This window comes from Sphingomonas sp., assembly GCF_026460985.1.
Lineage (GTDB): Bacteria > Pseudomonadota > Alphaproteobacteria > Sphingomonadales > Sphingomonadaceae > Sphingomonas.
Genome location: NZ_JAPKNM010000001.1, coordinates 220257 through 273991, shown reverse-complemented (window position 1 = coordinate 273991; position 53735 = coordinate 220257). Strand labels below are relative to the sequence as shown.

At 68.0% G+C, this 53735-nt stretch carries 62 protein-coding genes (2 of these 62 cut by a window edge); 26 read left to right on the top strand and 36 right to left on the bottom strand.

Going from position 1 to position 53735, the window contains the following annotated elements; genetic code table 11:
* Positions 1-30, top strand: the end of a protein-coding gene (locus tag MT490_RS01420) for an integration host factor subunit alpha (protein WP_297383593.1). It extends 270 nt beyond the left edge of the window; 30 of the gene's 300 nt are visible here — the last part of the coding sequence; the start codon falls outside the window, past its left edge; its stop codon occupies positions 28-30.
* A gap of 7 nt (positions 31-37) precedes the next feature.
* A complete protein-coding gene (locus MT490_RS01415; RefSeq protein WP_297383591.1) occupies positions 38-376 on the top strand; it encodes a MerR family transcriptional regulator in 339 nt (112 codons plus the stop codon).
* A 58-nt stretch (positions 377-434) separates the two neighbouring features.
* Here the strand turns inward: MT490_RS01415 and MT490_RS01410 are convergent, their stop codons facing one another.
* From MT490_RS01410 to MT490_RS01395, 4 genes are all read right to left on the bottom strand, one after another.
* Positions 435-968, bottom strand: a complete 534-nt coding sequence (locus MT490_RS01410; RefSeq protein ID WP_297383589.1) for a histidine phosphatase family protein — start codon at positions 966-968, stop codon at positions 435-437.
* A 14-nt stretch (positions 969-982) separates the two neighbouring features.
* Positions 983-3691, bottom strand: a complete 2709-nt coding sequence (locus MT490_RS01405; protein WP_297383587.1) for an ATP-dependent DNA helicase — start codon at positions 3689-3691, stop codon at positions 983-985.
* Between the two features lie 91 nt (positions 3692-3782).
* Complete coding sequence (locus MT490_RS01400; protein WP_297383586.1) at positions 3783-4217, bottom strand: hypothetical protein; 435 nt, start codon at positions 4215-4217, stop codon at positions 3783-3785.
* Between the two features lie 332 nt (positions 4218-4549).
* Positions 4550-4987, bottom strand: coding sequence for a MarR family transcriptional regulator (locus tag MT490_RS01395; RefSeq protein ID WP_297383584.1), 438 nt, complete (start codon positions 4985-4987; stop codon positions 4550-4552).
* 136 nt (positions 4988-5123) lie between these two features.
* Between MT490_RS01395 and MT490_RS01390 the strand changes: the two genes are divergently transcribed.
* From MT490_RS01390 to MT490_RS01370, 5 genes are all read left to right on the top strand, one after another.
* On the top strand, positions 5124-5549 hold the full coding sequence (locus tag MT490_RS01390; protein ID WP_297383582.1) for an organic hydroperoxide resistance protein: 426 nt from the start codon (positions 5124-5126) through the stop codon (positions 5547-5549).
* An 87-nt stretch (positions 5550-5636) separates the two neighbouring features.
* Positions 5637-7217 carry a lysine--tRNA ligase gene (locus tag MT490_RS01385; protein ID WP_297383581.1) on the top strand — a complete coding sequence of 527 codons (1581 nt, stop codon included), beginning with the start codon at positions 5637-5639 and terminating at the stop codon, positions 7215-7217.
* A 77-nt stretch (positions 7218-7294) separates the two neighbouring features.
* Entirely contained in the window at positions 7295-8530 is a 1236-nt protein-coding gene (nhaA, locus tag MT490_RS01380) for a Na+/H+ antiporter NhaA (RefSeq protein WP_297383579.1), read from the top strand.
* A 45-nt stretch (positions 8531-8575) separates the two neighbouring features.
* Entirely contained in the window at positions 8576-9100 is a 525-nt protein-coding gene (locus MT490_RS01375; RefSeq protein ID WP_297383577.1) for a hypothetical protein, read from the top strand.
* Positions 9101-9145: 45 nt separating this feature from the next.
* Positions 9146-9919, top strand: a complete 774-nt coding sequence (locus tag MT490_RS01370; protein ID WP_297383575.1) for a TSUP family transporter — start codon at positions 9146-9148, stop codon at positions 9917-9919.
* Positions 9920-10181: 262 nt separating this feature from the next.
* Here MT490_RS01370 and MT490_RS01365 read toward each other — a convergent pair whose 3' ends face one another.
* From MT490_RS01365 to MT490_RS01345, 5 genes are all read right to left on the bottom strand, one after another.
* On the bottom strand, positions 10182-11111 hold the full coding sequence (locus MT490_RS01365; protein ID WP_297383573.1) for an electron transfer flavoprotein subunit alpha/FixB family protein: 930 nt from the start codon (positions 11109-11111) through the stop codon (positions 10182-10184).
* Complete coding sequence (locus MT490_RS01360; RefSeq protein ID WP_297383571.1) at positions 11108-11860, bottom strand: electron transfer flavoprotein subunit beta/FixA family protein; 753 nt, start codon at positions 11858-11860, stop codon at positions 11108-11110. The genes MT490_RS01365 and MT490_RS01360 overlap by 4 nt, the downstream gene beginning before the upstream one ends.
* An 87-nt stretch (positions 11861-11947) precedes the next feature.
* The gene (locus tag MT490_RS01355; protein WP_297383569.1) at positions 11948-12406 is read right to left on the bottom strand and encodes a GFA family protein; all 459 of its coding nucleotides are present in this window, start codon (positions 12404-12406) and stop codon (positions 11948-11950) included.
* Positions 12403-13602, bottom strand: a complete 1200-nt coding sequence (gene sucC, locus MT490_RS01350; protein WP_297383567.1) for an ADP-forming succinate--CoA ligase subunit beta — start codon at positions 13600-13602, stop codon at positions 12403-12405. Before sucC ends, MT490_RS01355 begins: the two co-directional genes overlap by 4 nt.
* A gap of 375 nt (positions 13603-13977) precedes the next feature.
* Positions 13978-14268: a hypothetical protein gene (locus MT490_RS01345; protein ID WP_297383566.1), complete on the bottom strand. Its 291-nt coding sequence runs from the start codon at positions 14266-14268 to the stop codon at positions 13978-13980.
* Between the two features lie 43 nt (positions 14269-14311).
* Between MT490_RS01345 and MT490_RS01340 the strand changes: the two genes are divergently transcribed.
* From MT490_RS01340 to MT490_RS01330, 3 genes are read left to right on the top strand one after another with little or no spacing between them, the layout of a single operon-like run.
* Complete coding sequence (locus tag MT490_RS01340; protein ID WP_297383564.1) at positions 14312-14812, top strand: sterol desaturase family protein; 501 nt, start codon at positions 14312-14314, stop codon at positions 14810-14812.
* A 31-nt stretch (positions 14813-14843) separates the two neighbouring features.
* On the top strand, positions 14844-15278 hold the full coding sequence (msrB, locus tag MT490_RS01335; RefSeq protein ID WP_297383562.1) for a peptide-methionine (R)-S-oxide reductase MsrB: 435 nt from the start codon (positions 14844-14846) through the stop codon (positions 15276-15278).
* Positions 15279-15319: 41 nt separating this feature from the next.
* A complete protein-coding gene (locus MT490_RS01330) occupies positions 15320-17443 on the top strand; it encodes a PBP1A family penicillin-binding protein (protein WP_297383561.1) in 2124 nt (707 codons plus the stop codon).
* A 181-nt stretch (positions 17444-17624) separates the two neighbouring features.
* Here the strand turns inward: MT490_RS01330 and MT490_RS01325 are convergent, their stop codons facing one another.
* Genes MT490_RS01325 through MT490_RS01315 form a run of 3 tightly spaced genes read right to left on the bottom strand, consistent with a single transcriptional unit; the run spans position 17625 to position 19341 of the window.
* Positions 17625-18311, bottom strand: coding sequence for a SprT family zinc-dependent metalloprotease (locus MT490_RS01325; RefSeq protein WP_297383560.1), 687 nt, complete (start codon positions 18309-18311; stop codon positions 17625-17627).
* Positions 18308-18742 carry a YcgN family cysteine cluster protein gene (locus MT490_RS01320; RefSeq protein ID WP_297383559.1) on the bottom strand — a complete coding sequence of 145 codons (435 nt, stop codon included), beginning with the start codon at positions 18740-18742 and terminating at the stop codon, positions 18308-18310. Before MT490_RS01320 ends, MT490_RS01325 begins: the two co-directional genes overlap by 4 nt.
* On the bottom strand, positions 18739-19341 hold the full coding sequence (locus MT490_RS01315; protein ID WP_297383558.1) for an SCO family protein: 603 nt from the start codon (positions 19339-19341) through the stop codon (positions 18739-18741). Before MT490_RS01315 ends, MT490_RS01320 begins: the two co-directional genes overlap by 4 nt.
* Positions 19342-19398: 57 nt before the next feature.
* On the opposite strand from MT490_RS01315, the gene MT490_RS01310 reads away from it, so the two are divergent.
* The gene (locus MT490_RS01310; protein ID WP_297383557.1) at positions 19399-20007 is read left to right on the top strand and encodes an ankyrin repeat domain-containing protein; all 609 of its coding nucleotides are present in this window, start codon (positions 19399-19401) and stop codon (positions 20005-20007) included.
* Positions 20008-20262: 255 nt separating this feature from the next.
* Here the strand turns inward: MT490_RS01310 and MT490_RS01305 are convergent, their stop codons facing one another.
* The 11 genes from MT490_RS01305 to MT490_RS01255 all read right to left on the bottom strand — a co-directional run bounded on the left by MT490_RS01305 (position 20263) and on the right by MT490_RS01255 (position 27143).
* Positions 20263-20742 carry an MmcB family DNA repair protein gene (locus MT490_RS01305; protein ID WP_297383556.1) on the bottom strand — a complete coding sequence of 160 codons (480 nt, stop codon included), beginning with the start codon at positions 20740-20742 and terminating at the stop codon, positions 20263-20265.
* Between the two features lie 61 nt (positions 20743-20803).
* The gene (locus MT490_RS01300; RefSeq protein ID WP_297383555.1) at positions 20804-21451 is read right to left on the bottom strand and encodes a cell wall hydrolase; all 648 of its coding nucleotides are present in this window, start codon (positions 21449-21451) and stop codon (positions 20804-20806) included.
* Positions 21452-21606: 155 nt separating this feature from the next.
* Positions 21607-21948: a DUF1491 family protein gene (locus MT490_RS01295; RefSeq protein WP_297383554.1), complete on the bottom strand. Its 342-nt coding sequence runs from the start codon at positions 21946-21948 to the stop codon at positions 21607-21609.
* A complete protein-coding gene (locus MT490_RS01290) occupies positions 21945-22418 on the bottom strand; it encodes a PaaI family thioesterase (RefSeq protein ID WP_297383553.1) in 474 nt (157 codons plus the stop codon). The genes MT490_RS01295 and MT490_RS01290 overlap by 4 nt, the downstream gene beginning before the upstream one ends.
* A complete protein-coding gene (locus tag MT490_RS01285) occupies positions 22405-22872 on the bottom strand; it encodes a PTS sugar transporter subunit IIA (protein ID WP_297383552.1) in 468 nt (155 codons plus the stop codon). Before MT490_RS01285 ends, MT490_RS01290 begins: the two co-directional genes overlap by 14 nt.
* 40 nt (positions 22873-22912) lie before the next feature.
* A complete protein-coding gene (gene raiA / locus MT490_RS01280; RefSeq protein WP_297383551.1) occupies positions 22913-23500 on the bottom strand; it encodes a ribosome-associated translation inhibitor RaiA in 588 nt (195 codons plus the stop codon).
* A gap of 57 nt (positions 23501-23557) precedes the next feature.
* Positions 23558-24250 (bottom strand): DNA polymerase III subunit epsilon, encoded by a 693-nt coding sequence (dnaQ, locus tag MT490_RS01275; RefSeq protein WP_297383550.1) that lies wholly within the window; start codon positions 24248-24250, stop codon positions 23558-23560.
* Positions 24251-24257: 7 nt separating this feature from the next.
* Entirely contained in the window at positions 24258-24851 is a 594-nt protein-coding gene (gene coaE, locus MT490_RS01270) for a dephospho-CoA kinase (protein ID WP_297383549.1), read from the bottom strand.
* Positions 24848-25705 (bottom strand): shikimate dehydrogenase, encoded by an 858-nt coding sequence (gene aroE, locus MT490_RS01265; protein ID WP_297383547.1) that lies wholly within the window; start codon positions 25703-25705, stop codon positions 24848-24850. The genes coaE and aroE overlap by 4 nt, the downstream gene beginning before the upstream one ends.
* Positions 25702-26322 carry a nucleoside triphosphate pyrophosphatase gene (locus MT490_RS01260; RefSeq protein ID WP_297383546.1) on the bottom strand — a complete coding sequence of 207 codons (621 nt, stop codon included), beginning with the start codon at positions 26320-26322 and terminating at the stop codon, positions 25702-25704. Before MT490_RS01260 ends, aroE begins: the two co-directional genes overlap by 4 nt.
* Positions 26319-27143 (bottom strand): pyruvate, water dikinase regulatory protein, encoded by an 825-nt coding sequence (locus MT490_RS01255; RefSeq protein ID WP_297383668.1) that lies wholly within the window; start codon positions 27141-27143, stop codon positions 26319-26321. The genes MT490_RS01260 and MT490_RS01255 overlap by 4 nt, the downstream gene beginning before the upstream one ends.
* 492 nt (positions 27144-27635) lie before the next feature.
* On the opposite strand from MT490_RS01255, the gene hemE reads away from it, so the two are divergent.
* The 5 genes from hemE (at position 27636) to MT490_RS01230 (ending at position 31758) form a co-directional block, all read left to right on the top strand.
* Complete coding sequence (gene hemE / locus MT490_RS01250) at positions 27636-28685, top strand: uroporphyrinogen decarboxylase (RefSeq protein ID WP_297383544.1); 1050 nt, start codon at positions 27636-27638, stop codon at positions 28683-28685.
* The gene (locus tag MT490_RS01245) at positions 28682-29134 is read left to right on the top strand and encodes a CopD family protein (RefSeq protein ID WP_297383543.1); all 453 of its coding nucleotides are present in this window, start codon (positions 28682-28684) and stop codon (positions 29132-29134) included. The genes hemE and MT490_RS01245 overlap by 4 nt, the downstream gene beginning before the upstream one ends.
* A gap of 204 nt (positions 29135-29338) precedes the next feature.
* Positions 29339-30595 carry a transcription termination factor Rho gene (gene rho / locus MT490_RS01240; RefSeq protein ID WP_297383542.1) on the top strand — a complete coding sequence of 419 codons (1257 nt, stop codon included), beginning with the start codon at positions 29339-29341 and terminating at the stop codon, positions 30593-30595.
* 138 nt (positions 30596-30733) lie between these two features.
* Positions 30734-31027 (top strand): antibiotic biosynthesis monooxygenase, encoded by a 294-nt coding sequence (locus tag MT490_RS01235; protein WP_297383541.1) that lies wholly within the window; start codon positions 30734-30736, stop codon positions 31025-31027.
* On the top strand, positions 31024-31758 hold the full coding sequence (locus MT490_RS01230) for a TerC family protein (protein WP_297383540.1): 735 nt from the start codon (positions 31024-31026) through the stop codon (positions 31756-31758). Before MT490_RS01235 ends, MT490_RS01230 begins: the two co-directional genes overlap by 4 nt.
* Positions 31759-31764: 6 nt before the next feature.
* Here MT490_RS01230 and MT490_RS01225 read toward each other — a convergent pair whose 3' ends face one another.
* Positions 31765-32460 (bottom strand): dienelactone hydrolase family protein, encoded by a 696-nt coding sequence (locus tag MT490_RS01225; RefSeq protein ID WP_297383539.1) that lies wholly within the window; start codon positions 32458-32460, stop codon positions 31765-31767.
* Positions 32457-32936 (bottom strand): methylated-DNA--[protein]-cysteine S-methyltransferase, encoded by a 480-nt coding sequence (locus MT490_RS01220; protein WP_297383538.1) that lies wholly within the window; start codon positions 32934-32936, stop codon positions 32457-32459. Before MT490_RS01220 ends, MT490_RS01225 begins: the two co-directional genes overlap by 4 nt.
* A 49-nt stretch (positions 32937-32985) precedes the next feature.
* On the opposite strand from MT490_RS01220, the gene MT490_RS01215 reads away from it, so the two are divergent.
* From MT490_RS01215 to MT490_RS01190, 6 genes are read left to right on the top strand one after another with little or no spacing between them, the layout of a single operon-like run.
* Entirely contained in the window at positions 32986-33216 is a 231-nt protein-coding gene (locus tag MT490_RS01215; RefSeq protein WP_297383537.1) for a DUF6489 family protein, read from the top strand.
* 1 nt (position 33217) lies between these two features.
* Positions 33218-34510 (top strand): tRNA uridine-5-carboxymethylaminomethyl(34) synthesis GTPase MnmE, encoded by a 1293-nt coding sequence (mnmE, locus tag MT490_RS01210; protein WP_297383536.1) that lies wholly within the window; start codon positions 33218-33220, stop codon positions 34508-34510.
* A gap of 57 nt (positions 34511-34567) precedes the next feature.
* A complete protein-coding gene (mnmG, locus tag MT490_RS01205) occupies positions 34568-36400 on the top strand; it encodes a tRNA uridine-5-carboxymethylaminomethyl(34) synthesis enzyme MnmG (protein ID WP_297383534.1) in 1833 nt (610 codons plus the stop codon).
* Positions 36397-37020 (top strand): 16S rRNA (guanine(527)-N(7))-methyltransferase RsmG, encoded by a 624-nt coding sequence (rsmG, locus tag MT490_RS01200; protein ID WP_297383532.1) that lies wholly within the window; start codon positions 36397-36399, stop codon positions 37018-37020. Before mnmG ends, rsmG begins: the two co-directional genes overlap by 4 nt.
* Positions 37017-37802 carry a ParA family protein gene (locus MT490_RS01195; RefSeq protein ID WP_297383530.1) on the top strand — a complete coding sequence of 262 codons (786 nt, stop codon included), beginning with the start codon at positions 37017-37019 and terminating at the stop codon, positions 37800-37802. The genes rsmG and MT490_RS01195 overlap by 4 nt, the downstream gene beginning before the upstream one ends.
* Entirely contained in the window at positions 37799-38686 is an 888-nt protein-coding gene (locus MT490_RS01190; RefSeq protein WP_297383527.1) for a ParB/RepB/Spo0J family partition protein, read from the top strand. The genes MT490_RS01195 and MT490_RS01190 overlap by 4 nt, the downstream gene beginning before the upstream one ends.
* A gap of 119 nt (positions 38687-38805) precedes the next feature.
* Here MT490_RS01190 and holA read toward each other — a convergent pair whose 3' ends face one another.
* The 4 genes from holA to MT490_RS01170 form a co-directional block, all read right to left on the bottom strand.
* Positions 38806-39828: a DNA polymerase III subunit delta gene (gene holA, locus MT490_RS01185; RefSeq protein WP_297383525.1), complete on the bottom strand. Its 1023-nt coding sequence runs from the start codon at positions 39826-39828 to the stop codon at positions 38806-38808.
* The gene (lptE, locus tag MT490_RS01180) at positions 39825-40355 is read right to left on the bottom strand and encodes an LPS assembly lipoprotein LptE (RefSeq protein WP_297383523.1); all 531 of its coding nucleotides are present in this window, start codon (positions 40353-40355) and stop codon (positions 39825-39827) included. Before lptE ends, holA begins: the two co-directional genes overlap by 4 nt.
* Complete coding sequence (gene leuS, locus MT490_RS01175) at positions 40352-42961, bottom strand: leucine--tRNA ligase (RefSeq protein WP_297383521.1); 2610 nt, start codon at positions 42959-42961, stop codon at positions 40352-40354. Before leuS ends, lptE begins: the two co-directional genes overlap by 4 nt.
* 258 nt (positions 42962-43219) lie before the next feature.
* Positions 43220-43651: a DUF3576 domain-containing protein gene (locus MT490_RS01170; RefSeq protein WP_297383519.1), complete on the bottom strand. Its 432-nt coding sequence runs from the start codon at positions 43649-43651 to the stop codon at positions 43220-43222.
* 214 nt (positions 43652-43865) lie between these two features.
* Here MT490_RS01170 and MT490_RS01165 point away from each other — a divergent pair, with 214 nt between their 5' ends.
* A complete protein-coding gene (locus MT490_RS01165; RefSeq protein WP_363321717.1) occupies positions 43866-44597 on the top strand; it encodes a hypothetical protein in 732 nt (243 codons plus the stop codon).
* A 131-nt stretch (positions 44598-44728) separates the two neighbouring features.
* Here the strand turns inward: MT490_RS01165 and MT490_RS01160 are convergent, their stop codons facing one another.
* Entirely contained in the window at positions 44729-45313 is a 585-nt protein-coding gene (locus tag MT490_RS01160; protein WP_363321716.1) for a thiamine phosphate synthase, read from the bottom strand.
* Between the two features lie 58 nt (positions 45314-45371).
* Between MT490_RS01160 and MT490_RS01155 the strand changes: the two genes are divergently transcribed.
* Together MT490_RS01155 and MT490_RS01150 are read left to right on the top strand one after the other, a co-directional pair.
* Entirely contained in the window at positions 45372-46043 is a 672-nt protein-coding gene (locus tag MT490_RS01155) for a YggS family pyridoxal phosphate-dependent enzyme (RefSeq protein ID WP_297383515.1), read from the top strand.
* Positions 46040-46702, top strand: a complete 663-nt coding sequence (locus MT490_RS01150) for an HAD family phosphatase (protein WP_297383513.1) — start codon at positions 46040-46042, stop codon at positions 46700-46702. Before MT490_RS01155 ends, MT490_RS01150 begins: the two co-directional genes overlap by 4 nt.
* Here the strand turns inward: MT490_RS01150 and ribA are convergent.
* From ribA to MT490_RS01120, 6 genes are all read right to left on the bottom strand, one after another.
* Complete coding sequence (gene ribA / locus MT490_RS01145) at positions 46699-47757, bottom strand: GTP cyclohydrolase II (protein WP_297383511.1); 1059 nt, start codon at positions 47755-47757, stop codon at positions 46699-46701. The genes MT490_RS01150 and ribA overlap by 4 nt on opposite strands.
* Positions 47754-48536 (bottom strand): exodeoxyribonuclease III, encoded by a 783-nt coding sequence (locus MT490_RS01140; protein ID WP_297383509.1) that lies wholly within the window; start codon positions 48534-48536, stop codon positions 47754-47756. The genes ribA and MT490_RS01140 overlap by 4 nt, the downstream gene beginning before the upstream one ends.
* A gap of 253 nt (positions 48537-48789) precedes the next feature.
* On the bottom strand, positions 48790-49404 hold the full coding sequence (locus tag MT490_RS01135; protein WP_297383507.1) for an outer membrane lipoprotein carrier protein LolA: 615 nt from the start codon (positions 49402-49404) through the stop codon (positions 48790-48792).
* 65 nt (positions 49405-49469) lie between these two features.
* Positions 49470-49901, bottom strand: coding sequence for a hypothetical protein (locus MT490_RS01130; RefSeq protein WP_297383505.1), 432 nt, complete (start codon positions 49899-49901; stop codon positions 49470-49472).
* Positions 49888-50139 (bottom strand): hypothetical protein, encoded by a 252-nt coding sequence (locus MT490_RS01125; RefSeq protein ID WP_297383503.1) that lies wholly within the window; start codon positions 50137-50139, stop codon positions 49888-49890. The genes MT490_RS01130 and MT490_RS01125 overlap by 14 nt, the downstream gene beginning before the upstream one ends.
* A 99-nt stretch (positions 50140-50238) precedes the next feature.
* On the bottom strand, positions 50239-52554 hold the full coding sequence (locus tag MT490_RS01120; RefSeq protein ID WP_297383501.1) for a DNA translocase FtsK 4TM domain-containing protein: 2316 nt from the start codon (positions 52552-52554) through the stop codon (positions 50239-50241).
* A 252-nt stretch (positions 52555-52806) separates the two neighbouring features.
* On the opposite strand from MT490_RS01120, the gene MT490_RS01115 reads away from it, so the two are divergent.
* Positions 52807-53735, top strand: the 5' portion of a protein-coding gene (locus MT490_RS01115) for an FAD-dependent monooxygenase (RefSeq protein ID WP_297383499.1). It continues 289 nt past the right edge of the window; the window shows 929 of its 1218 coding nt (coding positions 1-929); the start codon lies at positions 52807-52809; its stop codon lies off the right edge, out of view.

Here is a 53735-nt window from a genome sequence, read left to right as displayed (position 1 = left end):
ATGCGCGACCGCATCGTGGCGGGCAGCTGAGGGCGAAATGCCACCCGCGGAGAAGGCGGCAGGCGCCCTCCGCACGATAGGCGAACTCGCCCAGGAAATCGGCCGGCCGCAGCATATCCTGCGCTATTGGGAAACGCGCTTCCCGCAGTTGCGTCCGCTGACCCGCGCCGGCAACCGCCGCTACTATCGCCCCGAGGACGTTGCCCTGGTGCGGCGGATCCACCACCTGCTCGCCGACGAGGGCTATACGATCCGCGGCGTGCAGAAGCTGCTCGCCGAGGAAAAGGCGCGGCGGCCGAGCCCCAAGAGCAGCGCCGAGTCCTTCCGCGCGATCCGCGACGCGCTGGTCAAGGCGCTCGAGGAGGATGGCGGCTAGAGTAGGGTTCATATCCAAAACGAAAGGCAGTACGGCCCGCTAGCCATGCACCCTCGACCTAATGCCCGTCCGGCCCGAGGCTGGGATCGAGATCGCGGGGGCGGACGAAGCGGGTGAGCGTGGCGTTGCCCGCCTGCACCTCGCGCCAGCCCTCCACCTCGAAATTCATCTCCGCCAGCGTCGCGGTGGGGAACTTGATCGCGACCTGGTCGCGCAGCGTGCCGTTGGGCACCAATTGCAGCACCAGTTCCTCCAGCCCGGGATTGTGCCCGACGAGCAGCACATGCTCGGCCCCGGCGGGCAGATCGTGCACCACGTCGATCAGCGTCGCGGGCGAAGCGAGATAGATGCGCTTGTCCCAGGCCGGCGCCAATTCGCTGCCATAGCCCTGGCCGAGATGGTCGAGCGTCTCGACCACGCGCGCGGCGGGCGAGGCGACGACATGGTCGAAGGCGAGCCCCAGCGCCTTCATGTGGCGGCCGACCATCGCCGCGGCGCGCTGCCCCTTGGGATTGAGCGGCCGATCGAAATCGCGCGCGACCGGATCGTCCCAGCCCGACTTGGCGTGGCGCAGCAACGTGAGCGTCTTCATGCGTCCCCGAACTTTCAGGCGGTGGCGGGGGCTCCATGCCGCAAGCTTGGCGACAAGGAAAGCCGAACTCGCGCCACGGCCTCGTCGAGCGGCACGCGCGACACCGGCGTGCCCGGCGGAAAGGCGTCGAGCAGGCGCGAGGGACTGGCGGCGGAGAGCAATACGAAGGTGCCGCGATCGTCGGCGCGACGGATCAGCCGGCCGAACGCCTGGGCCAGCCGCGCGCGGACGATGCGATCGTCATAGGCGGTGCCGCCCCCGGCGAGCCGCCGTGCCGCATGGAGCACGCTGGGCTTGGGCCAGGGCACGCCTTCCATCACCACCAGCCGCAGCGAATGGCCGGGCACGTCGACGCCGTCCCTGAGCGCATCGGTGCCGAGCAGCGAGGTGCGGGGATCGTCGCGGAAGATGTCGACCAACGTGCCCGTGTCGATCGGATCGACATGCTGGGCGAGCAAAGGCAGCCCCTCGCGCGCCAGCCGATCGGCGATGCGGGCATGGACCGCGCGCAGGCGGCGGATCGCGGTGAACAGCCCGAGCGTGCCGCCCTCGGCCGCGACGACCAGCCGGGCATAGGCATTGGCGAGCGCGGGCAGGTCGCCGCGCTTGACGTCGGTGACGATCAGAACCTCGGCCTGGCCGGGATAGTCGAACGGGCTCGCCGCCTCGAAGCGCTGGGCGGGGCGCAGCAGGTGCGATGCCCCGGTGCGTGCCTCGGCGACGTCCCAGTCGCCGCCGGCGCGGAGCGTCGCCGAAGTGATCACCGCGCCGTGCGCCGGCTCGAGTACGGTCTTGGCGAAAGGCTTCGAGGGATCGAGCCAGTGGCGGTGGAGCCCGACATCATATTCGCGGCCCTCGACGCGATCGACCGCGAGCCAATCGACGAACTCGGGGTCGGCCGGACCGCCGATCCGCGCGATCAGCGCGAGCCAGGCGCCGACGGTCTCGGTCCGCCAGCCGAGCGACGCGATCGCGCCTTCGATCCGCGCGCGCGCCGGGCCGTCCATCCAATCGGGCGCGTCGGCGAGCACCGCTTCGAGCCGGCGACCCAGTTTCACCAGCGGACGGACCAGCGCATCGAGCGCGGCACCCGCGGGACCGGCCGCCTCGACCAAGGCGCCGTCGGGCTCGGCCAGCTCGGTCTCTAGCCCATAGCCCGCATCGCCCGAGCCGTTGACGTCGCGCGCATAGACCAGCCCGCGCACCGCTGCGAGCAGGGCCTCGACCGGGCCGAAGGGCTCGCCTTCGTTCAGCCGCTGGAGCCAGCCGTCGCTCGGCAATGCGCGCGCGGCGTCGACCGCCTCGGCGATCGCGCGGCCGCCTTCCTCGTCATAGCTCGCCACGTCGGAAAGCCGCGCCGCGAGCCCGCGCCGCCGCCCGCGCGATCCCGATTCGGGGCCGGTGATCCAGCGGCGGATCTCGATCGCCTCCTGCCCGGTGAGCGCGGCCGAGAACATCGCGTCGGCCGCGTCGAACAGATGATGCCCCTCGTCGAACACATAGCGCGTCGGCCGCGTCGCCGATTCGCGGCCCCGCGCCGCGTTGACCATCACCAAAGCATGGTTGGCGATGACGATATCGGCCTCGGCGCTCGCCCGCGCGGCGCGCTCGATGAAGCATTTCCGGTAATGCGGGCAGCCGGCATAGATGCACTCGCCGCGCCGGTCGGTCAGCGCGGTCGAGCCGTTGCGGCGGAACAAGGTGGGCAACCAGCCCGGCAGGTCGCCGCCGACCATGTCGCCATCGGCGCTGTAGCTCGCCCAGCGCGCGATCAGTTGCGCGAGGATCGCCGCGCGGCCGGCGAACCCGCCCTGCAGCGCATCCTCGAGGTTGAGCAGGCAGAGATAATTCTCGCGGCCCTTCCGGGTGACGATCCGCCGCTTGCGCGTCTCGGCATCGGGGAACAGCCGCTCGCCTTCGTGCGCGAGCTGGCGCTGGAGCGCCTTGGTGAAGGTCGATACCCAGACCGGCCCTTCGGCGCGCTCGGCCCAGAGCGAGGCAGGGGCGAGATAGCCGAGCGTCTTGCCGATCCCCGTCCCCGCCTCGGCAAGGATGAGGTTGGGCGAATCGCGGACCTCGCGCGGCGCGAAGGCGCCCGCCGCGGCGGCGGCATAGTCGCGCTGCCCCTGGCGCCGCTCGGCGCCGCTGCCGGTCAACCGGGCGAGCCGCTCGGCGATATCGGCATCGGCGAGCGTGACGGTGCGCGGCGCGGGGCGGGCCGGGCGCTCCTCCCATTCGGGAAGCTTCGAGAACAGCCAGCGCTCGGCCTGGGCCGGCTTGGCGATCGCGGGGCTCAGCGCCGGCGCCCAGGGCCAGCGCAACCGGAACAGCGACTGGACCGAATTCCACGCCCCCTCGCGCTCGGGCCAGTCGCCCGCGGGAATCGCGAGCAAAGCCTCGGCGGCACGGCGCAGGAAAGGCGCGACCTCCGCGTCGCTCTCCGGCACCGGCAAGTCGGCGGCGCGGGCGAGGCCCTTGGGCGTCGGCACCATGAAGCGCGCGGGCCGCAGAAAGGCGAAGAGCTCGAGCAGATCGAGCCCGCTGAGCTCGGGATGGCCGAGCCTTTGCCCGACCAAAGGCGCGTTGAGCAGGATCACCGGCGTGTCGGCCGCCAGCCGGATCGCCTCGCCCCGGCTCACCGCCCGGCTCTCGCCCTCCGGCGTGGCGATCCAGATGCCGCCATGGCTCGCGTGCAGCGCGGGATAGGGCAGAGGCGGCGTCATCGGCGCATCAGTCTGTACGCTTTTCGTTCCGCATGACCAGCCGGTTTCGCGGCCCGAGCCGGGCAAAGTTGCGGGAGTCGCGGTTCATTCGTCAACTTTGCGCGGGCCCCCGGCGCCTCGGTGGAACCGCGCTGCACGCCCGCAACGCAGCCAGCGCCATCCGGCTCTCGACGCCATGAATCGTTCCCACGAACTTGCCGCGATAGAAGCGCGGCCGGGTCGTGCCGTTGATCGCATGGTCGCGCACGAAGGCGAACGCACGCTCGCGCGCTTCGTCCTCGACCATGTCCCAGGCGAGGGCGAAGCTCTCGGCATGCGGGCGCCGGCGCAGATTATAGGCGGAGGCGGCGCTCATCCCGACGGCGCGCGCCGCCCGCGCCACCACCCCGGTCTCGGCGAGCGCGGCGATGAAACCGCGCTGGCGCTCGGCCGTCCAGCCGTCATGGCGATGGCGGGTGAGCGGCACGGGCGTGAAATCGAGATCGTCCTCGGTGCCGGGCGGATCGGGAGGCGGCGACTCGTGCATCCACGAGTCTATCCCAAAGGAAATCCTACATTGGAAGGGGTGGGATTCAGGTTGTGTCGACATTCAAATTTCCCCTCCCTGCTTGCAGGGAGGGATGATCGGGCCAGCCATGCCCCCGGCATGGCTTGAACAGCGCGGGGCGCTGTTCACCCGATCATGGGTGGGTGCGCGCGTCTGCGCGCCTAAAAGACTCGCCAATCGTGTCGCAAGAGGCACCGGCCGGGGCATCGAGCCCCGGCCGGTGCCAACCCACCCCTAACCCCTCCCTTGAAGGGAGGGGAATTTGAATGTCGATACAATCTAGAGTCGGGGCCTGCCGGACCGGTATCGCTTCAGTCGCGCGGCGTTCGCAGCGCCTGCCAGAGCGCCTGGACCTGGTGGTTGAGCGCTCCCAGCTGCTCGCCGCTCATCCCCGCGCGCTCGAGCAAAGCCTCGGCCAGGCAGCCGCATTGTTCGCGCATCGCCGTGCCGCGTTCGGTGAGCCCTACCTGGACCTGGCGCTCGTCGTCCGGATTGCGTTCACGCGTGACGAAGCCCGCCGCTTCCAGCCGCTTCACCAGCGGCGTGACCGTGCTCGATTCGAGCGCGAGCCGCTCGGCGATCGCGCCGACGGTCCGGCCGTCCTGCTCCCACAGCGCATGCAGCACCAGATATTGCGGATAGGTGATGCCGAGCCGGTCGAGCATCGGCTTGTAGGCGCGATTGATCGCCATGCTCGTCGCATAGAGCGAGAAGCAGAGCTGGTCGTCGAGCGGAAGGGCGGCGGGCACGGGCATTCTCCTAGGGCCGGAGCCGATATCAGGAAAATATATATCGCGATACAGAATGTGCTGGACAAGGGCGATTCGCATGCATATTAGAACTATATCGCGATAATGATTATCGCAGACACAAAGGAGTCCGACGATGTCCGTAGACGTGAAGTACCGCACCCGCGCCACCTCCACCGGCGGCCGCGACGGCGAGGCCCGCTCCGAGGACGGCCGCTTCGTCGCCAAGCTTTCGACGCCGAAGGAACTGGGAGGCGCGGGCGGCGACGGCACCAATCCCGAGCAGCTGTTCGCGGCGGGCTATTCGGCCTGCTTCATCGGCGCGCTCAAGGTCGCCGGCCAGCAGCTCAAGCTCAAGGTGCCCGCCGAGACCACGGTGACCGCAAGCGTGGGCATCGGTCCGCGCGCGGCCGGCGGGTTCGGCATCACCGCCGATCTCGAAGTCAGCCTGCCGGGAGTCGATCGCGGCGATGCCGAGAAGCTGGTCGCGGCGGCGCACCAGATCTGCCCCTATTCGAACGCGACGCGGGGCAATGTCGATGTCGGGCTGAGCATCGCCTGACGACAATGCCCGGCATGGTGCCACCCCGGCGGCTCGACGAGCCACCGGGGTGGCACCGGCCGCTGCGCTTCGCTAGACGCGGCCGATATGACCGACAAGCAGACGCTCCGCGCAGCCGCGCTCGAATCCAAGGCCTGGCCCTATGAAGAGGCGCGGAAGCTGCTCAAACGCTATCCCGAGGGCGCGCCCGCGAAAGGCCATGTGCTGTTCGAGACCGGCTACGGCCCCTCGGGGCTGCCGCATATCGGCACCTTCAACGAAGTGCTGCGCACGACGATGGTCCGCCGCGCGTTCGAGGCGCTGAGCGATATCCCCACGCGGCTGATCGCGTTCAGCGACGACATGGACGGGCTGCGCAAGGTCCCCGACAACGTCCCCAACAAGGAGATGCTCGCCCAGCATCTCGGCAAGCCGCTGACACGCATCCCCGATCCGTTCGGCACGCATGAGAGCTTCGCCGCGCACAACAACGCGCTGCTCCGCGAATTCCTCGATCGCTTCGGCTTCGACTACGAGTTCGTCTCGTCGACCGACTATTATGCCGGCGGCAAGTTCGACGACGCGCTGCGGGGCGTGCTGCGCAACTATCAGGGCATCATGGACGTGATGCTGCCGACGCTCAGGAAGGAGCGCCAGGCGACCTATTCGCCGGTGCTGCCGGTGAGCCCGAAGAGCGGCGTGGTCCTCCAGGTGCCGATCGAGGTGCTCGATCCCGAGACCGGGATGATCGCGTTCGAGGATGAGGGCGAACGGATCGAGCAGTCGATCCTCGGCGGGCAGGCCAAGCTCCAGTGGAAGGTCGACTGGGCGATGCGCTGGGTCGCATTGGGCGTCGATTACGAGATGGCGGGCAAGGACCTGATCGATTCGGTGATCCAGTCCTCCAAGATCGCGCGCGTGCTCGGCGGCAGGCCGCCCGAGGGCTTCAACTACGAGATGTTCCTCGACGAGAAGGGCGAGAAGATCTCCAAGTCCAAGGGCAACGGCCTCAGCCTCGAGCAATGGCTGACCTATGGCCCCGACGAGAGCCTGGCCTTCTACATCTATCGCGAGCCCAAGAAGGCCAAGGCGCTGCACATGGGCGTGATCCCGCGCGCGGTGGACGATTATTGGCAGTTCCGCGGCAATTATGCCGCCCAGCCGATCGAGCAGAAGCTCGGCAATCCGGTCCACCACATCCATAACGGCCCGCCGCCCGCGGAGACGCTGCCGGTGACCTTCGGGCTGCTGCTCAACCTGGTCGGGGTGATGGGCGAGGCGAGCAAGGAGCAGGTCTGGGCCTATCTCGCCAACTATGTCCCCGACGCGACGCCCGAAGCCTATCCGGCGCTCGACGCGCTGATCGGCTATGCGCTGGCCTATGCCCGCGATTTCGTCGCGCCGACGCTCAAGCGGCGCGCGCCCGCAGGCGTGGAGGTGGACGCGTTGAAGCGCCTCGATGCCGAGTTGGCCGCGATTCCTGTCGATGCGCCCGCCGAGGACATCCAGAACATCGTCTACGAGATCGGCAAGACCGGCGGGTTCGAGAATCTGCGCGACTGGTTCAAGGCGCTCTACGAAACCCTGCTCGGCTCCGAGCAGGGCCCGCGCATGGGCAGCTTCATCGCGCTCTACGGGATCGAGAATTCGCGGAAGCTGATCGCCGAGGCGCTGGCCAAGGCATCCTGACCCGGTACCCCACCCGTTCGCGCTGAGCCTGTCGAAGCGCCGTTCTTCCCTTTGGCCCCGAGGTCTGGAGAAAGACAGTGCTTCGACAAGCTCAGCACGAACGGGGAAGGGGCATCGGCTCGGCGACTCGCGATTTCCTCCGCAGCGAGGCGGCGGGCGGGATCGCGCTGATCGGCGCGGCGGCGTGTGCGCTGCTCGTCGCCAACCTGCCCGGCTGGTCGGACGCCTATTTCCACGCGCTCCATCTCGAGACCGGCCCGGCGATCAGCCCGCGCTACGGGCCGATGACGGTGCATCGCTGGATCAACGACGCGCTTATGGCCTTGTTCTTCCTGCTCGTCGGGCTCGAGATCAAGCGCGAGTTCGTCCACGGGCGCCTCGCGAGCTGGCCGCGGCGGCGGCTGCCGGTGCTCGCGGCCATGGCGGGCATGGCGGTGCCGGCGGCGATCTACCTGCTCGTGGCGCGCGGGCAGCCGGCGCTGGCGAACGGCTGGGCGATCCCGGCCGCCACCGACATCGCCTTCGCGATCGGGGTACTCGCGATCCTGGGCACGCGCGCGCCGACCGCGCTCAAGCTGTTCCTCACCACCGTGGCGATCGTCGACGATCTCGGCGCGGTGCTGATTATCGCGCTCTTCTACACCGCCGGGCTCGACCTCGTCGCGCTGGCATGCGCCGGCGCGGTGCTGCTGGCGCTGTACGCGCTGAACCGGTGCGGCGTGAAAGCGCTGACGCCCTATCTGCTGCTCGCCTGCCTGCTCTGGGTCTTCGTGTTCCGATCGGGAGTGCACGCCACGATCGCCGGGGTGGCGACGGCGCTGACGATCCCGATCACGCGCGACGACGGGTCGCCGCTGCACCGGCTCGAGCATGCGCTCCATCCCTGGTCGGCCTTCCTGATCGTGCCGCTGTTCGGCTTCGCCAATGCCGGGGTGTCGCTGGCGGGCATGACTCCGGCGATCCTGCTGGCGCCGCTGCCGCTGGGAATCGCGCTCGGGCTGTTCCTCGGCAAGCAGGCGGGGATATTCGGCAGCATCTGGATCGCGCACCGGACCGGTTTCGCGCCCAAGCCGGGCTGGTCGAGCTGGCCGCAGATCTACGGCGTGTCGCTGCTCGCCGGGATCGGCTTCACGATGAGCCTGTTCATCGGCGGGCTCGCCTTCCCGGGCGACGCGGCGCTTGGCAACGAAGTGAAGGTCGGCGTGCTCGCCGGATCCTTGCTCTCGGCGCTCGCCGGCTATGTCGTGCTGCGGTTCGCACCGCCCCGCCGCGTGCTCGCGGCGAGGCTGATCGCGCGGCGCCGGGCAGGCTGAAGCTCGGCCATTGTGCCGGGGGTCCCGGCTGCCTAGGCTCCGGCCATGCTGCTGCTCGCCGCCCTGCTCGCCGCGCAATGCCCCTCGGAATGGCGCTTCCTCTTCGCCAACGGCCCGCAGGGCGAGGACGTCGCGGGGAACCGCGCCGAGCTGATCGCCGCGGTCCGGCGCGGCAGCCCGCTGCGCGTCGGCTGGGGCGAGGCGGCGGCCGACGACAAATGGTCGGTGGAGGAATTCTCCGATGTCGGCTTCACCAACATCATAAGGGGCCGCGACCTGGTGGTGCAGCTCGAGCCCGCTTTGATCCAGAGCGACTATCTCGACGCGACCAAGGCGACCTTGCGCGCCGAGCCGCTCGAATGGCGCGCGATCATGTCGACCGACGGCCGGTTCGACGCCCAGATGACCGATCGCGCGACCGGCAAGCTCTTCCGCACGCTGCGCCAGCGCACGCGGATCCACTGGTACGCGCTTGCCCCCGACCCCAAGTGCGACACCCGGACCGCGATCGATTCCGCGCCCCCTGGCCGATCGAACATCCTGGTCGAGAGCATCAAGCCGGCCGAGTAACGGCCTGGGGTCGCCCCGGCATGCGCGTGCCGCTATCGCGCGGTGATGGAAGTCGCGCCCGATATCCTCGCCCTGCTCGCCGCAGTCGCATTCCTCGCCGGCGCCATCGACGCGATGGCGGGCGGAGGTGGGCTGCTGACCATCCCGGCGTTGCTCGCGGCGGGCATCCCCCCGGTCTCGGCGCTCGCCACCAACAAGCTGCAGAGCGCCTTCGGCACCGCTTCGGCCTTCGCCGCTTATGCCCGCGCCGGCCATGTCGACCTGCGCCGCTTCGCGATGCCCGTGGCGGGCGCCTTCGCCGGCTCGGCCGGCGGCGCGGCGGTGGTCCAGCATGTCGACCCGAGCTTCCTCGCGGCGCTCGTCCCGGTGCTGCTCGTCCTGATGGGATTCTATTTCCTGCTCGCGCCGCCGATGAGCCATGTCGACCGGCACGCCCGGCTGGGGCCGCGCGGGCTCACCATCGTCGTGACGCTGATCGGATTCTATGACGGCTTCTTCGGCCCCGGCACCGGCTCGTTCCTGACCACCGCGCTCGTGGCGTTCGGCGGGCTCGGCCTGGTACGCGCGATCGCCAACACCAAGCTGCTCAACCTCGCGACCAACATCGCCGCGCTGCTGGCGATGGTCGCCGGGGGCCAGCTATTATGGACGCTGGGGATCGCGATGGCGATCGCCAACGTGGGCGGCAACCAACTCGGCGCATATCTCGCCATCCGCTTCAACGGACGCGGCGTCCGGCCGCTGCTGGTGGTGCTGTCGCTCGCGCTGACGCTCAAGCTGCTCGCCGATCCGGCCAATCCCCTGTGGCGGATGTTCTAGGTTGAGAACCTATCCAAGCTGTTGAGAGATAACCGCTGTAAGTCGTCTATCGCCAAACCCTTTACCGTCATCCCCGCGCAGGCGGGGATCCAGAGCCAAGCAGACCCGACCGAGCAGAGAAACCCTGGATCCCCGCCTGCGCGGGGATGACGGAGAATATATGGGCTGGGTTTACGCCTCAATCAGTCGAGCGCGGACAGGAAAGGGGCGGCCGCGCCGTGCAGGCGGGCCGCCCCGTGTTCGTGGAAATCGAGATCCAGGCTCAGAGCTTTTCGGTGAGCTCGGGCACGATCTTGAATAGGTCGCCGACCAGGCCGATGTCCGCGACCTGGAAGATCGGGGCGTCCTCGTCCTTGTTGATCGCGATGATCGTCTTCGAATCCTTCATGCCCGCCAGGTGCTGGATCGCGCCCGAGATGCCGACCGCGATATAGACCTCCGGCGCGACGATCTTGCCGGTCTGACCGACCTGATAGTCGTTGGGGACGTAGCCCGCGTCGACCGCGGCGCGCGAGGCGCCGACTGCGGCGCCGAGCTTGTCGGCGAGCGGCTCGATCAGCGCATGGAAGTTCTCGCTGTTCTGCAGCGCGCGCCCGCCCGAGACGATCACCTTGGCGGCGGTCAGCTCCGGCCGCGTCGATTCAGCGATCTCGGCACCCGCAAAGGCCGACAGCCCGGCATCGCCGGCGCCGCTCACCGCCTCGACCGCGCCGCTGCCGCCGCTCGTCGCCGCCTTTTCGAAGGCGGTGCCGCGCACGGTGATCACCAGCTTCCGGTCGGAGGTCTGCACCGTGGCGATCGCGTTGCCGGCATAGATCGGCCGCGTGAAGGTGTCCGCGCCCTCGACCGAGAGGATGTCGGAGATCTGCATCACGTCGAGCAATGCGGCGACGCGTGGCGCGATGTTCTTGCCCGTGGTGGTGGCGGGGAAGAGCACCGCGTCATGGCTCTCCATCAGCTTGGCGACCAAAGGCGCGACATTCTCGGCCAGCGCATGCTCGAGCGCCGCGTCGTCGGCGAGATGGACCTTGCCCACGCCCGCGATCTTCGCGGCTTCGTCGGCGACCGCGGCGCAGCCGGCACCCGCGACGAGGAGATGCACCTCGCCGAGCTTCGAGGCCGCGGTGACCGCGGCTAGCGTCGCGTCCTTGACGTGCTTGTTGTCGTGTTCGACCCAGACCAGCGTCTTCATTTCGCGACTCCCAGACCCTTGAGCTTCTCGACCAGCTCGTCGACGCTGCCGACCTTGACGCCTGCCTGGCGCTTGCCCGGCTCGACGACCTTCAGCGTCTTCAGCCGCGGCGTAACGTCGACGCCGTAATCGGCGATCGTCTTCTTCGCGACCGGCTTGGTCTTGGCCTTCATGATGTTGGGCAAGGTGGCGTAGCGCGGCTCGTTGAGACGCAGATCGGTGGTGACGATCGCGGGCAGCTTGAGATCGACCGTCTCGAGCCCGCCATCGACTTCGCGCGTCACCTTGACGCCGTTGCCGCCGAGCTCGACCTTCGAGGCGAAGGTGCCCTGCGGCCAGCCGAGCAGGGCGCCGAGCATCTGGCCGGTCTGGTTCGAATCGTCGTCGATCGCCTGCTTGCCGAGGATGATCAGCCCCGGCTGCTCCTCTTCCGCCACCTTGGCGAGCAACTTGGCGACGCCGAGCGGCTCGACCTCGTCGTCGGTGGCGATCAGGATCGCGCGGTCCGCGCCCATCGCGCGCGCGGTCAGCAGCACGTCGGTCTCGGCCTTGGCCACGCCGATCGTCACGACGACCACTTCGGTCGCGGCGCCCTTTTCCTTCAGGCGCACCGCTTCCTCGATCGCGATCTCGTCGAAGGGGTTCATGCTCATCTTGACGTTGGCCAGATCGACCCCCGTCCCGTCCGCCTTCACGCGGGGCTTCACATTGTAATCAAGCACGCGCTTGACCGGTACCAGGACCTTCATCTGCTTCTCTCCTTGGCTCTGCCCTCATTCCGGGGAGGAAAGGTCGAGCCTGGCAAAAAACTTCACTGGCTTACGTTTACGCGAACGTCAACCGCTGCGGCTATCGGCAAATTCCCGAGTCAGCGGCTCGAAAGCCTCGGGCGGCGGAAAGGTTTCGAAGCTGTGGGTGGCCCCGGTCTTCGCCCAGGGCAAGGCCTCGGACGTGAAGGTCTCGAGGAAGGGCGGATCCTTGGGCGGCGCGTCGAGCAGGGTGGTGCGGACGTTGACGAAGGCGTCGAAGCCCTCGGGCCGGGTGAACATCCAGCTGAGGCAATGGCCGCAGAAATAGTGCCGCGTCGCGCCGTGCATCCCGCCGATCACCGGCTCGCCGGCGATGACTTCGAACCGGTCGGCGGGCCAGGCGCCGCTCACCGAATAGGCGCTCGCGGTCATGCGCTGGCAGCCGCGGCAATGGCAGGCGGCGGTGAAGATCGGCGCGCCGGACAGGCGGAAGCGGACCCGCGCGCAGCGGCATCCGCCTTCCACCGTGCCAGGCGCGTCGGTCATGCCGCCTTCTGGACCTCCGCGACGATCTTCTTCGCGGCGTCGCCCAGGTCGTTCGCGGGAACGATGGCGAGGCCCGAATTGGCGAGGATGTCCTTGCCCTGCTGGACGTTGGTGCCCTCGAGCCGGACGACCAGCGGAACCTGGAGGTTCACTTCCTTCGCCGCGGCGACGATGCCCTCGGCGATGATGTCGCAGCGCATGATCCCGCCGAAGATGTTGACGAGGATGCCCTTCACCGCCGGATCGCTCAGGATGATCTTGAACGCCGCGGTGACCTTCTCCTTGTTGGCGCCGCCGCCGACGTCGAGGAAGTTGGCCGGGAACATGCCGTTCAGCTTGATGATGTCCATCGTCGCCATGGCGAGGCCGGCGCCGTTGACCATGCAGCCGATGTCGCCGTCGAGCTTGATGTAGGCGAGGTCGTATTTCGACGCCTCGAGCTCCATCGGATCCTCTTCGCTCTCGTCGCGCAGCGCGGCGATGTCCTTGTGGCGGAACATCGCGTTGCCGTCGAAGCCGACCTTGGCGTCGAGGACGAGGAGGTTGCCCTGCTCGGTCAGCGCGAGCGGATTGACTTCGATCTGCTCGGCGTCGGTCGCGAGGAACGCGGCGTAGAGCGACGACGCGACCTTGGCGGCCTGCTTGCCCTGGTCGCCGGTCAGGCCCAGCGCAGCGGCGACGGCGCGGCCATGATGCGGCTGGAAGCCGGTCGCAGGATCGACGGCGAAGGTGTGGATCTTCTCGGGCGTCGAATGCGCGACTTCCTCGATGTCCATGCCGCCCTCGGTCGAGACGACGAAGGCGACGCGGCCGGTGGCGCGATCGACGAGGAGGGCGAGGTAGAATTCCTTCGCGATGTCGGCGCCGTCGGTGATGTAGAGACGGTTGACCTGCTTGCCGGCCTCGCCGGTCTGGATCGTCACCAGCGTGTTGCCGAGCATGTCGGCGGCGTGCGCGCGCACCTCGTCGAGGGTGAAGGCGAGGCGGACGCCGCCCTTGGCATCGGGACCGAGTTCCTTGAACTTGCCCTTGCCGCGACCGCCGGCATGGATCTGCGACTTCACGACATAGAGCGGCCCGGGCAGCTGCTTCGCGGCCTCGACGGCCTCCTCGACGGTGAAGGCGGCATGGCCCGCGGCGATCGGCGCGCCGTACTTCGCGAGCAGTTCCTTGGCCTGATATTCGTGGATGTTCATGGCTGGCGCGCCCTCATGTTGCCGGCGGGATCGGTTTGCGGTCGCCTTAAGCACGGCGCGCGGGGGAATCCAAACCTTTTCCACGCAAATGCAATTGCGAGTTAGTTGCAATATAGTTCCGTGTGGGCGGTATGGGCAGCTAGTTAGTTCCTCCCCGAGCTCGTCTCGGGGAGGGGGACCGCGACGCGCAGCGTCGTGGTGGTGGGGCGCCGCGCAGCGGCTGTCCTTTGTGAGAGGGCGCATTCCGCGCCTGTGGAGTGCAGGGTCGGATCGTCCCCCAGACGATCCTCGAACATGCGGGGCATGTTCGACCCGCACTCCCCTCCACCACGCTTCGCGTGGTCCCCCTCCCCGAGACAAGCTCGGGGAGGAATTTCAGCCCGCCAGCCCAGTCGCGCAGAGCGCGGCCGAGCTCGTGGTGACGCCCAGGATCTCCGCGTCGCCGAGCGCCCGAACCCGGTGGAGGAACTGGTCGACCGACTCGGCGCCGCCCGCATAAGGCAGGTCGGCGATCCGCATCAGCTGCTTGAGCGACAGCCGGTCGACCATCCGCTCGGCCATGCACGCCGAAAGCGGCTTGGGCAGTCCCGCGCGGATCAGCCCCGAGCGCAGCCGCGCCTCGGGAACCGCGCAGCCCGAAAGCAGAGCCGCCGCGCCCAGAACCATCACCCACCTCGCAAGCATTGCACGCCCTCGCTATATCGCCTCGATGCATCCCGCTTTGGGCATCCTGCTGTTTTTGGCAACGATCCTCGGCATGGAGGGCTTCGCCTATGCCGCGCATCGCTGGGTGATGCACGGCCCGGGCTGGTTCCTCCACAAGAGCCATCACCAGCCCCGTACCGGTGCGTTCGAGCGCAACGATCTCTACGCGGTGGTCTTCGCCATCCCCTCGATCCTGCTGCTGCTCGGCGGCGTCCGGCTCGGCTGGTGGCCGGGCTGCACCTGGATCGGCGCGGGCATCGCCGCTTACGGCGCGATCTATTTCGGCTTCCACGACATACTCGTCCACCGGCGGCTGCCGCACCGCCATGTCGCCCGCTCGCGCTATCTGAAGCGCATCGTCCAGGCGCACAGGCTGCACCATGCGGTGGCGAGCAAGCACGGCACGGTGAGCTTCGGCTTCCTCTGGGCGCCGCGCGCCGAGGCGCTGAAGCGCCGGCTCAAGGCGCACGGCGGGCGGATTCATACCACTATCGACGCGGATTGACGCGCGCCGCGCCTGAGCACACATCAGAGTCATGGAGCAGCTCAACCTGTCCGAGTCCGAGTGGCGCAAGCGGCTCACTCCCGAACAATTCCATGTACTGCGCGAAGCCGGCACCGAGCGCGCCTTTTCCGGCCGCTACAACGACAACAAGGCCGACGGCCTCTATCGCTGCGCGGCATGCCAGCTCGAGCTGTTCGACAGCGCCGACAAATATGATTCGGGATCGGGCTGGCCGAGCTTCACCCAGCCGGTGGCGGCCGGCCATGTCGTCGAGCATGCCGATGTCAGCCATGGCATGCGCCGCGTCGAAGTGCGCTGCGCGCGCTGCGACGGCCATCTCGGCCATGTCTTCCCCGACGGCCCGCCGCCGACGGGGCTGCGCTATTGCATGAACTCGGTGAGCCTCGAATTCCGTTCACGCGCCGGCAACGCAAACGGCGCTAGCCTCGAACCTTCCGGCGCCTGATTCTTGTGAGCCGCCGGTTTAGGGCTTAACCACCGCTTCCGATGGCTTCCAGAAAACCGCAAACCCCCAAACGCAAATCCTGGTGGCGCACCGGCTCGGGCTGGCGGCGATTGGGGCTGTGGACGCTGATCGGCGGGATCAGCGTCGGGCTGCTCGCCGTCGCCGCTTTGGCGATCGCGGTCTATTCGACGCGATCGTCGCTGCCGAGCTATGACGAGCTCAAATCCTCGCCCAACGGGCAGATGATCCGCGTCCACGCCGTCGACGGCACCGTGCTGGTGTCGCTCGGGCCGAGCTATGGCGAATGGGTCAAGTACGACCAGATCCCGCAGGTGATGAAGGATGCGATCATCGCGGTCGAGGATCGGCGCTTCGAGAATCACTGGGGCGTCGATCCCTGGGGCCTGATGCGCGCGGTGCGCACCGGCATCGCCAATCGCGGCTCGGGCCGCCGCCTCCAGGGCGCCTCGACGATCACCCAGCAGGTCGCGCGCACGATCTTCCTGTCGAACAAGTACGATTTCGGGCGGAAGATGCGCGAGGCGGTGCTCGCGCTGGCGATCGAGCGGAAATTCTCGAAGGAGCAGATCCTCGAGCTCTATCTCAACAAGGTCTATTTCGGCGGCGGCGCCTATGGCATCGACGCGGCGAGCCGCAAGTTCTTCGGCCATCCGGCGACCGAATTGAGCCTCGCCGAGGCGGCGGTGATCGCCGGGCTGGTCAAGGCGCCCTCGCATTATTCGCCCACCGCCGACGCCGAGGCCGCGGTGAGCCGCGCCAGCGTCGTGCTCGACGTGATGGCCGAGACCGGCAAGATCAGCCAGGCGACCGCCGCGGCGACCGATCCGAGGACGGTGAAGCTCGCCCCCGAGCCGCGCCAGAACAGCGTCCGCTATTTCACCGACTGGGCGCTGCCCCAGCTGGAGGTGCTGATCGACGAGACCGAGGCGCCGCTCGAGGTGTGGACGACGCTGGACCTGAACATGCAGCGCGCCGCGGACGAGGCGATCCGCAGGAACGCCCCCGGCAACGCGCAGGGCGCGCTGGTCAGCCTCGACCGCGACGGCGCGGTGCGCGCGATGGTGGGCGGCAAGGACTATGTCGCGTCGATCTACAACCGCGCGACCCAAGCCGTCCGCCAGCCGGGATCGGCGTTCAAGCTGTTCGTCTATCTCGCCGCGCTCGAGGCCGGCCACAAGGTCGACGACATGGTTGTCGACGAGCCGGTGACGATCAACGGCTGGAGCCCGCGCAACAATTCGGGGCGCAATTCGGGCCAGATCACCATCCGCACCGCCTTCACTTACTCGATCAACACGATCGCGGCGAAGCTGGGCCAGGAAGTCGGCTTCGGCACCGTCGCGGACATGGCGCGCCGCTTCGGCATCACCACGCCGATCAACACCCAGCCGGCGATGGTGCTCGGCACCTCGAACGTCCGGCTGATCGACATGACCCGCGCCTTCGCCTCGGTGGGGCAGAAGGGCGTCGCGGTCACGCCCTATGGCATCACGCGGGTCACCGCGAACGGCAACGTGATCTACCAGCACGAGGTCGACACCAGCCATGTGCTGGTCGCGCCCTATGTCGCCGCGCAGATGACCGACCTGCTCCAGACCGCGGTCGCCACCGGCACCGGCCGCGCCGCTCAGATCGGCCGCCCGGTCGCGGGCAAGACCGGCACGACCACATCGAACAAGGACGGCTGGTTCGTCGGCTTCTCCTCCGGCCTCACCACCGGGGTGTGGATGGGCCGCGACGACGCCAAGGTCGTCCCCGGGCTGCAGGGCGGCACCGCCCCGGCGCGCGCCTTCTCCGCCTTCATGAGCAAGGCGGTCGCCAATCGCCCGGTCGAGCAGTTCGAGACGCAGGTGACCCTGCCCGAATGGCAGCTCGAGCCCGAGGACAATGCCTATTACGCGCCCGACAACGGCATGTTCGTCGATCCCGACGGCAATCCGCTGCCCGAGGACCAGCAGCCACGCAGCGACGGCACCGAGGAACAGGCGCCCGACGAGCGCCTCGACCAGGACTGGATCGACCGGATGACCGGCAATCGCCCCCCGCCGCCGCCCGTCGATCCCGCCCGCGCGCCGCCGCCACGCGACGCCCCCCGCCAGCAGCAGGACCGCACGCCGCCGCGCGAGAATCCGGAAGGGTTCTAAGCCTGATCGACATTCAGTTTTCCCCTCCCTGCAAGGGAGGGGATCAAGGGGTGGGTAGCGCCGGGCGAGGCTCGATGCCTCGTCCGGCGCTTCGATGCTGGGCAATGAGTCTCTAGGCGCGCAGACGCGCGCACCCACCCCCAACCCCTCCCTGCAAGCAGGGAGGGGCATGTTTGTCCTGTTACAGCGCCGCCACGTCCCCGCGCCCCACCCAGTGCAGCGCGGATCCGTGCCGGCGCAGCCACTGCCGCGCCGGGGTCGGATCGGCTTCGTACAGGACCGCCACCAGCCGGTGGAAGGCGGGCGAGTGGTTCATGTGGATGCGATGCGCGACTTCGTGCGCGACCGTCGCGCGGCGGACGAAGTCGGGCGCCAGGATCAGCCGCCAGCTGTAGCGGATCGCGCCCGACGAGGCGCAGCTCCCCCAGCGGCCGCGCGGATCGCCCACCGAGACGCGCGTCACGATCACCCCGGCCCGCGCGGCATATTCGGCGGTCTCGGCGCTGAGCACACGGAGCGCCTCGGCGCGCAGCCAGCGTGCCACGCGGCGCTCGAGCCCCTCGCGTGGGCCGCCGCAGATCAGCCTGTCCTGCTCGAGCTTCGGCGTCCGCGGGGCCGAAGGCACCGAGAGGATCTCGATCTCGCGCCCCGCAAACGGAAAGCGCGCGCCGGGAGTCAGCGGCAGCGTCTCGGGAAGCCGCGCCTGCTGGGCGGCGATCCAGGCATGCTGCTCCTCGGCCCAGGCCAGCCCCTTCTTGAGCGAGGCGCGTGGCGGGAGCGTGAGCCGCACGCGGCCGTCGCGCGGATCGACCGCGAGGCGCATGCAGCGCGCCCGCGCGTGGCGCACCACTTCGATTCCCGCGCTCAAAGCTCCCGGTCCACGAGATGGTGCTCGAAATCGCCGGCATCGTCCTCGGAGATCGTCCAGCCGCGCGTCGACTGGCCGGCCGCGTGCACCGCCTCGCGATCGCCGCAGACGAGATAATGCCATTCGGGCAGCGGCTTGCCCTCGGCGCGCAGCCGATAGGCGCAGGTCGAGGGCAGCCATTCGATCCCGGCGACATTGTTCGCGTTCAGGCGCACGCATTCGCTCACATAGGCATGGCGATGGCGATAGTCGCTGCACCGACCCATCCGGCGATCGAGCAGCCGGCACGCGACGTTGGTGGCATGGAGCTCGCCGGTTTCCTCGTCCTCGAGCTTGTGGACGCAGCATTTGCCGCAGCCGTCGCACAAGGCTTCCCACTGGGCCCGATCGAGCTTCGCGAGCGGCGTATCCTCCCAGAAGCGCGCGCTCATCGCACCCAATGCTTTACTTGCTCGGCGATCGCCGAGCCGCCCTTTTCGAGCGGCAGCGACGCGATCGGCTCGCCGTTCGGCCCCATCAGGAAGGCGACCGCGAGATGATCGACCATATAGCCGCCGCCGGGGCCCGGGGGCTGCTTCTTGAAATAGACCGCATAATTCTTGGCGACCGCGGCGATCGCCTCCGGGCTGCCGGTAAGCCCGACCACGCGCGGATGGAAATTGGCGACGAACTGCTTGATCGCCGCGGGCGTGTCGCGCTCGGGGTCGACGGTGATGAAGATCGGGACGACCTTCTCCGCGATGCGGGGCGCTTCCTTGTCGAGCTGCTTCATCGCCTGGCCGATCTTGGCCATGTCGGTCGGGCAGACGTCGGGGCAATAGGTATAGCCGAAATAGACGATGCGATATTTGCCCGCGAAGTCGGTGTCCCGCACGGTCCTGCCGTTCTGGTCGGTGAGCGCGAACTTGCCCCCGATCCGCGCGCCGGCGAGCGGCGGCTGCTCGGGCACGCCGGCGCCGCAGCCGGCGAGGGGGAGCGCGCAAAGGAGCGCAACGACCTGAAACATCCTGTACATGGTGCTGTCAGCCATGATCTGTTAGTCGAACGCTTGCAAGAACCGGGGTTCAGTTAGGGGTTTAGCCAGATCATGGGTTTTCGTGCGTTCCGCGTAGCCGCTGTCGCCGCAATCGCGCTCACCGTCGTTCCCGCTGCCGCCCAGCAGTTTTCGGACGGCTACGAGTTCCTGAAGGCTATCCGGGATTCGGACGGCAACAAGGTCAACAAGTTCCTGCTCGATCGCTCGCTGCGCATCGTCAACACCAAGGATCGCGGCAGCGGCGAGGGCGCGCTGCACATCGTCGCGCGCCGCTCGGACGCGCTCTACCTGCGCGCGCTGCTCCAGGCCGACGACGTCAACCCCAACCTCCAGGACGGGCGCGGCAACACCGCGCTGATGGTCGCGGTCGGGCAGAATTGGAGCGAGGGCGTCGGCATCCTGATCCGCTATCGCGCCAATGTGAACCTCGCCAATTCCGCCGGCGAGACGCCGCTGATCCGGGCGGTGCAGATGCACAATGTCGACATCGTCCGCCAGCTGCTCGACGCCAAGGCCGATCCCGATCGCGCCGATTACGGCAGCGGCAAGTCGGCACGCGACTATGCCCGCGAGGGCACGCGCTGGCCCGCGATCGCCAAGATGCTCGCCGACGCGCCCAAGGGCGGGCAGAAGGCCACGGGCGCGGGGCCGAAGCTCTGACGAAGCGAGCTGGGGCTGTCAGTCTAAGGGTCCGCACGCAACCACCGTCATCCCGGAAGCCAATTTTCTCCAAATCTGTGATTTGGTCAGAAAATTGAGCTGTCCGGGATCCACCGTGAGGCGGATGCTGGTGGAGAGGTGGATCCCGGACAGTAAGGCTTTCCAACGGAAAACCTTGGCGGTTTTCCGGGAAAGCCTAACTTCCGGGATGACGGGTTGGGCTTAGTTGAGTCCGAACCCTGAGCTGATCCTGCCCTAGAAAACCTGCTCCGCCTCGGGATCGAGCAGGTGCGTCACGCGGCGCGCGGCGCGGCGGGCGAAGGCCAGAGTGCATTTCTTGCGCGTCGCGCCGGCGAGGGGCACCGTCGCCGCCTCGCGCACCACCGCCGCGTCGTAGCGATCGGCGACGATCAGCCCGGCGCGCTGGGGCAGGAAGCTCTCCTGCTCGAACGGCCGCAAGTCGAACCCCGCCGGCACCGCCCAGAAGAAGCGGTCGCAATGCGCGAGATAGTCGGTCCATTTGGCGTCGCCGAGCAGGTCGGCGCGCGAGACCTTGATCTCGACGATGACGATGTTGCCGCGCGCGTCGAGCGCCATCAGGTCGGCGCGCCGGCCGCCGTCGAGCGGCACCTCGGCTATCGCCGCGATGTCGTGGCGCAGCAGCATCCGCGTCACGCCGCGCGCGACGTCGCTCGCGACCAATGCGTCGGATGGCAGAACAGCCGGGGAGGTCATCCCTGGCTGTTAGAACATTTCACGAACGCCGAAAAGCCCGTTCGGGCGATCGGCACCGGAATCAGCGATAGAAGACGTGGTTGCCGACGGTGGCGACGCGCGCGCGGTTCCAACTCGGCTTCACATAACGCGCGTGGAAATAGAGCGCGTTGCCGGCAGGGCTCTCCCACAGATCCTTCTGCGCGACCTTGGCCACGGCGAGCGCCTTGCGCCACTGGGCATTGGCCGGCGGGGTCGGCAGCTTGCCGCCGCGCACGAAAGAGAACTGGCCGCGCTGGGTGATCACCGAGCAGATCGACTTGGGGAAGCGGCCCGACTGGGTGCGGTTGATGATGACGTCGGCGACGGCGAGCTGGCCCGCGAGCGGCTCGCTCTTCGCTTCGTAATAGACGCCGACCGCGAGGCAGTTGAGTTCGGAATCGGAATCGGCATCGCCCTCATGCGCGGCGACCGCGGCGGAGAGGGTGGCGAAGTCCTGGTCTTCCTTGAGTGCCGCCTCGGGGAGGGGCTGCACGATCTCGCCTTCCTGCTTGAGGACCGGCTGCGCCGCGATCTGCGGCGCCGGAACAACATGGTGTTCCTGGGTGTTGACCGCCTGAACCTGGGCCTCTTGGCTTACCAGGCTGGCGTCGAGCGTGGCTGCATTCGCAAGTGCGCCAGCGCAAAAAGTCACAGCCGCGAAGGTCGCGGCGCGTGGCATGAACTTCATTATGCTTCATTACTGTGCGGTTGGCGCGCAACAGCCCGTCTAAAAACATGGGCTGCCGGGCTTCCCCCCCGACTGCGTAACCGCCCGGTTTCACACCCCGATCGGCACAACGCTATGGAACGTTCTGCCGCCTTTCCGCGCGCGAGCCCTTAAAGTCAATAAAGGTTCATCACTTCAGCGGCGAAGCGTTCGGCGTCTGCGATATCCAGTTCGACTACCCACAAATCGCCATCGAATTTGCGGCGACGCTGCCAATAGTCGCTTACCGCCTGCTCATCCCCCATATCTTGGGGGCCGGCGGCGATCAGTGCGGGGAGCCCGGTGGGCCCCAGGCCACGCTCGAAGAAGCGCGGATCTACGCCCTTCTGGTAGGCGAGGCAGAGGATTCCGCCCGCCGTGGCGTCGCCCTTGGCGAGCACCATCGCCGATCCGCCGGCCTGGTTCACTCGCCGGACGAGCGCGCTCACCAGCATCGCGCTGGTCAGCCGCCCCGTCATTCGGACCGGTAGCCGGGGAGCGAGGCGAGCGGGATTCGCGAGCGCATGAACGTGCCCGTGCCGCGCGCCGCCTCCTCGCCGCTGGCGTCGATCAGCCGCGCCTCGGCGACGAACACGCGGCGCTGCCCGCTCACCCAGCGCCCCTCGGCGATCACCGGGCCTTCGCCCAGCGGCTTGGTGAAGAGCAGGTTGAACGCGGTGGTGAGCAGGAAGCGATCGGTGACGAGGCTGTTTGCGGCATAGAAGGCCGCATCGTCGAGCATCTTGAAATAGCTCGTTCCGTGCGCGGCGCCAGCGGCGTGGAAATAGCGCGAGTCGATCTGGAAGCGGATCCGCGCGACGCCGCCCTCGGCGATCTCGAGCGCCGAGTCGAACAGCCGGTTGATCGGCGCGGCGGCGTAGAGCGACTCGAGCGCGCGGAAATGCGCTTCGGCGCCCCGCGGACCTTGGGGGGGCTCAGGCGGCGTCACGCGCCTCCACGGCGGTGAGCAATGCGAACAGCGCGTCGGGCGAGCCCGCGCCGCGCAGCTTGGCGGCGAAATTGCGGTCGCGCAGTTTCCGCGAGACGCAGGCGAGCGCCTTGAGATGCTCGGCACCCGCGCCGACGGGCGAGAGCAGCATGAACACCAGGTCGACCGGCAGATCGTCGATCGCGGCGAAATCGACCGGCTGGTCGAGCCGCACGAAGACGCCGGCGACGTGCTTCATGCCGTCCAGCTTGGCGTGCGGAATCGCGATCCCGCCGCCGAACCCGGTCGAGCCGAGCTTCTCGCGCTCGCCGAGCCGCTCGGTCACCAGCTTCGCGTCGACGCCGTAGGCGCGCGCCGCGGCGGTGCCGAGCTGCTGGAACAGGGTCTTCTTGTTCGCGGCGCCCAGATCGGCAAGCACTGCCTCGGGCGTCAGCAAATCGCTGAGTTCGGTCATGGGTTGTCCAAAACGATCGCCCCCCGGGGCGACTTCTCCCCTAGGCCTGTGTGCGGTTGGGCTCAACCCAGCCGATCGTCCCGTCGCCGCGGCGATAGACCATATTGTGCGTGCCGGTCGCCGTATTGCGGAACAGCAATGCGTTGGTGTGGCGCAGGTCGAGCATCATCACCGCGTCGGAAACCGTCGCCTCGGGAACGTCGACGCGCGTCTCGGCGATGATCAAGGGCGCCTCGGCGGGCTCCTCCTCGGGGGCAGGTTCCTCGAACAAGGTGTAGCCGGCATTGTCATAGGCGCCGTTCTCGGCGAACGCGTTGACCACGCCGTTCTGCCGGTCCTTGAGCCGGCGCGTGTAGCGGCGGAGCTGCTTGTCGATCCGGTCGGCCGCGCCGTCGAACGCGCCGTTCGCCTCCATGCCGCGATTGGTCGCCTTGAGGACCAGCCCCTGCATGACGTGCATGACGATGTCGCAGGTGAAGCCGTTGTCGTGCGGCCCCTTGCCGAAGGTCGCCTGCGCCGAGAGGGCGCGGGAGAAATATTTGTCGGCGATACCCTGGAGCCGTTCGGTGACCAGCGTCTTGAGCGCTTCGCCCGTTTCGACCTGATGGCCAGAGACTCGGATATCCATGACTTACCTCCGCTTCAACATGAGGGCTCCGCCTCGCCTGGGAACAGCCGGACCCGGTCACCCGGATGCGGCGCGTTCCCAAAGCGGATCCTCCAACCCGTGGACAAAGGCTGCGTGGCGCTCAAGTTCCGCAGCCGATGGCGCAAAATGCCGCGCAGGCCGCACATGGACCCGCGTCGATGCCTCGGCGGGCGTCTCGCGCATCACCGGCGCGTCGACCGCGAGGCCCAAGGTGATCTGCCGCCCGCCCGTCAGCTCGACATAGACCTGGGCGAGCAATTGCGCGTCGAGCAGCGCGCCGTGGAGCGTGCGCGCGCTGAGATCGATCCCGTAGCGCACGCACAGGGCGTCGAGCGTGTGCTTGGCGCCGGGATGCTTGACCCGCGCGATCGCCAGCGTGTCGACCATCCGGCCATGGTCGATCACCGGCCGGCCGCAGCGGCCGAGCTCGCCGTTCAGGAAGCTGAAGTCGAACCCCGCATTGTGCGCGACCAGGGGGCAATCGCCGAGGAATTCGATCAGGTCCTCGACGACATCGGCGAAGAGCGGCTTGTCCGACAGGAAGCGCGCGCTGAGGCCGTGGACGCGCTCGGCCTCTGCCGGCATATCGCGCTGGGGGTTGATGTAACGGTGCAAATGCCTGCCGGTGGGCACGCGGTTGACCAGTTCGATGCAGCCGATCTCGACCAGCCGGTCTCCGCCCGCGAAGCTGAGCCCCGTCGTTTCTGTGTCGAACACGATTTCGCGCATGGGGACCTTATCCTCCCGCCGGCTTCGCTAGGCAAGTGAGGACCGCGCTTACCTGTGCGCGGGTCTCGTCGAGCGGCCCGTCGGTCGAGATCACGAAATCGGCGCGGGCGCGCTTCTCGGCATCGGGCATCTGGCGCGCGAGGATCGACTCGAAGCGCTCGGCGGTCATGCCGGGCCGGGCGAGCACGCGCGCGCGCTGCACCTCGGCCGGTGCGGAGACGACGACGACCCGGTCGACCGCCGCCCAGCCGCCCGCCTCGAACAGCAGGGGCACATCGAGCAGGACGACCGGCGCAGCGGCGTTGGCGGCGAGAAAGGCATCGCGCGCGCGCGCCACCGCGGGATGCACCAGCGCCTCGAGCCGCGCGAGCGCCGCCTCGTCGCCCAGCACGATCTCGCGCAGCGCGGCGCGGTCGACTCCCTCTTCGCCCGTCGTACCGGGGAAGGCCGCCTCGATCGCCTCGACCAGCGCACCTCCGGGGCCCTGCAGCCGGTGGACGGTCTCGTCGGCGTCGAACACCGGCACGCCCGCATCGGCGAACATCTGCGCGACGGTCGACTTGCCCATGCCGATCGACCCGGTGAGGCCGACCGTGATCATCGGGCCTGCCCCGGACTCCGATCCGGGGTCAGCAAGTCCCGAAGTTCGTCGTCGCGCTCGCGCGGCGGCTCCGCGCCGAAGAACAGTTCGAAGGCGAGCGCGGCCTGGCCGATCAGCATGTCGAGCCCGTCGACCGTATCGAGCTCGCGCGCCTGCGCCTGGGCGAGCAGAGCCGTCTCGAGCGGGGCATAGACCACGTCATAGACCACCGCGTCCTCGGGGAGCGGCGCCAGGTCGAGATCGAGCGGCGGCTGGCCCGTCATCCCCAATGCGCTCGCATTGACCAGCAGGTCGACCGGCGGGAGCGGGCTGCCCAGCGGCAGCGCGTCGCCCTTGATCCCGAAGCTCGACAGCAGAGCCGCGGCCTTGAGCACATTGCGGTTGAGGATGGTGACGCGCCCGATCCCCACGCGCGCGAGCGCGAACAGGATCGCCCGCGCCGCCCCGCCCGCGCCGATCACCGCCGCGTGCCGCCCCTCGAGGTCGAGTCCCGCGATCGGCGCGTAGAATCCCCCGGCATCGGTATTGGTGCCCACCAGCGCCCCGTCCTCGGCGCGCACCACCGTGTTCATCGCCCCGATCGTGCCGCGGACATCGCCGCGATCCTCGACGTGATCGAGCACCGCCTGCTTGTGCGGGATGGTGACGTTGCACCCGCGCCAAGCCGGATCGCCGCGCCGCGCCGCGAAATAGGCGTCGAGCCCGTCGGGGGTGACGTGGGTGGCGCGATAGTCCGCGTCGATGCCGAGCGCCTTCAGCCAGAAGCCGTGGATCAAGGGCGACTTGGAGTGCGCGATCGGATCGCCGATGACTTCGGCATAAGCCTGTCCCGAGCTCTGTCGAGGGGCTGTCATGACGTCAGAACTCCCCGCACGCGCAGATAGTCGAGCAGCGGCAGCATCGGCATTCCCAATATCGTGAAATGGCTTCCCTCGGTGCGACTGAACAGCTGCACGCCGGGCCCCTCCATGCGGAAACAGCCGACGCAGCCCTCGATCGCGGGCCATTCGCGATCCAGATATTCGGCGATGAATTCCTCCGACAGCCGGCGCACGTGCAGCCGCGCGCGATCGACATGCCGCCAGACGCCGCGCCCGCCCTCGGCGATCACCGCGGCGCTGTACAGATCGTGATGCCGCCCCGACATCATGCGCAGATGCTCGGCGGCATTCTCGCGGCTCACCGGCTTGTCGAGCAGAGTGCCGTCGTCGAGCGCCACGATCGAATCGCAGCCGAGCACGAGCGCGCCCGGCGCCAGCCGCGAGACCTTCAACGCCTTCAATTCGGCGAGCGCATCCGAGAGGTCGCGCGCGGAAATGCCGCCCGCGATCAACGAGTCCTTGGCCGAGGCCTCGTCGACCTGCGCCGCCACGGCTTCGTACGGCACGCCCGCGGCGTCGAGCATCGCCCGGCGCGAGGCGCTTTGCGAGGCGAGGATCAGACCTGCCCTGAGCGGTGTCGAAGGGTTCATGCGTCCCTGTCCTGGAGTGCGCGTTCGTTGCAGAGCGCGATGATCGCCGCGGCGGTCTCTTCGATCGAGCGCCGCGTCACGTCGATCACCGGCCAGCCATTGTCGGCGAACATGCGGCGCGCATAGGCGATCTCGCGCTGGACCGAATCCTGGTCGACATAAGCGGTCTCGGGGCTCTGGTTGAGCGAGAGCAGCCGGTTGCGGCGGATCTGGACGAGCCGGTCGGCGCTAGTGGTGAGCCCGACGACGAGCGGGTGGCGCAGCGTGAACAATTCGGGCGGCGGCGGCGATTCGACCACGATCGGGATGTTGGCGGTCTTGTAGCCGCGATTGGCGAGATAGATCGAAGTCGGCGTCTTGGACGAGCGTGACACACCGGCGAGGACGATGTCGCATTCCTCCCAATCCTCGGCGCCGATCCCGTCGTCATGCGCCATGGTGAACTGGATCGCGTCGACCCGCGCGAAATAGGCGGCATCGAGCGTGTGCTGCCGCCCGGGGCGCGCCTTGGCCTCCTGGCCGAGCAGGTTGGACAGCGCGTGGCTCACCGGATCGAGCGGCGCGATCGCGGGCAACCCCATCGCGCGGCAGCGGCTCTCGAGCGTGCGGCGGACGTCGTTGTTGACGAGCGTGAAGATCACCAGGCCGGGATTCTGCGCGATCTCCTGGAGGATCCGCTCGAGATGCGCCTCGCTGCGCACCATCGGCCAGAAATGGCGCAGCGTCTCGACATCGTCGAACTGGGCGAGCGCGGCCTTGGCGATATTCTCCAGCGTCTCGCCGGTGGAGTCGGAGAGCAAGTGGAGATGGAGCCGCATCAGGCCGTGGGTGAATCTGTGGAGAACATCACGGACAGCCGCTAGCGCAACCGCACGCAGCGGCCAAGCACGCGAAAACCGCGGACTCGACGCGCGATTCCTCCACAACCCCGTCCCCAGCCCCGCATTCCGATCCACAGCCTGTGGAAATCGGGGAGCGCGACTCCGAATCCGAGGGCTTGTGCGGGGCGGCGAGAGTCAATCTGTGGGCAAAAGCGGAGCGATTCCACAACTCCCGACTTCCACGCGCCAACAGACTCCAACAACCCTTAGATTCTTTTCTTATAGATATTGGGTTCGGGCGGATCCGAGCGGGATTCCCGATCCTCCCCCGCCAGGGGGAGGCGGCACGCGCAGCGTGACGGAGGGGACGGAAGCACGACGGTCAGTCGGTCGCTTACCTCCCCCTCCGTCGCCTTCGGCGACACCTCCCCCTGGCGGGGGAGGATAGTTTGTCCACTTTCGCCGCTCCGCCGGAACGTGCAGAGGGAGCCGATGCATCCCAAACCGCTGCCCACCAGCCCCAAACCCCTGCTCGCGACCCTGAGGGGCGAGAAACAGCCGATCCCGCCGATCTGGCTGATGCGCCAGGCCGGGCGGTACCTGCCCGAATATCGCGCGCTCCGGGAGGAGAAGGGCGGCTTCCTCGCGCTGGCGATGGACAGCGAGGCCGCGGCCGAGATCACGCTCCAGCCGATCCGCCGCTTCGGCATGGACGCCGCGATCCTCTTCTCCGACATCCTCGTCGTGCCGATGGCGCTGGGACAGGAGCTGTGGTTCGAGACCGGCGAAGGCCCGCGCCTCGCCCCGACCGTGCAGGCGCGCGAGGTGCTGGATGGCCTCCAGGCGGCCCCTGAGGCGCTCGATCCTGTCTATGCCACTGTGCGCCGGGTCGCCGCGCAATTGCCTTCCAGCACTACCTTTCTGGGCTTTGCAGGCAGCCCCTGGACCGTCGCGACCTATATGATCGCCGGGCAGGGCAGCCGCGAGCAGGCCGAGGCGCGGCGGCTCGCCTACCGCGATCCCGCGCTGATGCAGGCGCTGATCGATCGCATCGCCGACTGCACGATCGACTATCTGCTCGGCCAGATCGATGCGGGCGTGGAGGCGGTGCAATTGTTCGACAGCTGGTCGGGCAGCCTGAGCCCGGCGCAGTTCGAGCAATGGGTGATCGCGCCCACCGCGCGGATCGCCGCGGCGTTGCATGCGCGCGCGCCGCACGTGCCGGTGATCGGCTTCCCCAAGGGCGCGGGCGGCAAGCTTCCCGCTTATGCGCGCGAGACGCAGGTCGATGCGGTCGGCGTGGACGAGACGGTCGATCCGGCATGGGCGCATGCCGCGCTGCCGGAGAATCTGCCGGTGCAGGGCAATCTCGATCCGCTCGCGTTGATCGCGGGCGGCGCGACGCTCGACAGCGCCGTCGATCGCATCCTTTCCGCTTTCGCCGAACGCCCGCATGTGTTCAATCTCGGCCACGGCATCCTGCCCGACACGCCGATCGCGCATGTCGAGCAACTGCTGGCGCGGGTGCGGAGGCAAGGATGACCGGGTTCCTTGGAACGGCCTATCTCTGGGTCAAGGCGTTCCACATCATCTTCGTGATCTTCTGGATGGCCGGGCTGTTCCTGCTGCCGCGCTACCTCGTCCACCATCAGGAGGCGCTCGGCACGCCCGAGGCCGCCGCCTGGGAGAAGCGAGAGGCACTGCTCCGCCGGATGATCCTCGGGCCCTCGATCGGGATCGTCTGGCTGCTCGGCATCACGCTAGCGCTCAATGTCGGATTGCTCGACGGCCAGCCGGGGCTCGGCTGGCTCCACGCCAAGCTGCTGCTGGTGTTCGCATTGAGCGGCTATCAGGGCTGGGCGGTCGGCTATTCGAAGAAGCTTGCCCATGGGCAGGGCAGCCTGTCGCCGCGGCGTTTGCGTATCTTGGGCGAGGTCCCCGCGCTTGCCGTCGTGCTCGTCGTCGTGCTCGCGGTGGTCAAGCCGTTCTAAATTTGCGGCAGCTCCGGACTCTCCGCAATTTTCCTGCGCGGGAATCGATGCGATGGCCGTTGACTTGGACGAGGCCCATACCTAATTCGCAGAACAGGCCGAATGCTCTTCCGGGCGTCGGTTCCTTCCTTTCCAGCATCGCCAATCGCGCGCATTTTCGCCGACCGACGCTCTCCCCATAGCTTCCCAGCACCCGGACTCCCCATGCACCTCAAGGAACTCAAGAAAACCCCGCCCGCCGAACTGGTCAGCATGGCCGAGGAGCTGGGCGTCGAGAGCGCGTCGACGCTCCGCAAGCAGGATCTGCTCTTCGCGATCCTCAAGGCCCAGGCCGAGAATGGCGACCAGATCATGGGCGAGGGCACGATCGAAGTGCTCCCCGACGGCTTCGGCTTCCTGCGCAGCCCCGAGGCGAACTATCTTGCCGGCCCGGACGACATCTATGTCAGCCCCAACCAAGTCCGGAAGTTCGGTCTGCGCACCGGCGATACCGTCGAGGGCGAAATCCGCGGCCCCAAGGACGGCGAGCGCTATTTCGCGCTGACCCGCCTGGTCTCGGTCAATTTCGACGATCCCGACGCGGTCCGCCACCGGGTCAATTTCGACAACCTCACCCCGCTCTATCCCGAGCAGAAGCTGACGCTCGACGCGCTCGATCCGACGATCAAGGACAAGAGCGCCCGCGTGATCGACATCGTCGCGCCGCAGGGCAAGGGCCAGCGCGCGCTGATCGTCGCGCCGCCGCGCGTCGGCAAGACCGTGCTGCTCCAGAACATCGCCAAGGCGATCACCGACAACCATCCCGAGGTCTTCCTGATCGTGTTGCTCATCGACGAGCGGCCCGAGGAAGTCACCGACATGCAGCGCAGCGTGAAGGGCGAGGTCATCTCCTCGACCTTCGACGAGCCGGCGCAGCGCCACGTCCAGGTCTCCGAGATGGTGATCGAGAAGGCCAAGCGCCTCGTCGAGCACAAGAAGGACGTGGTGATCCTGCTCGACTCGATCACCCGCCTCGGCCGCGCCTACAACACGGTGGTGCCGAGCTCGGGCAAGGTGCTCACCGGCGGCGTCGATGCCAATGCGCTCCAGCGCCCGAAGCGCTTCTTCGGCGCCGCGCGCAACATCGAGGAGGGCGGATCGCTCTCGATCATCGCCACCGCGCTGATCGACACCGGCAGCCGCATGGACGAAGTCATCTTCGAAGAGTTCAAGGGCACCGGCAACTCGGAAATCGTCCTCGACCGCAAGGTGGCCGACAAGCGCATCTTCCCGGCGCTCGACGTCGGCAAGTCGGGCACGCGCAAGGAAGAGCTGCTCGTCGACAAGAACAAGCTCTCCAAGATGTGGGTGCTCCGCCGCATCCTCATGCAGATGGGCACGATCGACGCGATGGAGTTCCTGCTCGACAAGATGAAGGACTCGAAGACCAACGAGGACTTCTTCGATTCGATGAATCAATAGCCCATGCCGTCACCCCGGCCTTGTGCCGGGGTCCACTGCGAGGCTGGCCGAAAAGCAGGAGCCTCCTGCCCTTCCAGCGCGGCACTGTGGATCCCGGCACTTCGGCCGGGATGACGTTTGGGTTGTCGGGAATGCCGTATGATCGTTGAACACGCGCTGCTCCATGTTCGCGCCGGTGAGGGTCAGGCCTTCGAGGCCGCGATGCGCGCGGCACGGCCGCTGATCGCCGCCTCGCCGGGTTTCGTCGCGATCGAGGTCCGTCCCGCCGCCGAGCGCGCGGATCGCTATCTGTTGCGAGTGGTTTGGACCGACATCGCCGCGCATCGCGACGGCTTTCGCATGTCGGAGCACTACCAGGACTGGCGCAGGCTGCTGCACGGCTTCTATGAGCCGATGCCGGTGGTCGAATATTTCGGGGAGTCGATCGTTTGAGCCTGTTCGCGCTGTTGTCCGCCGCCGCTTCCGCCACCGGCGGCATCGGTTCGCCCCTCGACATCTGGCACCATATCGTCGCCGATTTCTCGAACCTGGGGGATCCGGCGGCGCTGGCCGCGTTCGGATCGGTGCTGATGATCGACCTGGTGCTCGCCGGCGACAATGCGATCGTCGTGGGGGCACTCGCCGCGGGACTTCCCGCCGACCAGCGCAAGAAGGTGATCCTGATCGGCATCGGCGCGGCGCTGGTGCTGCGGATCATCTTCGCGCTCCTCGTCAGCTGGCTGATGGGGATCGTCGGGCTGATCTTCGCCGGCGGGCTGCTGCTGCTCTGGGTGAGCTGGAAGTTCTGGCGCGAGATCCGCGCGGGATCGCTGAGCGAGGGTTCGGAGGAGATCGGCGGCGACGAGCATTCGGGCCTCAAGCCCGCGCGCAGCTTCGCCGGCGCCGCCTGGGCGGTTGCCATCGCCGACGTGTCGATGAGCCTCGACAACGTCCTCGCCGTCGCCGGCGCGGCGCGCGAGCATCCGGGCATCCTCGTGGTCGGGCTGTTGCTCTCGGTCGCGCTGATGGGCCTGGCGGCGAACTTCATCGCCAAGCTGATCGATCGCTATCGCTGGATCGCCTATATCGGCCTCGCGGTGATCGTCTTCGTCGCCTTCCGGATGATCTACGAAGGCTGGGTCGGCACCCACGAGACGCCGGGGGTCCTGAGCTTCTTCGGATAACGACCGTCAGCCAATCTGCTCGGCGAAGAACGCCGCGGTGCGCTCGTCCGCGAGCTGCGCCGCGGCTTCCGACCGACGATTCCCCATCTCGGCCGCGAAGCCGTGGTTCTCGCCGGGATAGTCGTAGAGCGTCACCTTGGGATGGTCGTCGAGCCCCGCGTGCATCTTCGCCTGGACCTCGGGCGAAACGAAATGATCCGCCCCCGCGATGTGGAGCAGCACCGGATGGGCGATCGCGTGCTTCTCGCCGAGAAGATTGTCGATGCCGACGCCGTAATAGCCGACGGTCGCGTTGGTGTCGGTGCGCGTGGCGGTCATGAAGGCGAGGCGCCCGCCTAGGCAATAGCCGACCACGCCGACCTTGCCGTGCCCGCCCAGCTTCGCGCGCGCCGCACGGATCGTCGACTCGATGTCCTCGATGCCCTTGTTCTGGTCGAACCTGTTCATCCAGCCGAGTGCCTCCTGGAACTGCTCGGGAATGTCCGGGTCGAGCTCGATCCCCTGCTGCAACCGCCAGAACAGGTCGGGGGCGAGCGCGAGATAGCCTTTCGCCGCCCATTCGTCGCATTTCCGGCGGATCCCCGGGTTCACGCCGAAGATCTCCTGGATCACCACGATCGCGCCGCGCGGCGTGCCTTCGGGCTCGGCGACATAGGCGCTGAAGCTGCCGCCGTGATCGCTCGCATCGATACGGACCGTCATAGCAAGGTTCCTTCCATGTGCCGCCGCTCATGCTCGAGCAGCCAGGATTTGGTCTTGGGGCCTTCACCCCCGGAATAGAAACCGAGCGCGCCGCCGCTGGCGAGGACGCGGTGGCAGGGGACGACGATCGGGAAGGGATTGCGCGCGCAGAGCTGGCCGATCGCGCGCGGGCTCGATCCCAGCACTCGGGCGAGCGCGCCATAGCTCAAAGTCTCGCCATAGCCGATCGCGACCAGGCCGGCGCGCAGCGCCTCGCCGCGCGGCGTTCCCATGGGTTCGAGCGCGAGATCGAATTCCTCGCGCTCCTTGGCGAACCATTGCTCGAGCTGCTCGGCGGCTTCGCTTACCGCCGCGGCGCTGCCCCTGGCGGGCGCACCGTCTACGCAAAGCCGGATCCCCGTCAGCATGGCGTCGTCGCCCTCGATGCGGACGATTCCGATGGGCGTTGCGATCAGGGCATGGTCGCGCGCATACATGGTGCAAGACCTAGCAGCCGCCCGGTGGCGTGCGCAACGGAGGGCGGCCATGAAGATCAATGTCGAAGTCGATTGCACGCCCGAGGAGGCGCGTCGCGCCATGGGGCTGCCGGATCTATCCCCGGTGCACGACCGCTATGTCCAAATGATGGTGGAAGCTATTGAAAAACAAGGAACTCCTGAAGGATTCGCCGACATGATCCGCAATTGGGGGCCGATGGGCGACGGGGCGCTGAGCTTCTGGCGGACGATGTTCGAGAGCGGCAACAAAAGCGGCTGAGATGGAGACGATCTTCGCGGTGTCGAGCGGTGCGCCGCCCGCCGCCATCGCCGTGCTGCGCTTGAGCGGGGCGCGCGCGTTCGACGCGGCGCGGGCGCTGGCGGGGACGCTCCCCGAGCCGCGGCGCGCGGGATTGCGGGCATTGCGCGATCCCGCGAGCGGCGAATTGCTCGATCGTGCGCTCGTCCTGCTTTTCCCCGGACCCGACAGCGCGAGTGGCGAGGACCTTGTCGAGCTCCATCTCCATGGCGGCCGCGCGACGGTTCGCGCGGTCGAGGCGGCGCTCGGCGCGATACCCGGGCTGCGGCCCGCCGAACCCGGCGAGTTCACCCGGCGGGCCTTGCTCAACGGGCGCATGGACCTGAGCGAAGCCGAGGGTCTGGGCGATCTGCTGATGGCCGAGACCGAGGCGCAGCGCCGGATGGCGGTACGCTCGGCCGAAGGTGCGGTCCGGCGCCAGGTCGAGGTGTGGACGCACCGGCTCCTGTCGCTCGCAGCCCAGGTCGAAGCCGAGCTCGATCATAGCGACGAGGACGACGTGGCCAGCAGCGGCGGCGATTCGCTTGCCGAACTACATGCGGCAGCGGCGGCGTTGTCGCGCGAGATCGCCGAGGTGACTGCGCGCCCGCCGGTCGAGCGGCTTCGCGACGGGCTGCGCGTCGTGCTCGCCGGGCCGCCCAATGCCGGCAAGTCTACCTTGCTCAACGCGCTGGTCGAGCGCGAGGCGGCGATCGTGTCCCCCATCGCCGGCACCACGCGCGACCGGATCGAGGCACCGGTGGCGCGCGATGGCACGGCCTATCTGCTGATCGACACAGCGGGGCTCGCCGAAGCGACCGCGGACCCGATCGAGGCGATCGGCATCGATCGCGCGCGCGCCGCGCTGGAGGAGGCCGATATTGTCCTGTGGCTGGGGGACGATCCGCCACCAGGCCATGACGCTTTGCTCTGGCTCCATGCGCGCGCCGATCTTCCGGGACGCGAGCTCGCTGAGGGCAGGGACGTGGCGGTATCGGCCGCCACCGGCGTCGGGCTCGATCTGCTCTGGAGCAGGATCGACGCGCTCGCGATCGGGCTGTTGCCGCCGGTGGACCAGCTCGCGCTCAATCGCCGGCAGCGCGAGCTGGCTGCGTCGGCCGGCGATGCGCTGGCGCGTGCTGCGTCGCAGCATGATCTCCTATTGCTCGCCGAGGAGCTGCGCAGTGCGCGCCGCGCGCTCGACGCGATCACCGGCAAGGCGGGGGTGGAGGCGATGCTTGACGCGCTCTTCGCCCGCTTCTGCATCGGCAAATAGGCTGTTCCACGTGGAACAGTTTTGACCTTGACCGCGCGACTCTCTAGCGACGCGGCCATGCAATTCGATGTCATCGTCATCGGCGGAGGCCATGCCGGCACCGAGGCCGCGGCTGCATCCGCGCGCCGCGGGGCGCGCACGGCTTTGCTCAGCTTCGATCTGGCCAAGCTCGGCGCGATGTCGTGCAATCCCGCGATCGGCGGGCTGGGCAAGGGCCATCTGGTCCGCGAGGTCGATGCGTTCGACGGGCTGATCGCGCGCGCCGCCGATGCCGCCGGCATCCACTATCGCATGCTCAATCGCAGCAAGGGCACCGCAGTACAGGGGCCGCGCGTCCAGGCCGATCGGGTGCGCTATGCCGCGGCGATCCAGGCGATGCTCCACGCACAGGCCGATCTCGAGCTGGTCGAGGGCGAAGCCGATTCGCTGGTGCTGGCCGGTGGGAGCGTGGCCGGCGTGCGCCTGGCCGATGGCAGGGTGATCGAGGCACGCGCCGTGGTGCTCGCCACCGGCACCTTTCTCGGCGGACGAATCTTTCGCGGTGAGGAGCGTGAGGTCGGCGGAAGGGTAGGCGAATCGTCCGCGACTCGCCTTGCAGTGCAACTTCGCGAGCTCGCGCTGCCGATGGCGCGGCTCAAGACCGGCACACCACCGCGGCTCGACGGCCGCACGATCGATTGGTCGCGAGTCGCCGAGCAGCCCTCGGACGAGGATCCCTGGACCATGTCGCCGATGACTGCGCGGCGGATGCTTCCCCAACTCCACTGCGGCGTGACGCGGACCAACGGTGCCACGCACGACGCGATCCGCGCCGGGCTCGATCGTTCGCCGCTCTTCTCGGGCGCGATCGACGCCCAGGGGCCGCGCTACTGCCCGTCGATCGAGGACAAGATCCACCGTTTCGGCGATCGCGACGGGCACCAGATCTTCCTCGAGCCCGAGGGCCTCGACACGCATCTGATCTATCCCAACGGCATGTCGACTTCGCTGCCAGTCGACGTGCAGGAGGCTATGGTTGCCTCGGTGCCCGGTCTTGAGCGCACCCGAATCGTCACGCCCGGCTATGCGGTCGAATATGATTATGTCGACCCGCGCGCGCTCGATGCGACGTTGGGCCTGCCCCAGATCGAGGGATTGTACTGCGCCGGCCAGATCAACGGCACCACCGGCTATGAGGAAGCGGCGGGGCAGGGGCTGGTCGCGGGCATCAACGCGGCGGCGCACGCGCGCAGCCTCGAACCGCTGATCCTCGACCGCGCGACCAGCTATCTTGGCGTGATGGTCGACGATCTGGTGCTGCAGGGCGTCACCGAGCCCTATCGCATGCTCACCGCGCGCGCCGAGTTCCGTCTTCGCCTGCGTGCCGACAATGCCGAGACTCGGCTCGGGGAAACCGCGTTTCGGCTGGGTTGCCTCGGTGACGATCGAGTCACGCGATACCGTGCACGCCAGGACGAAAGGGCGCGGCTGGAAGAGAGATTCGCGGTTCCGATCACTGCCTCAGTCGTGCATGCGCGCGGCGCGCCGGTCGCGCTCGACGGAGCAAGGCGCTCGGCCAAGGAATGGCTGCGCTTTCCCGGGGTCGAACTCGCGCATGTCATGGACGAAGTCGAAGCCGGAACCCAGCTCCTCGCGGAGTTCGTCGAGGATGCACGCTATGCGCCCTATCTCGAGCGGCAGCAGGTCGAGGTCGACCAGCTGCGCGCCAATGACAATGTCCGGTTGCGCGGCGATCTGGACTTCGCCGCGATCCCCGGGCTCTCCAATGAGATGGTCGAGAAACTGAGCGCCACGCGGCCCGAGACACTCGGCGCTGCTTCGCGCATCCGGGGCATCACCCCGGCGGCCCTGTCCGCGATCCTGCTGCACGCGCGGAAGACGGCGGCATGACTGAGGAGGAAGCGCATGCCTGGATCCGCGATCGCTTCGGCGTTTCACGTGAAACATTGCTGGCCCGCTATGCCGAGCTCCTTCGCGCCGAGGCGGTGAACCAGAATTTGATCGCCGCGTCGACGCTCGATACGCTCTGGGCCCGGCATCTCGTCGATTCGGCACAGCTCGTTCCGCTGGCGGCCGAGGCGTCGCGCGGGGCCTGGGTCGATGTCGGCAGTGGGGCGGGGCTTCCCGGGATCGTGGTGGGCATATTGCTCGATCGACCGGTGGTGCTCGTCGAGCCCCGCGCGCGGCGCGTGGCGTTCCTTCGCGACGTTGCTGCGCAGCTCGGACTGGCCAATCGCGTGACGGTGCAGCCGACCAAGGTCGAGAGCTATAAGCCGACCAACCGCGCGGCGGTGGTTTCGGCGCGTGCTGTCGCCGAACTCTCGCAGCTCATCTCGTCCACGGCACATTGCACAGATTCATCCACAGTCTGGTTGCTTCCCAAGGGCCGAAATGCGCAATCGGAGGTGGCAGCCGCGCAAGCGACATGGCAGGGTGTGTTCCACGTGGAACCAAGCATCACCCAGCCGGATTCCGGTATCGTGGTGGCCCGGGGGGTACGTCCCAGATGATCTGCATTGCGATCGCCAACCAGAAGGGCGGGGTGGGCAAGACCACTACCGCGATCAATGTCGGAACCGCCCTGGCGGCGACCGGCAAGCGGGTGCTGCTGCTCGACCTGGATCCGCAGGGCAACGCGTCGACCGGGCTCGGCATCGGTCGTGCCGAGCGCGACCAGCATTCGACCTATGACCTGCTCGTCGGCGAAGCGAGCCTCGACGACGTCGCGATGGCCACCAAGGTGCCGCGGCTCGACATCGTTCCCGCGACGCAGGACCTGTCGGGCGCCGAGATCGAACTGATCGAGTTCGAGGCGCGCACGCACCGGCTCGACGCGGCTTTGGCGCGCCATGCCTCGGGCCGCTGGGACGTGGTGCTGATCGATTGCCCGCCGTCGCTCGGGTTGCTGACGATCAACGCGATGGTCGCAGCGCACGCCTTGCTCGTGCCGCTCCAGTGCGAGTTCTTCGCGCTCGAGGGGCTGAGCCAGCTGCTCAGCACGATCGATCGCATCCGCAGCCGCTTCAATCCCGGCCTGTCGATCCTCGGCGTGGCGCTGACCATGTACGATCGCCGCAACCGCCTGACCGACCAGGTCGCCGACGATGTCCGCGCGGTGCTCGGCCGTGTGGTGTTCGACACGGTGATCCCGCGCAACGTCCGCCTGTCCGAAGCGCCGAGCCATGGCGTCCCGGCGCTGATCTACGATTATCGCTGCGCCGGATCGGAGGCGTACATTGCCCTGGCGCGCGAAGTGATCGAGCGCCTGCCCAAGTTGAGGAAGGCCGCATGACCGAACCCGCTCCTCGGAAGCACGGCCTGGGCCGCGGGCTCAGCGCGTTGCTCGGCGACAGCGTGGTCGAGGCGCCGATCTCGGGCGGATCCGAGCGCGGCGCGAGCAGCGGTCTGCGCACCTTGCCGGTCAGCGCAATGGCGCCGCACCCGGGCCAGCCCCGGCGGCATTTCGACGAGGCCGCGCTCGACGATCTCGCCGAATCGATCTCGGCGCGCGGGCTGATCCAGCCGATCGTCGTCCGCCCGCATGGCCACAGCTACCAGATCGTCGCCGGCGAGCGCCGCTGGCGCGCGGCGCAGCGCGCGCGGCTTCACGAAGTCCCAGTCATCGTCCGCGAGCTGACCGACGCCGAGACGATGGAGATCGCGCTCGTCGAGAATATCCAGCGCGAGGACCTCAACGCGATCGAAGAGGCCGAGGCCTATTCGAAGCTGATCGGCGAATTCGGCCATACCCAGGAAGCGCTCGCCCGGCTCGTCCACAAGTCGCGCAGCCATGTCGCTAACCTGTTGAGATTGCTGGACCTTCCGCAGCCGGTGCGGCAGATGGTGGTCGATGGCAGCATCGAGATGGGACATGCCCGCGCGCTGATCGGCGCGCCCGATGCCGAGCGGCTCGCGCGCATCGTCGCCGACAAGGGGCTGTCGGTCCGCGAGACCGAGAAGCTCGCGCGCGAGGCCAAGCCGGGCACGCAGCGCAAGAGTAGCGACGCGGGCGGCCGCAACGCCGATATCCAGGCGCTCGAGCGGCAATTGGGCGACGTGCTCGGCCTCAACGTCAAGATCGCGCATGGCGGCAAGGGCGGCACGCTCACGCTCGCTTACTCGACGCTCGACCAGCTCGACATGGTCTGCCAGCGCCTCACCGGCGAGCGGATCTAGCGCCGCAGGCAGACAACCTCTTCTATCTTCGTGCCTTTGTGTCTTCGTGTGAGTCAAAAAAAGATATCACACAAAGGCACGAAGCCACGAAGAGAAGAAGGATTTAGGGCGCTTCGCGCTTAGCCCCGTGCCCGCGCGGCGGCCCGTGCGATCGCCGTGCATTCGGCGTCGGCGAGGACTTCGCCCGCGCTTCCCGAATGCATCATCGCGCGCTCGGTCTCGCGCACGCGGTCGATCGCGCGGGCGATCTGCGCCGCGTTCCAGCGCCGCAGCGCGCGCCCGGTAGCGGCCTTCTCGCGGAAGAAGACGCGATGCTTCTCGAGCACCTCGTCGACGCTCGCGCCCTTGTCCATGTCGCCGCGCAGCTCGGCCAAGGTCATCAGCCGCCGCGCGAGCTGGCGCAGTAAGGGGATCGCCGAGCCGCCGGCTTCGCTCAGCCGGGCGAGCTCGCCGCCGATCTCGGCGACGCGGCCGTCGAGCACCGCGTCGATCGCGTGGAACAGCTCGGCGTCGCCCAGGTCCGCGCCGATCGCGTCGAGCGCGGCACCATCGGCATCGCGCGGACGATCGGGGGCGGCGTCGAGATAGAGGGCGAGCTTCTCGATCTCGCGCGCCAGGATCGCGCGGTCGCCGCCGGTCGCAGATGCCAGGCGCTGCGGCACGTCGCCGGTCAGGCGCAGGCCGTGCTCGCGCGCCACCGTGGTCGCCAGCCGCGTCGCGTCGACGCCCTCGGGGACGTAGCAGGCGAAGGCCAAGGCCTTCGGTGCCGCGATCGCCGCCTTGACGAGCTTGCCGCTGGTCTTGAGCCCCGGCCCGATCGCGATCACCGGATTGCCTGCGCGCTCAGCGGCGAGCAGCAATGCGATCGCCTCGCCCGCGCCCTCCTCGACGCCGGTGAGCCGCACATAGCGCACCCCGCCGAACAGCGAGAGCGACGCCGCCTCGTCGGCGAGCCGCCCGGGCTGCTCGCGCAGTGCCTTCATGTCGAGGTCGACGCGCTCGGCCTCGGGCCCCAGCGCGCGCGCCAGCCGCTCGGCGAGCTCGGCCGCGCCCGCTTCGTCGGGGCCGTGGAACAGATAGAGCCGCGTATCGGGATTGGGCTTGTCGACGGCGGCACGGATCTGCCCCGCGCTTGCCTTCATTGCGCGGGCGCCGCCGGCGCTGCGGCGGTGGCCGGAACGCCAGGACCCGCCTGGGCGAAGCGCGCCACCCGCGCGACGATCTGGTCGGCGACGATCCCCGAGAGCCGCTCGAGCGCGCTCTTCTCGGCCGCGATCGTCGCATATTCGGAGCCGACCACGTCGATGCCCGCGTCCGATCCCGCGGTGGCGTCGAGCACCACCGCGCCGGTGCTCAGGTCGACCAATTGATAACGCGCCCGCAGCGTCCGCCGCTCGCGCGCGACGCTGTCGTCGCTGCGCACGCCGAGCCCGGCGATCTGGTCGTCGAGCTGCACTTCGAGCCGATAGCGCGGCGTCTCGTCGCCGGCGTGCAGCCGGTCGCGCAGCGCGCTGGAGACCAGCCAGCCCGATTGCCCCTCGATCGGCGCGACCTGTACCGCGGCGAGCATCGACTGGACCGGCCCCGCGCTGCCGCCGCCATAGAGCGGCCGCAGCCCGCAGCCCGCCAGCGCCAGCGCGCCCAGGCAGAGGAGCGCCGCGGCCCTCATGCGACGATGTTCACCAGCCGGTCGGGCACGACGATCACTTTCCTCGGAGCCTTTCCTTCGAGCGACCGAACGATCTTGTCGGCGGCAAGTGCCGCGGCCTCGATGCTTTCCTTCGGCGCGCCCTTGGGCATTACCAGCGTATCGCGCAGCTTGCCATTCACCTGGACCGCGATCGTGACCTCGTCGTCGACGAGCAGCGCGGGATCCACGGCGGGCCATTCGGCATCGGCGATCAGCCCTTCCTCGCCCATGGCGGCCCAGGCTTCCTCGGCGAGGTGCGGCACCATCGGCGCGACGATCCGTGCGATCGTGCGGATCGCCTGCGACCGCGAGGCCGAGGGCCTGGCCTTCTCGACGGCGTTGACCAATTCGTAGAGCCGCGCGACCGACTTGTTGAAGGTCAGCGCCTCGATGTCGCCCGCCACGCCCGCGATCGTGCGATGCAGTCGCCGATCGAGATCCTTGTCCTCGCCTTCGGCTTCCTCGAGCCCGTCGAACAGCCGCCACAGCCGCTGGACGAAGCGCCAGGCGCCTTCGATGCCGTTCTCGCTCCATTCGAGGTCACGCTCGGGCGGGCTGTCCGAGAGCATGAACCAGCGCACCGCGTCCGCGCCATACTGGTCGACGATCGGCTCGGGATCGACCGTGTTCTTCTTCGACTTGGACATCTTCTCGATGCGGCCGACCTCGGCCACCTCGCCCGACGCGATCTCGATCACGCCGGCGCTGTCCTTGCGGATCTCCTCGGGCGAGAGCCAGCGCCCGTCCTGCGACTTGTAGGTCTCGTGCGTCACCATGCCCTGGGTGAACAGCCCCGCGAACGGCTCGGCGACGTCGAGCCTGCCGATGTGCCGGAGCGCACGGGTGAAGAAGCGCGCATAGAGCAGGTGCAGGATCGCATGCTCGACCCCGCCGATATACTGGCCCACCGGCAGCCATTGCTCGGCCATGGCCTTGTCGAACGGCTTGTCGCCCGGCTGGCTGGCGAAGCGAATGAAATACCAGGACGAATCGACGAAGGTGTCGAGCGTGTCGGTCTCGCGCCGCGCCGGTGTGCCGCATTTCGGGCAGTCGACATGCTTCCAGGTCGGATGCCGGTCGAGCGGATTGCCCGGGATATCGAACGACACATCCTCGGGCAGCACCACGGGGAGCTGGTCGCGCGGCACGCCCACCGGGCCGCAGCTCTCGCAATGGATGATCGGGATCGGCGTGCCCCAGTAACGCTGGCGGCTGACGCCCCAGTCGCGCAGGCGCCACACCGTCGTCCCGGTGCCCCAGCCGCCATCCTCGGCGCGCTGGATCACCGCGCGCTTGGCGTCGGCCACGTCCATCCCGTCGAGGAAGTGCGAATTCACCAGCGTGCCGGGGCCGCTATAGGCCTCGGCGTCGTGGAACTCGGGCGCGGTCTTGTCGCCTTCGGAGACGACGCGACGGATCTGGAGACCATATTTGGTCGCGAACTCGAAGTCGCGCTGGTCGTGCGCGGGCACGCCGAACACGGCGCCGGTACCATAGTCCATCAGCACGAAGTTCGCGATATAGACCGGCAATTCCCAGGCAGTATCAAAGGGATGTGCCGCACGCAGCCCGGTGTCCAGGCCCAATTTCTCCTGCGTCTCCAGCTCGGCCGCAGTGGTGCCGCCCTGCTTGCAACGCTCGATGAACGCCTGGATCTCGGGACTGCCGCTCGCCAGCTTCTGCGCGATCGGATGATCGGCCGCGATCGCAACGAAGCTCGATCCGAAGATCGTGTCCGGCCGCGTGGTGAAGACCTCGACCGAATCAAGCCCCTCCCCTTCAGGGGAGGGGTTGGGGTGGGGCAGTGCCTCAGGCGAAGGGTCTCGGTGAGACGGCGAGGCCCCACCCCCATCCCCTCCCCTGAAGGGGAGGGGCGTGCTCAATTGGAACCGGAAGCGCAGCCCCTCGCTCTTGCCGATCCAGTTCTCCTGCATCAGCTTGACCTTGTCGGGCCAATGCTCGAGCCCGCGCACGCCCTCGAGCAGGTCGTCGGCGAACTGGGTGATCTTGAGGAACCATTGGCTGAGCTTCTTGCGCTCGACCAATGCGCCCGAGCGCCAGCCGCGCCCGTCGATCACCTGCTCGTTGGCGAGCACGGTCATGTCGACGGGATCCCAATTGACCGCCGATTCCTTGCGATAGACCAGCCCGTTCTCGAGGAAATCGAGGAAGAGCGCCTGCTCATGGCCGTAATATTCGGGCTCGCAGGTGGCGAGCTCGCGCGTCCAGTCGAGTGCGAAGCCGAGGCGCTTCAACTGCGCCTTCATCGTCGCGATGTTCTGGCGGGTCCAGCTGCCCGGATGGACCTTCTTCTCCATCGCGGCATTCTCGGCGGGCATGCCAAAGGCGTCCCAGCCCATCGGATGGAGCACTTCCATGCCCTTCATCCGGCGGAAGCGCGCGAGCACGTCGCCCATCGTATAGTTGCGGACATGGCCCATATGGATGCGCCCCGAGGGATAGGGGAACATCTCGAGGACGAAGCTCTTGGGCTTGGGCGAATCGTCGCGCGCGGCGAAGGTGCGGCGTTCTTCCCACGCCTTCTGCCAATGCGAATCGGACTTCAGCGCATTGAACCGCGACACGTATGGAATTCCTTCAGTTTCTCAGTTCGGGCACTAGGCAGCACCGCACAGCCGATCAACCCTGGCACATCTTTCTCTTCCCTCTCCCGTCGGGAGAGGGTTGCGCAGACTTAGGCTCGAAGAGCCTTAGTCGGAGCTGGGTGAGGGGATCACGCTCTCGATGGCGGGACACCCTCACCTAGCTGCGCTAGGCGGCAGAGCCGCCAAGCTTCGCTACCTCTCCCACAGGGAGAGGAATAAATGAGACCTTGGAAACGATCAGTTGGCGATGGCGGCCCGGCGGAGGTCGCGGGCGCGGGTGAGGATGATGTCCTCGAGCTTCTGGACCGTCGCGGCCTGGACGGGCGCGGCGACCCACTGGCCGGTGCGGTTGACTTCGCGCAGCGCGGCGACGCGGAGCGCATCGGCGCGCAGGTCCTGGTCGAGCACGGTCACGGTCACCTTCATCCGCTCGGTCGGCGTGTTCGGGTTGACGTACCAGTCGGTGACGATGACCCCGCCGTTCGAATCGGTCTGGAGCAACGGCATGAAGCTCAAAGTGTCGAGGCTGGCGCGCCACAGATAGGAATTCACGCCGATCGTCGTCACCTTCGACGCGGCAAGATCCGCCACGGGGCGCTTGCCGCCGCCGCACGCGGTGATCGAGAGAGCGAGCGACCCCAGGATCGCGGTGCGCAACAGGCGGTTCATCGACACATTCCTAAAGGCGAAAGGATAGAGCGGAAGCATCTATAGGGGCTCGTGTGGCGGGAGCAAGGCGGCAGCGTGCGGGCGATTCGGCGCCGACAGGGCCGATTCGCCGCCGAATCTGTGGGCATCGGGCAACACTGGCACGAAATTTGATCCGGCGGTGGAACCGCGCTTCCGAATCATGGTACGCACCTCCATATAAAAGGGGATGAAAATGCGTTTGGCACGTTGGACGACGATGATGGGGGTGGGGGCGATCTGCGCCGCTGCCGCTTTCGTCGCGCCGGCGCTCCAGGCGCAGGAAGGCAATCGCGTCGACCGCCCCTTCGCCAAGCGGACCAATATCGCCGTCCGCGGCGGCATCGGCACCTTCACGCCGGCTGCCGCCGATCCCAAGCTTGCCGCGATCCTCGCGCGCAGCGGCCTGCCCGAATCGGGCTTCCGCTTCACGCCGTCCGAGTCGCGCCGCGGTTCCAGCCGCGCGGTGACCGTCGCGGTCCGCGCGCGCTCGACCCGCAGCGGCGCGCTCGCCAATCGCGACATGATCGCGGCAGCGGCGCCGGTCAGCCTCGCGCCGATCGCCTATAATCTCGGCGTGTCGGTCGGCTGGAAGCGCTTCGCCGTCGCAGGCGACGTGACGCGAATCGAGCTCGCCACCCAGCCCGGCAGCACCGAGCGTGCCAATGTCGGCGTCAGCTACACGGGCAACCGCGTCTCCGGCCGCGTCCAGGCCGCCGCCGAGCGTCCGCTGGCCGACACGCCGATCCTGATCGGCGACAAGCCGAGCTATTCGATCGATGTCGGCGGCAGCTATTCGCTGACCCGCAACCTCGATGTGACCGCGGGCGTGCGCTACAAGAGCGAGCAGGATCGTCTGCCTAAGATGACCACCGACAACCGCCGCGACAGCCAGGCGGTCTATGTGGGTACCGCCTTCCGCTTCTGACCGCATAGCGGTCATCCCGGCGGAGGCCGGAATCCCCGAGCATCTAACCAAAACCCATTTCCGTCACCCCCGCGAAAGCGGGGGATGGGCAGGACGCCATGCGCCCCGCGCATGGCTAAGATAGCCGGGAGCTATCTTACCTGCCCATCTCCTGACCGCGCAGCAAAATGCACGGGTGCGTTCGCGGGTGGTGTTGGAGATGGGTCCCCGCTTTCGCGGGGATGACGGTGCGTGCTCGTCCACGCATCGATCGCCGCCCAACCATAGACTCCGAGACCCCGCAGGCTCCGCGCCTGCCGCTTATCCATCCCGCCCAGCGCGATCACCGGCACCCTCAGCCCGCGAATCAGCAATCCCAGCCGCGCTCGTCCCAACGCCCGCGCGCCGGGATGCGAGCGCGTCGCGAACACCGGTGAGACGAACAGCGCGTCGGCGCCTGCGCGGATCGCCCGGATCGCCTCGCGCCGCGAATGCGCGGGGAAGGTGCATAATCCTGGGGCCCGCTGGGCGTGCACGCCGGCCTCGCCCCGTCCGAGCCGCTCGGCTCCGGCACGGATCACCACCAGGCCACGCCGTCGTGCGACCTTCACCACGCGCGCGAACAGCGCCCGCCGCTCGGCCGGACTCAGCCCGTAATGGCGGAACACCACGCCGCTCCCCCGCGGCAGCCTTTCCAGCGCGCCCCACAGCGAATCGCCCATCCGCTCGTCGGTCATCAGCCAAAGCCGCGGCAGAGGGTGGCGGGGGCGCATTCGCCTCCCTATAGCGCGGCGCATGCCCATAGACGACGCCCCGAGCCGGCTCGCCGAAATCCGCGAAAAGATCGCCCGCGCCGCGCGCCTCGCCGGCCGCGAACCCGAATCGGTCGAGCTCATCGCGGTCTCCAAGACGCAGGACGCCGCCGCGATCCGCCCGCTGATCCAGGCGGGCCAGCGCGTCTTCGGCGAGAATCGCGTCCAGGAAGCCGCCGCCAAATGGCCCGAGTTGCGCGAGACGAGTCCGGGCATCGCGCTCCACCTGGTCGGCCAGCTCCAGTCGAACAAGGCCGAGGAGGCGGTCGCCCTGTTCGATGCGATCCATTCGGTCGATCGGTCCTCGCTGGTCTCCGCGCTGGCGGACGCGATGGCCAAGACGGGCAGGCGCCCGGCCTGCTTCGTCCAGGTCAATATCGGCGACGAGCCGCAAAAGGGCGGGTGCCTGGTCGCGGATCTGCCCGGGCTGCTCGCCGAGGCGCGCGCCGCCGATCTGCCCGTGGCCGGGCTGATGTGCATCCCCCCCGCGGAGGTGGAACCCGCGCCCTATTTCGCGCTGCTCGCCAAGCTCGCGCGCGATTCCGGCTGTTCCGCGCTCAGCATGGGAATGTCCAGCGACTTTGAAACCGCCGTCAACATCGGCGCGACGCATGTGCGCGTTGGCACGGCATTGTTCGGAACACGAGTAAAATGAAGTTCGACGCGATGATCTTCGATTTCGACGGCGTGCTGCTCGAAAGCGAATATGCCGGCAATCGACAGATCGCCGACTATCTGACCAGCATCGGCCACCCGACGAGCCCTGAGGATTCGATGGCGAACTTCATGGGGCTCGCCGGCACCGACTTCCTCGGCGCGATCGAGCGCTGGATCGGCCGGGCGCTCCCCGAGGACTTCCACGCCGCGCGCGCGCTGGAGGATCATCGCGCGCTCGAGGAAGGACTCCCCGCCGTCGCCGGCGCGATCCGCTTCATCGAAAGCCTTCCCGACGCCTTCCCCCGCGCGATCGCCTCGTCGAGCCGCAGCGACTGGATCACGGGCCATCTCGAGCATCTCGGCGTGCGCCATGCCTTCGGCGACAAGATCTTCAGCGGCCGCGAGCATGTCGAGCGCGGCAAGCCCGAGCCCGACATCTATCTCCACGCCGCCGCGGCGCTGGGCGTCGATATCCGCCGCTGCGTGATCCTCGAGGATTCGCCGGTCGGCGTCACCGGCGCGGTCGCCTCCGGTGCCTATGTGATCGGGCTGTGCGCGGGCACGCATTGCGCCCCCGACCATGCCGATCGCCTGCGCGCGCTCGGCGTCCAGGCCATCGCCACCGATTTCGACGAGGTCGCCCGGCTGATCGCCTAGAGCTGGTGCCCGGTGCGGTCGCGCTTGGTGGCGAGGTAGCGTTCGTTGTGCGGGTTGGGCGGCAGCTTGTGCGGCACGCGCTCGGCGACCGCGATCCCCGCCGCCTCGAGCGCGGCGACCTTGTCGGGATTGTTGGTCAGCAGCCGCACGCGCTTCTGCCCGAGCAGCGCCAGCATCCGTCCGGCGATCCCGAAATTGCGCGCGTCCACCGCGAAGCCGAGCCGGGTATTGGCGTCGACCGTATCGAAGCCCTGGTCCTGCAACGCATAGGCGCGGAGCTTGTTGATCAGCCCGATCCCGCGGCCCTCCTGGCGCAGATAGAGCAGGATCCCCCAGCCGCTCGCCTCGATCTCGGCGATGGCGGCCTTGAGCTGCGGCCCGCAATCGCATTTGAGGCTGCCGAGCACGTCGCCGGTCAGGCATTCGCTGTGGAGGCGCACCAAGGGCGGGTTGCCGTCGGGCCGGCCGATCAGCAGCGCGACATGCTCGCCCGGCATCTCGTCGGTGCGGAAGGCGACGATCTCGCTGTCCTCCGCGCCCTCGACTGGCAGCCGCGCGCGGCCGACGATCCGCAGCCGCGCGGCATCCTCATGCGCGTCGATGTCCGCGGGGGTGATCGCCTCGGCATCCTCGCCGGGAATCGCGAAGAAGGCCGGCAGCAGCCCCGCTACCCGTGCCAGCCGCAATGCCGCCGCGGCGGCCTCGGGCGCCGCCAGCGCGATCGCGCGGAAGGGCCCCTTCAGCGGCGTCGCCAGGTCGAGCTGGGGATCGGCGAGCGCGGTCGCCGTATCGAAATCGAGCCAAAGCGTGCGTTCGACCAGCACCGGGCCGTCGGGTGCCGCCGCCTCACGCTGGTTGGCGAGCTTGAGCGTCGCCGCGCGGCCTGCGGAGAGCAATACGGGCGCCGCGCCTTCTGGATCGAACGCCCGGAGCCGCTCCGAATCGGCGGTCTCGATCGCGAGCAGCCGCAGCGTGCCGTCCGCCCCGCGAATCGCCACCGGCCATCCGCGACGTAGCGCGTCGACCGCGCGGGCAACGGCGCGCGGGTCTGTCAAAAGTCGAACTCGGTGACGAGCGGGACATGGTCCGACGGCTTGAGCCACGAGCGGCACGGCTCGCACACCTTGTGGCTCACCGCCTTGTCGGCGATCGCGGGGCTGGCCCACATATGGTCGAGCCGCCGGCCGCGGTCGTTGGCGGTCCAGTCCTTCGAGCGATAGCTCCACCAGGTGAAGCAGCGCTCGGGCGCGGGGATGAAGCGCCGGCCCAGGTCCACCCAGTCATGCGCCGCCTGCAGCCGTGCCAGCGCCTCGACTTCGATCGGTGTGTGGCTGACCACGTCGAGCAATTGCTTGTGGCTCCACACGTCGCATTCGAGCGGGGCGATGTTGAAGTCGCCGGTCAGGATCGTCGGCTTGTCGAGTTGCGCCGCCCACGCGGTCATCCGCTCGACGAAATCGAGCTTCTGGCCGAACTTGGGGTTCACCTCGCGGTCGGGAACGTCGCCGCCGGCGGGGACGTAGACATTCTCGAGCCGCACGCCGCCCGGCAGCCGAACGCCGACGTGCCGCGCCTCGCGATTGGCCTGCCAGTCGAACCGGTCGTCCTCGACCACCGGCACGCGGCTGATGATCGCTACGCCGTGGTGCATCCGCTGGCCGTGCTTGATGACATGGTCATAGCCGAGCGCGCGGAACGGCGCCTCGGGAAAGTCGCCGTCGATCACCTTGGTTTCCTGCAGGCAGAGGATGTCGGGCGATTCCTCGCGCAGGAACTGCTCGACGATCCCGATGCGGAAACGGACGGAATTGATGTTCCAGGAGGCGATCTTCATCGGGCGCGATGTAGAGTCTCTGATCGTCCGGCACCAGTCCGCTGGTGCGGTGATGGCTCGGCGCGGCGCACCAGAAGACGAAAGGCCCCCGCTCCGGGGGCAATGGAGCGAGGGCCGACCTAGCGTTCGTCACGCAGGCGGGAAATGGTTCGATCCCGAGCAACAGGGGGAAAATCCCGGGTACCGCCCCACATCCGCAACTTGGTTTCTAATGGCCGCAACCTGTCGCCAGCATGAACGATGTTCAGGAAACTCAGCGATTCCGCGGCCCCTGGCTCCGCGGATCGTTCCAGCGGAACGTTCCATCGGAGACGTTGGCGTTGAGCTGCTGGTTGGACAGGCGGATCGTCGTGCGGTTGTTCTGCGAATCGAGCGCGACCCAGCCCTGCAGCGTCAGCCCGCCCGGGCCGCCCGCATTCTTCTGGAAGATCATCGTGATCCGGCCATATTCGGGATGCGCGGGATCGTGCACTTCGATCGAGACGACGCGCGGATCGCCGGTCGGCTTCAGCCTGGCATATTTGGTGATGTCGCGCTTCGGGTCGAGCAGCACGGCGAGCGGCGAGTTGCCGATCGGCCAGCGATCGACCTGGCGCACCTGATAGTCGATGAAATAGAGGCTGCGCCCGTCGGCGACGATCAGCTGGGGCACGCCCTTCTGGTACTGGAAGCGGATCTTGCCGGGGCGCTTGAGCGTCATCGTGCCGGTCAGCACGCGGCCGTTGCGGTCGGTCTGGCTGAAATTCGCGGTCATGCTACTCACGCCGGCGAGATGCTGCTGCACCTGCGCGAGCTCGTCCGCGACCGGCGCCGCGGCGATCAGCGCGGGGGCGGCGAGGAGGGTGAAGGCGAGGGGCCGTGCAAACACGTCTATCTTCTCCGAATGCTTGGGCTGGGCCGGTAAAGGGGCCGGTTTGAACGAACGTTGAACCGTTAACCGAAGCGCAGCCGGCAAGTTCCGTCCCGGCCGATCTCGATGTCGCACTTCGACAGGATGTCCATGCCGAGGATCACATCGAAATCCGCGGGGCGACGCCAACTGAACCCTTCGACCTCTGGGAAAACGAACGGCCACTGCGTGACGCTTTCCTCAATGTGATCCATCTGTTCGCTCGTGTAAAACCCGATCCGGAAAAGATAATAGTCGGCAAAGACTTCCTCGGTCGCCGACATGAGCCGCTTCTTCATGTGGCTACGGAGCGCGAGCGCTTCGATCACCGCAGGACCCAGGCCGCTTGCCGTCGCGCCGGTGTCGAGCAACGCCGTTGCGGCAAAGGACGTCATGTCGGAACCATTTTCGGCGCCGAGCACGCGGACAGGGAGGAGAATTCGACGGTCGCCGCGGCGGAAGCTAAGCTCCCGCACGGGAGAAAAAGCCTAGATCCTCCACCTCGGTCGTCACCTGCTGGATCGAGAACAGCTCGTCCGGATATTTTTCGATGCCGGCGCGAAAGGCATCGCCGGGCCGATCATAAAAGCCGTCGATGCGGCACTTCCTCAGCAATGCATAGCGGTCCTGATGATCCGGGATCAGGAGAGCGAGGTTGCGTTGAAAGAAGTCGTAATTCGCATCGACTTCCTGCCTGAGCTGTTCCTTGTCCATCGCTGTGCCTCCAACGGCGGACTCTATCAGAATGCGCAATTCCTGGCGATGAAATGCCCCAAAATGTCGACGAAGCGACTCAAAAACGAGTCGAGCCGTTCACAGCGGCCGCCCATCCGTATCCATCAGGACCTCGCGGCGGCCGACATGGTCGGGGCGCGAGACGAGGCCGTCCTTCTCCATCCGCTCGACCAGCCGCGCGGCCGAATTGTAGCCGACGCGCAGCTGGCGCTGAAGCCATGACGTCGACGCCTTCTGGCTCTCGGCGACCAATTGGGTGGCGCGGCGATAGAGCTGGTCCTCGGGCGAATCGTCGCCGTCGGGGCCGCCCTCGAGCGCGAAGCCGCCGTCCTCGGGCTCCTCGGTGACCGCGGTGATATAGTCGGGAGCGCCCTGCGCGCGCCAGAAATCGGCGACCGCCTGGACCTCTTCGTCGCTGACGAAGGGCCCGTGGACGCGGACGATCTGCTTGCCGCCGGGCATGTAGAGCATGTCGCCCTTGCCGAGCAGCTGCTCGGCGCCCTGCTCGCCCAGGATCGTGCGCGAATCGATCTTCGAGGTGACGTGGAAGCTGATCCGTGTGGGCAGGTTCGCCTTGATCACGCCGGTGATGACGTCGACCGAGGGGCGCTGCGTCGCCATGATCAGATGAATCCCCGCCGCGCGCGCCTTCTGCGCCAATCGCTGGATCAGGAACTCGACTTCCTTGCCCGCGGTCATCATCAGATCGGCGAGTTCGTCGACGATCACCACGATCTGCGGCAGCGGCTGCAGGTCGAGCGTCTCCTCCTCGTAGATCGGCCGCCCGGTATCGGGATCGTAGCCGACCTGGACTTTCCGACCGAGCTTCTGCCCCTTGGCCTTGGCTTGGCGGACCTTGTCGTTGAAGCTGGCGAGGCTGCGGACATTGACCGACGCCATCATCCGGTAGCGGTCCTCCATCTGCTCGACTGCCCATTTGAGCGCGCGCACCGCCTTGGGCGGGTCGGTCACCACGTCGGCGAGCAGATGCGGGATGTCCTTGTAGATGCTGAGTTCGAGCATCTTGGGATCGATCATGATCATCCGGCACTGGTCGGGGGTGAGCCGGTAGAGCAGCGACAGGATCATCGCGTTCAAGCCCACCGACTTGCCCGAGCCGGTGGTGCCGGCGACGAGCAAATGTGGCATCGGCGCGAGATCGCCGATCACCGGATCGCCCGCGATGTTCTTGCCGAGCACCAAAGGCAATGTCGCGCCCTGCGCCTCGAAGGCCTCGCTGCCGATCAGCTCGTGGAGGTTGACCGACTCGCGCTTCACATTGGGCAATTCGATGCCGATCACGCTACGCCCGGGGATCGTCGCGACGCGCGCGGAGATCGCGCTCATGTTGCGTGCGATGTCGTCGGCGAGCTGGATCACGCGGCTCGCCTTGATGCCCGCAGCCGGCTCGAGCTCGTACATCGTGACCACCGGGCCCGGCTTCACTTCGACGATCTGGCCCTTCACGTTGAAGTCGTCGAGCACGCTCTCGAGCAGCCGCGCGTTGCGTTCGAGCGCGAGCTTGTCGATCCCGGGATTCTGGTTGGGCGGCGCGGGCTTGAGCAGGTCGAGCGGCGGCAGCTTGTACGTGTCCTTGAAATCGAGGCTGCTCTGCACCGGCGGCTTTGGCCTGGCGGGCGAGGGGCCGATGCTCGGCTCGGCGATCACCGGGCCCGGGCGATTGTCGGGCACCACCAGTTTGCGCGGCTCGCGGGGTTCGCGCGGGTCACGCGCTTCGCGGAGCTCCTGCGGGTCCGGCCCGCGCAGCAGCGGCGTCTTGGCCGGCCCGAACAGCCGCGGCATGCCGATCCCGACGCGTTCGGGGAGCGTGAAATCGAGGCTGCGCCACCAGATCCACAATCCGGCGAGCGCGAAGACGAGGCCCAGCCCGCGGCTCATCCAGAAGACGATCACCGGATCGCCGATGAAGCCGATCATCCAGCTGAACAGCCCGGCGATCGACAGCCCGACCACGCCGCCCCATCCGCCGACCAGCCACAGGACCGAATCGCTGGAGAAGAAGGCGAGCGCGGTCGCCATCAGCACCACGCCGATCACCACGCCGCGCAGCATCTTCTTCCAATCGCCCAGCGGCCGATCGAGCCACAGCCGGTTGGTGATGATCAGGCCGGCGGGCGCGATCAGCGCCACCGGCAGGCCGAGTGTGGCGAGCAGCAGGTCGGCGATCCAGGCGCCGGGCAGCCCCAGCAGGTTGCGCGCGGGGCCGCCCGAGGCGGTGTTGAGCGACGGATCCTGCGAATTGTAGGTGAGCAGCGCCAGCACGACGCCCACCGTCACCAGGAACAGCAAGGTTCCGGCGATCAATGCGCCGCTGCGGCGGACGCCCGCCTTCATCGTGTCGCGCAGCAGCGACGGTTGTGCCCGGGACGCCATCGCCCAGTCTCCGCAAATGTCAGGGGGTGCGGGGAAATCATCGCCTACCGGGACTCTGACGTCAAGATGGACCTGTTTTGTACCCCACTCGTCATCCCGGCCTTGGGCCGGGATCCACCGCGCCGCGAGGGGAGAACATGAGGCTCCAGCTTCTCGCCAAGTCGCATGGTGGACCCCGGCCCAAGGCCGGGGTGACGGTGAGTGGGCTCTTCGTGCTTTCTCTCCAGCCAGCATGTGTTTAGTGCCACACACATGGATAGCGCGGACCTACTCATCCTCGGCGGCGGGCTGGTCGGCAGCGCGCTGGCAGTGGCGCTCGATGCGCATGGCCTCACCTCGATCGTCGTCGATCCCGCCGATCCCGATACGATCCTCGCCGCCGGCTTCGACGGCCGCGCCTCGGCGATCGCCAGCGCGCCGATGCGGATGTTCGAGTGCGTAGGCGTCGCGCCGCGGCTTGCCGGCAAGGGCTGCCCGATCGAAGGCATCCGCGTCAGCGACGGCCTCGCCCCCGGCAAGCTCGACTTCACGCCCGATGCGGATGGCGGCGCGCTCGGCCATATGTTCGAGAACCGCATCCTGCGCACGGCGCTGTTCGAGGCCGCGCAGGCCGCGTCGGGCGTCGATCTGCGGATGCAGACCCGCGCGGTTTCGGTAGAGCGGGGCGAATTCGGGGTGACCGCTAAGCTCGATTCGGGCGCGGTTGTCCGCGCGCCTCTGCTGATCGCCGCGGAGGGCCGCAACTCGCCCACCCGCGACGCCGCCGGGCTCAAGACCGCGCGCTGGAGCTACGACCATGCCGCGATGGTCGCGACGCTCGGGCATGAGCGCTCCCATGAGAACATCGCCTTCGAGATCTTCTATCCCGAGGGCCCGTTCGCGATCCTGCCCCTGCTCGACGACGCGCACGGCCACCGTTCGGCAGTGGTCTGGACCGTCAATGCGCGCGACGCGGCGGGGATGAACAAGATCTCGGACCGCGCCTATCTCGCCGAAGCGGAGAAGAGGATGGGCGGGTTCCTGGGGCGGCTGGGCCCGCTCTCGTCGCGGTTCAGCCATCCGCTGGGCTTCCATCACGCGGCCTGGATCACGTCGAACCGCCTGGCGCTGGTCGGCGACGCCGCGCACGGCATCCACCCGATCGCGGGGCAAGGCGTCAATGTCGGTTTCCGCGACGTCGC

Bases quoted from the DNA above. Each gene is read 5' to 3' on its own strand.
- rho (WP_297383542.1), top strand. From the start codon at position 29,339: ATGCACCTCAAGGAACTCAAGAAAACCCCGCCCGCCGAACTGGTCAGC.
- MT490_RS01360 (WP_297383571.1), bottom strand. From the start codon at position 11,860: ATGAAGGTCCTGGTACCGGTCAAGCGCGTGCTTGATTACAATGTGAAG.
- dnaQ (WP_297383550.1), bottom strand. From the start codon at position 24,250: ATGCGCGAAATCGTGTTCGACACAGAAACGACGGGGCTCAGCTTCGCG.
- mnmG (WP_297383534.1), top strand. From the start codon at position 34,568: ATGCAATTCGATGTCATCGTCATCGGCGGAGGCCATGCCGGCACCGAG.
- hemE (WP_297383544.1), top strand. From the start codon at position 27,636: ATGCATCCCAAACCGCTGCCCACCAGCCCCAAACCCCTGCTCGCGACC.
- MT490_RS01195 (WP_297383530.1), top strand. From the start codon at position 37,017: ATGATCTGCATTGCGATCGCCAACCAGAAGGGCGGGGTGGGCAAGACC.
- MT490_RS01375 (WP_297383577.1), top strand. From the start codon at position 8,576: ATGCTGCTGCTCGCCGCCCTGCTCGCCGCGCAATGCCCCTCGGAATGG.
- MT490_RS01300 (WP_297383555.1), bottom strand. From the start codon at position 21,451: ATGAAGTTCATGCCACGCGCCGCGACCTTCGCGGCTGTGACTTTTTGC.
- MT490_RS01245 (WP_297383543.1), top strand. From the start codon at position 28,682: ATGACCGGGTTCCTTGGAACGGCCTATCTCTGGGTCAAGGCGTTCCAC.
- MT490_RS01165 (WP_363321717.1), top strand. From the start codon at position 43,866: ATGCGTTTGGCACGTTGGACGACGATGATGGGGGTGGGGGCGATCTGC.
- MT490_RS01150 (WP_297383513.1), top strand. From the start codon at position 46,040: ATGAAGTTCGACGCGATGATCTTCGATTTCGACGGCGTGCTGCTCGAA.
- MT490_RS01160 (WP_363321716.1), bottom strand. From the start codon at position 45,313: ATGACCGACGAGCGGATGGGCGATTCGCTGTGGGGCGCGCTGGAAAGG.
- MT490_RS01340 (WP_297383564.1), top strand. From the start codon at position 14,312: ATGCATCCCGCTTTGGGCATCCTGCTGTTTTTGGCAACGATCCTCGGC.
- rsmG (WP_297383532.1), top strand. From the start codon at position 36,397: ATGACTGAGGAGGAAGCGCATGCCTGGATCCGCGATCGCTTCGGCGTT.
- MT490_RS01140 (WP_297383509.1), bottom strand. From the start codon at position 48,536: ATGAAGATCGCCTCCTGGAACATCAATTCCGTCCGTTTCCGCATCGGG.
- MT490_RS01155 (WP_297383515.1), top strand. From the start codon at position 45,372: ATGCCCATAGACGACGCCCCGAGCCGGCTCGCCGAAATCCGCGAAAAG.
- MT490_RS01215 (WP_297383537.1), top strand. From the start codon at position 32,986: ATGAAGATCAATGTCGAAGTCGATTGCACGCCCGAGGAGGCGCGTCGC.
- MT490_RS01295 (WP_297383554.1), bottom strand. From the start codon at position 21,948: ATGACGGGGCGGCTGACCAGCGCGATGCTGGTGAGCGCGCTCGTCCGG.
- MT490_RS01315 (WP_297383558.1), bottom strand. From the start codon at position 19,341: ATGGCTGACAGCACCATGTACAGGATGTTTCAGGTCGTTGCGCTCCTT.
- MT490_RS01220 (WP_297383538.1), bottom strand. From the start codon at position 32,936: ATGTATGCGCGCGACCATGCCCTGATCGCAACGCCCATCGGAATCGTC.
- MT490_RS01390 (WP_297383582.1), top strand. From the start codon at position 5,124: ATGTCCGTAGACGTGAAGTACCGCACCCGCGCCACCTCCACCGGCGGC.
- MT490_RS01410 (WP_297383589.1), bottom strand. From the start codon at position 968: ATGAAGACGCTCACGTTGCTGCGCCACGCCAAGTCGGGCTGGGACGAT.
- mnmE (WP_297383536.1), top strand. From the start codon at position 33,218: ATGGAGACGATCTTCGCGGTGTCGAGCGGTGCGCCGCCCGCCGCCATC.
- MT490_RS01330 (WP_297383561.1), top strand. From the start codon at position 15,320: ATGGCTTCCAGAAAACCGCAAACCCCCAAACGCAAATCCTGGTGGCGC.
- MT490_RS01320 (WP_297383559.1), bottom strand. From the start codon at position 18,742: ATGAGCGCGCGCTTCTGGGAGGATACGCCGCTCGCGAAGCTCGATCGG.
- MT490_RS01235 (WP_297383541.1), top strand. From the start codon at position 30,734: ATGATCGTTGAACACGCGCTGCTCCATGTTCGCGCCGGTGAGGGTCAG.
- MT490_RS01365 (WP_297383573.1), bottom strand. From the start codon at position 11,111: ATGAAGACGCTGGTCTGGGTCGAACACGACAACAAGCACGTCAAGGAC.
- MT490_RS01125 (WP_297383503.1), bottom strand. From the start codon at position 50,139: ATGGACAAGGAACAGCTCAGGCAGGAAGTCGATGCGAATTACGACTTC.
- MT490_RS01305 (WP_297383556.1), bottom strand. From the start codon at position 20,742: ATGACCTCCCCGGCTGTTCTGCCATCCGACGCATTGGTCGCGAGCGAC.
- coaE (WP_297383549.1), bottom strand. From the start codon at position 24,851: ATGATCACGGTCGGCCTCACCGGGTCGATCGGCATGGGCAAGTCGACC.
- MT490_RS01385 (WP_297383581.1), top strand. From the start codon at position 5,637: ATGACCGACAAGCAGACGCTCCGCGCAGCCGCGCTCGAATCCAAGGCC.
- MT490_RS01370 (WP_297383575.1), top strand. From the start codon at position 9,146: ATGGAAGTCGCGCCCGATATCCTCGCCCTGCTCGCCGCAGTCGCATTC.
- MT490_RS01190 (WP_297383527.1), top strand. From the start codon at position 37,799: ATGACCGAACCCGCTCCTCGGAAGCACGGCCTGGGCCGCGGGCTCAGC.
- MT490_RS01170 (WP_297383519.1), bottom strand. From the start codon at position 43,651: ATGAACCGCCTGTTGCGCACCGCGATCCTGGGGTCGCTCGCTCTCTCG.
- msrB (WP_297383562.1), top strand. From the start codon at position 14,844: ATGGAGCAGCTCAACCTGTCCGAGTCCGAGTGGCGCAAGCGGCTCACT.
- MT490_RS01285 (WP_297383552.1), bottom strand. From the start codon at position 22,872: ATGACCGAACTCAGCGATTTGCTGACGCCCGAGGCAGTGCTTGCCGAT.
- aroE (WP_297383547.1), bottom strand. From the start codon at position 25,705: ATGACAGCCCCTCGACAGAGCTCGGGACAGGCTTATGCCGAAGTCATC.
- MT490_RS01225 (WP_297383539.1), bottom strand. From the start codon at position 32,460: ATGACGGTCCGTATCGATGCGAGCGATCACGGCGGCAGCTTCAGCGCC.
- holA (WP_297383525.1), bottom strand. From the start codon at position 39,828: ATGAAGGCAAGCGCGGGGCAGATCCGTGCCGCCGTCGACAAGCCCAAT.
- MT490_RS01310 (WP_297383557.1), top strand. From the start codon at position 19,399: ATGGGTTTTCGTGCGTTCCGCGTAGCCGCTGTCGCCGCAATCGCGCTC.
- raiA (WP_297383551.1), bottom strand. From the start codon at position 23,500: ATGGATATCCGAGTCTCTGGCCATCAGGTCGAAACGGGCGAAGCGCTC.
- MT490_RS01415 (WP_297383591.1), top strand. From the start codon at position 38: ATGCCACCCGCGGAGAAGGCGGCAGGCGCCCTCCGCACGATAGGCGAA.
- lptE (WP_297383523.1), bottom strand. From the start codon at position 40,355: ATGAGGGCCGCGGCGCTCCTCTGCCTGGGCGCGCTGGCGCTGGCGGGC.
- MT490_RS01405 (WP_297383587.1), bottom strand. From the start codon at position 3,691: ATGACGCCGCCTCTGCCCTATCCCGCGCTGCACGCGAGCCATGGCGGC.
- sucC (WP_297383567.1), bottom strand. From the start codon at position 13,602: ATGAACATCCACGAATATCAGGCCAAGGAACTGCTCGCGAAGTACGGC.
- MT490_RS01345 (WP_297383566.1), bottom strand. From the start codon at position 14,268: ATGGTTCTGGGCGCGGCGGCTCTGCTTTCGGGCTGCGCGGTTCCCGAG.
- MT490_RS01260 (WP_297383546.1), bottom strand. From the start codon at position 26,322: ATGAACCCTTCGACACCGCTCAGGGCAGGTCTGATCCTCGCCTCGCAA.
- MT490_RS01120 (WP_297383501.1), bottom strand. From the start codon at position 52,554: ATGGCGTCCCGGGCACAACCGTCGCTGCTGCGCGACACGATGAAGGCG.
- MT490_RS01400 (WP_297383586.1), bottom strand. From the start codon at position 4,217: ATGCACGAGTCGCCGCCTCCCGATCCGCCCGGCACCGAGGACGATCTC.
- MT490_RS01355 (WP_297383569.1), bottom strand. From the start codon at position 12,406: ATGACCGACGCGCCTGGCACGGTGGAAGGCGGATGCCGCTGCGCGCGG.